The organism is Achromobacter sp. UBA2119 (genome assembly GCF_002331005.1).
GTDB classification, from domain to species: Bacteria; Pseudomonadota; Gammaproteobacteria; order Burkholderiales; family Burkholderiaceae_B; genus Achromobacter; species Achromobacter animicus.
This window is the reverse complement of the sequence record NZ_DCYD01000003.1, coordinates 161,876-219,546: the sequence shown is the minus strand read 5'-3', so window position 1 is coordinate 219,546 and position 57,671 is coordinate 161,876. Positions and strand designations below refer to the sequence as shown.

The 57,671-nt window shown below is 64.1% G+C and carries 50 protein-coding genes (1 of these 50 cut by a window edge); 13 read left to right on the top strand and 37 right to left on the bottom strand.

What is annotated here, in order from left to right; genetic code table 11:
• The 3 genes from B3098_RS02775 to B3098_RS02765 form a co-directional block, all read left to right on the top strand.
• Window positions 1-91, top strand: the final stretch of a protein-coding gene (locus B3098_RS02775) for an amino acid ABC transporter permease (RefSeq protein ID WP_175139553.1). It extends 1,010 nt beyond the left edge of the window; 91 of the gene's 1,101 nt are visible here — the last part of the coding sequence; its start codon lies off the left edge, out of view; its stop codon occupies window positions 89-91.
• 61 nt (window positions 92-152) lie between these two features.
• Window positions 153-893, top strand: a complete 741-nt coding sequence (locus B3098_RS02770; protein ID WP_056559723.1) for an amino acid ABC transporter ATP-binding protein — start codon at window positions 153-155, stop codon at window positions 891-893.
• Window positions 894-1,044: 151 nt separating this feature from the next.
• Window positions 1,045-2,061: a Bug family tripartite tricarboxylate transporter substrate binding protein gene (locus tag B3098_RS02765; RefSeq protein WP_175139554.1), complete on the top strand. Its 1,017-nt coding sequence runs from the start codon at window positions 1,045-1,047 to the stop codon at window positions 2,059-2,061.
• 117 nt (window positions 2,062-2,178) lie between these two features.
• On the opposite strand, the gene B3098_RS02760 is transcribed toward B3098_RS02765, so the two are convergent.
• From B3098_RS02760 to B3098_RS02740, 5 genes are all read right to left on the bottom strand, one after another.
• A complete protein-coding gene (locus B3098_RS02760) occupies window positions 2,179-3,942 on the bottom strand; it encodes a gamma-glutamyltransferase family protein (RefSeq protein WP_286890650.1) in 1,764 nt (587 codons plus the stop codon).
• Window positions 3,943-3,994: 52 nt separating this feature from the next.
• Window positions 3,995-5,005 carry a Bug family tripartite tricarboxylate transporter substrate binding protein gene (locus tag B3098_RS02755; RefSeq protein WP_286890647.1) on the bottom strand — a complete coding sequence of 337 codons (1,011 nt, stop codon included), beginning with the start codon at window positions 5,003-5,005 and terminating at the stop codon, window positions 3,995-3,997.
• A 119-nt stretch (window positions 5,006-5,124) separates the two neighbouring features.
• Window positions 5,125-6,129, bottom strand: a complete 1,005-nt coding sequence (locus B3098_RS02750) for a tripartite tricarboxylate transporter substrate binding protein (protein ID WP_218342708.1) — start codon at window positions 6,127-6,129, stop codon at window positions 5,125-5,127.
• 17 nt (window positions 6,130-6,146) lie between these two features.
• Window positions 6,147-7,169, bottom strand: a complete 1,023-nt coding sequence (locus B3098_RS02745; RefSeq protein ID WP_239215130.1) for a dipeptidase — start codon at window positions 7,167-7,169, stop codon at window positions 6,147-6,149.
• A gap of 46 nt (window positions 7,170-7,215) precedes the next feature.
• The gene (locus tag B3098_RS02740) at window positions 7,216-8,505 is read right to left on the bottom strand and encodes an NAD(P)/FAD-dependent oxidoreductase (protein WP_286890641.1); all 1,290 of its coding nucleotides are present in this window, start codon (window positions 8,503-8,505) and stop codon (window positions 7,216-7,218) included.
• Window positions 8,506-8,746: 241 nt separating this feature from the next.
• On the opposite strand from B3098_RS02740, the gene B3098_RS02735 reads away from it, so the two are divergent.
• On the top strand, window positions 8,747-9,487 hold the full coding sequence (locus B3098_RS02735; protein ID WP_286890638.1) for an IclR family transcriptional regulator: 741 nt from the start codon (window positions 8,747-8,749) through the stop codon (window positions 9,485-9,487).
• Between the two features lie 25 nt (window positions 9,488-9,512).
• On the opposite strand, the gene B3098_RS02730 is transcribed toward B3098_RS02735, so the two are convergent.
• Complete coding sequence (locus tag B3098_RS02730; protein WP_286890634.1) at window positions 9,513-11,714, bottom strand: TonB-dependent siderophore receptor; 2,202 nt, start codon at window positions 11,712-11,714, stop codon at window positions 9,513-9,515.
• A gap of 143 nt (window positions 11,715-11,857) precedes the next feature.
• Here B3098_RS02730 and B3098_RS02725 point away from each other — a divergent pair, with 143 nt between their 5' ends.
• Entirely contained in the window at window positions 11,858-12,811 is a 954-nt protein-coding gene (locus B3098_RS02725) for an AraC family transcriptional regulator (protein ID WP_279973671.1), read from the top strand.
• Between the two features lie 43 nt (window positions 12,812-12,854).
• On the opposite strand, the gene B3098_RS02720 is transcribed toward B3098_RS02725, so the two are convergent.
• Complete coding sequence (locus B3098_RS02720; protein WP_175184848.1) at window positions 12,855-13,214, bottom strand: hypothetical protein; 360 nt, start codon at window positions 13,212-13,214, stop codon at window positions 12,855-12,857.
• Window positions 13,215-13,266: 52 nt separating this feature from the next.
• Here B3098_RS02720 and B3098_RS02715 point away from each other — a divergent pair, with 52 nt between their 5' ends.
• Window positions 13,267-13,629, top strand: coding sequence for a glyoxalase superfamily protein (locus B3098_RS02715; RefSeq protein ID WP_175122213.1), 363 nt, complete (start codon window positions 13,267-13,269; stop codon window positions 13,627-13,629).
• 10 nt (window positions 13,630-13,639) lie between these two features.
• On the opposite strand, the gene B3098_RS02710 is transcribed toward B3098_RS02715, so the two are convergent.
• The 14 genes from B3098_RS02710 to gtdA form a co-directional block, all read right to left on the bottom strand.
• On the bottom strand, window positions 13,640-14,332 hold the full coding sequence (locus B3098_RS02710; protein ID WP_175184847.1) for an ABC transporter ATP-binding protein: 693 nt from the start codon (window positions 14,330-14,332) through the stop codon (window positions 13,640-13,642).
• Window positions 14,332-15,081 carry an ABC transporter ATP-binding protein gene (locus B3098_RS02705; RefSeq protein WP_286890625.1) on the bottom strand — a complete coding sequence of 250 codons (750 nt, stop codon included), beginning with the start codon at window positions 15,079-15,081 and terminating at the stop codon, window positions 14,332-14,334. Before B3098_RS02705 ends, B3098_RS02710 begins: the two co-directional genes overlap by 1 nt.
• Complete coding sequence (locus B3098_RS02700; RefSeq protein WP_175184923.1) at window positions 15,078-16,040, bottom strand: branched-chain amino acid ABC transporter permease; 963 nt, start codon at window positions 16,038-16,040, stop codon at window positions 15,078-15,080. Before B3098_RS02700 ends, B3098_RS02705 begins: the two co-directional genes overlap by 4 nt.
• 161 nt (window positions 16,041-16,201) lie before the next feature.
• Window positions 16,202-17,116 (bottom strand): branched-chain amino acid ABC transporter permease, encoded by a 915-nt coding sequence (locus B3098_RS02695; protein WP_175122216.1) that lies wholly within the window; start codon window positions 17,114-17,116, stop codon window positions 16,202-16,204.
• A gap of 79 nt (window positions 17,117-17,195) precedes the next feature.
• Entirely contained in the window at window positions 17,196-18,374 is a 1,179-nt protein-coding gene (locus B3098_RS02690) for an ABC transporter substrate-binding protein (RefSeq protein ID WP_279973667.1), read from the bottom strand.
• Window positions 18,375-18,510: 136 nt separating this feature from the next.
• Window positions 18,511-19,734, bottom strand: coding sequence for a 3-hydroxybenzoate 6-monooxygenase (locus B3098_RS02685; protein WP_279973666.1), 1,224 nt, complete (start codon window positions 19,732-19,734; stop codon window positions 18,511-18,513).
• Between the two features lie 16 nt (window positions 19,735-19,750).
• Complete coding sequence (locus B3098_RS02680; protein WP_286890618.1) at window positions 19,751-21,103, bottom strand: FAD-dependent oxidoreductase; 1,353 nt, start codon at window positions 21,101-21,103, stop codon at window positions 19,751-19,753.
• A gap of 76 nt (window positions 21,104-21,179) precedes the next feature.
• The gene (locus B3098_RS02675; RefSeq protein ID WP_286890617.1) at window positions 21,180-22,187 is read right to left on the bottom strand and encodes a Bug family tripartite tricarboxylate transporter substrate binding protein; all 1,008 of its coding nucleotides are present in this window, start codon (window positions 22,185-22,187) and stop codon (window positions 21,180-21,182) included.
• Window positions 22,180-22,560 (bottom strand): chorismate mutase, encoded by a 381-nt coding sequence (locus B3098_RS02670; protein WP_218342718.1) that lies wholly within the window; start codon window positions 22,558-22,560, stop codon window positions 22,180-22,182. The genes B3098_RS02675 and B3098_RS02670 overlap by 8 nt, the downstream gene beginning before the upstream one ends.
• A complete protein-coding gene (gene maiA / locus B3098_RS02665; RefSeq protein WP_286890615.1) occupies window positions 22,557-23,195 on the bottom strand; it encodes a maleylacetoacetate isomerase in 639 nt (212 codons plus the stop codon). The genes B3098_RS02670 and maiA overlap by 4 nt, the downstream gene beginning before the upstream one ends.
• 83 nt (window positions 23,196-23,278) lie before the next feature.
• Window positions 23,279-24,244 (bottom strand): tripartite tricarboxylate transporter substrate binding protein, encoded by a 966-nt coding sequence (locus B3098_RS02660; RefSeq protein WP_286890613.1) that lies wholly within the window; start codon window positions 24,242-24,244, stop codon window positions 23,279-23,281.
• A gap of 94 nt (window positions 24,245-24,338) precedes the next feature.
• Entirely contained in the window at window positions 24,339-25,598 is a 1,260-nt protein-coding gene (locus B3098_RS02655) for a flavin-dependent oxidoreductase (protein WP_286890705.1), read from the bottom strand.
• A 2-nt stretch (window positions 25,599-25,600) separates the two neighbouring features.
• Complete coding sequence (locus B3098_RS02650; RefSeq protein ID WP_286890611.1) at window positions 25,601-26,299, bottom strand: fumarylacetoacetate hydrolase family protein; 699 nt, start codon at window positions 26,297-26,299, stop codon at window positions 25,601-25,603.
• Between the two features lie 64 nt (window positions 26,300-26,363).
• Window positions 26,364-27,431 carry a gentisate 1,2-dioxygenase gene (gene gtdA, locus B3098_RS02645; protein WP_286890609.1) on the bottom strand — a complete coding sequence of 356 codons (1,068 nt, stop codon included), beginning with the start codon at window positions 27,429-27,431 and terminating at the stop codon, window positions 26,364-26,366.
• Between the two features lie 184 nt (window positions 27,432-27,615).
• Here gtdA and B3098_RS02640 point away from each other — a divergent pair, with 184 nt between their 5' ends.
• Both B3098_RS02640 and B3098_RS02635 read left to right on the top strand, forming a co-directional pair.
• Window positions 27,616-28,551, top strand: a complete 936-nt coding sequence (locus B3098_RS02640) for a LysR family transcriptional regulator (protein ID WP_105240897.1) — start codon at window positions 27,616-27,618, stop codon at window positions 28,549-28,551.
• A complete protein-coding gene (locus B3098_RS02635) occupies window positions 28,548-29,102 on the top strand; it encodes a hypothetical protein (RefSeq protein WP_286890606.1) in 555 nt (184 codons plus the stop codon). Before B3098_RS02640 ends, B3098_RS02635 begins: the two co-directional genes overlap by 4 nt.
• Window positions 29,103-29,159: 57 nt before the next feature.
• Here B3098_RS02635 and B3098_RS02630 read toward each other — a convergent pair whose 3' ends face one another.
• From B3098_RS02630 to tssB, 14 genes are read right to left on the bottom strand one after another with little or no spacing between them, the layout of a single operon-like run.
• Window positions 29,160-30,035, bottom strand: a complete 876-nt coding sequence (locus B3098_RS02630) for a DUF6708 domain-containing protein (protein WP_286890604.1) — start codon at window positions 30,033-30,035, stop codon at window positions 29,160-29,162.
• A gap of 3 nt (window positions 30,036-30,038) precedes the next feature.
• Window positions 30,039-33,050 (bottom strand): T6SS effector BTH_I2691 family protein, encoded by a 3,012-nt coding sequence (locus B3098_RS02625; RefSeq protein WP_286890602.1) that lies wholly within the window; start codon window positions 33,048-33,050, stop codon window positions 30,039-30,041.
• Window positions 33,043-33,993, bottom strand: coding sequence for a DUF4123 domain-containing protein (locus B3098_RS02620; RefSeq protein WP_286890600.1), 951 nt, complete (start codon window positions 33,991-33,993; stop codon window positions 33,043-33,045). Before B3098_RS02620 ends, B3098_RS02625 begins: the two co-directional genes overlap by 8 nt.
• A complete protein-coding gene (locus tag B3098_RS02615) occupies window positions 33,990-36,116 on the bottom strand; it encodes a type VI secretion system Vgr family protein (RefSeq protein WP_286890599.1) in 2,127 nt (708 codons plus the stop codon). The genes B3098_RS02620 and B3098_RS02615 overlap by 4 nt, the downstream gene beginning before the upstream one ends.
• A 31-nt stretch (window positions 36,117-36,147) precedes the next feature.
• Window positions 36,148-37,023, bottom strand: a complete 876-nt coding sequence (gene icmH / locus B3098_RS02610) for a type IVB secretion system protein IcmH/DotU (RefSeq protein ID WP_286890598.1) — start codon at window positions 37,021-37,023, stop codon at window positions 36,148-36,150.
• 1 nt (window position 37,024) lies between these two features.
• On the bottom strand, window positions 37,025-38,362 hold the full coding sequence (gene tssK / locus B3098_RS02605) for a type VI secretion system baseplate subunit TssK (protein WP_286890596.1): 1,338 nt from the start codon (window positions 38,360-38,362) through the stop codon (window positions 37,025-37,027).
• Window positions 38,359-39,183, bottom strand: coding sequence for a type VI secretion system lipoprotein TssJ (gene tssJ, locus B3098_RS02600; protein ID WP_286890595.1), 825 nt, complete (start codon window positions 39,181-39,183; stop codon window positions 38,359-38,361). The genes tssK and tssJ overlap by 4 nt, the downstream gene beginning before the upstream one ends.
• A complete protein-coding gene (locus B3098_RS02595; RefSeq protein ID WP_286890593.1) occupies window positions 39,140-39,370 on the bottom strand; it encodes a hypothetical protein in 231 nt (76 codons plus the stop codon). Before B3098_RS02595 ends, tssJ begins: the two co-directional genes overlap by 44 nt.
• Window positions 39,367-40,734, bottom strand: coding sequence for a type VI secretion system-associated FHA domain protein TagH (tagH, locus tag B3098_RS02590; RefSeq protein ID WP_286890591.1), 1,368 nt, complete (start codon window positions 40,732-40,734; stop codon window positions 39,367-39,369). Before tagH ends, B3098_RS02595 begins: the two co-directional genes overlap by 4 nt.
• Window positions 40,731-41,750 (bottom strand): type VI secretion system baseplate subunit TssG, encoded by a 1,020-nt coding sequence (gene tssG / locus B3098_RS02585; RefSeq protein ID WP_286890590.1) that lies wholly within the window; start codon window positions 41,748-41,750, stop codon window positions 40,731-40,733. The genes tagH and tssG overlap by 4 nt, the downstream gene beginning before the upstream one ends.
• On the bottom strand, window positions 41,714-43,480 hold the full coding sequence (gene tssF / locus B3098_RS02580; RefSeq protein ID WP_286890588.1) for a type VI secretion system baseplate subunit TssF: 1,767 nt from the start codon (window positions 43,478-43,480) through the stop codon (window positions 41,714-41,716). The genes tssG and tssF overlap by 37 nt, the downstream gene beginning before the upstream one ends.
• A gap of 25 nt (window positions 43,481-43,505) precedes the next feature.
• A complete protein-coding gene (gene tssE, locus B3098_RS02575) occupies window positions 43,506-43,934 on the bottom strand; it encodes a type VI secretion system baseplate subunit TssE (protein ID WP_286890587.1) in 429 nt (142 codons plus the stop codon).
• Between the two features lie 14 nt (window positions 43,935-43,948).
• Entirely contained in the window at window positions 43,949-45,433 is a 1,485-nt protein-coding gene (tssC, locus tag B3098_RS02570) for a type VI secretion system contractile sheath large subunit (RefSeq protein WP_175122239.1), read from the bottom strand.
• A 49-nt stretch (window positions 45,434-45,482) separates the two neighbouring features.
• Window positions 45,483-45,989 carry a type VI secretion system contractile sheath small subunit gene (tssB, locus tag B3098_RS02565; RefSeq protein ID WP_105240884.1) on the bottom strand — a complete coding sequence of 169 codons (507 nt, stop codon included), beginning with the start codon at window positions 45,987-45,989 and terminating at the stop codon, window positions 45,483-45,485.
• A 300-nt stretch (window positions 45,990-46,289) separates the two neighbouring features.
• On the opposite strand from tssB, the gene tssH reads away from it, so the two are divergent.
• The 5 genes from tssH to tssM are packed head-to-tail and all read left to right on the top strand — an operon-like array spanning window position 46,290 to window position 56,367.
• Window positions 46,290-48,860: a type VI secretion system ATPase TssH gene (tssH, locus tag B3098_RS02560; protein WP_286890583.1), complete on the top strand. Its 2,571-nt coding sequence runs from the start codon at window positions 46,290-46,292 to the stop codon at window positions 48,858-48,860.
• 47 nt (window positions 48,861-48,907) lie between these two features.
• The gene (locus tag B3098_RS02555; protein ID WP_286890581.1) at window positions 48,908-50,428 is read left to right on the top strand and encodes a sigma 54-interacting transcriptional regulator; all 1,521 of its coding nucleotides are present in this window, start codon (window positions 48,908-48,910) and stop codon (window positions 50,426-50,428) included.
• Window positions 50,425-51,132, top strand: coding sequence for a type VI secretion system-associated protein VasI (gene vasI, locus B3098_RS02550; protein WP_286890579.1), 708 nt, complete (start codon window positions 50,425-50,427; stop codon window positions 51,130-51,132). Before B3098_RS02555 ends, vasI begins: the two co-directional genes overlap by 4 nt.
• Window positions 51,129-52,577 carry a type VI secretion system protein TssA gene (gene tssA, locus B3098_RS02545; protein WP_286890577.1) on the top strand — a complete coding sequence of 483 codons (1,449 nt, stop codon included), beginning with the start codon at window positions 51,129-51,131 and terminating at the stop codon, window positions 52,575-52,577. The genes vasI and tssA overlap by 4 nt, the downstream gene beginning before the upstream one ends.
• The gene (gene tssM, locus B3098_RS02540) at window positions 52,570-56,367 is read left to right on the top strand and encodes a type VI secretion system membrane subunit TssM (protein ID WP_286890575.1); all 3,798 of its coding nucleotides are present in this window, start codon (window positions 52,570-52,572) and stop codon (window positions 56,365-56,367) included. The genes tssA and tssM overlap by 8 nt, the downstream gene beginning before the upstream one ends.
• A gap of 42 nt (window positions 56,368-56,409) precedes the next feature.
• Here the strand turns inward: tssM and B3098_RS02535 are convergent, their stop codons facing one another.
• Together B3098_RS02535 and B3098_RS02530 are read right to left on the bottom strand one after the other, a co-directional pair.
• Window positions 56,410-56,667, bottom strand: coding sequence for a PAAR domain-containing protein (locus B3098_RS02535; RefSeq protein WP_175137975.1), 258 nt, complete (start codon window positions 56,665-56,667; stop codon window positions 56,410-56,412).
• A gap of 114 nt (window positions 56,668-56,781) precedes the next feature.
• Entirely contained in the window at window positions 56,782-57,300 is a 519-nt protein-coding gene (locus tag B3098_RS02530) for an Hcp family type VI secretion system effector (protein ID WP_175122245.1), read from the bottom strand.
• Window positions 57,301-57,671: the final 371 nt, after the last annotated feature.

The following is a 57,671-nucleotide window of genomic DNA, read 5'->3' as shown; positions in this document are numbered from 1 at the left end:
CATTTCGCTGATCTACTTCGTCTTCTGCTTCTCCATGTCCAAATACAGCCAGGCGCTGGAAAAACGCCTGGCCACGGGTCACGCACGCTAGCAATTTGCCGCGCGTCCGCCGCAAGGCGGGCGCGCAAAGCGATACTTACGGGAGTACAGGCATGTCGGATGCCATTATTCGTTTGCAGGACGTGAACAAGTGGTACGGCCAGTTCCACGTGTTGCGCAACATCAACCTGGACGTCGCGCCAGGCGAGCGCATCGTGGTGTGCGGACCTTCGGGTTCGGGCAAGTCCACGATGATCCGCTGCATCAACCGCCTTGAAGAGCACCAGAAGGGCCACATCATCGTGGACGGCACGGAGCTCACCAATGACCTGAAGCACATCGAGACGATCCGCAAGGACGTGGGCATGGTGTTCCAGCACTTCAACCTTTTCCCGCACCTGACGGTGCTGGAAAACCTGACGCTGGGACCCATGTGGGTGCTGAAGAAGCCGCGTGCGGAAGCCGAGGCCACCGCAATGAAGTATCTGGAGCGGGTGCGCATTCCGGAACAGGCCAAGAAGTTTCCGGGCCAGTTGTCGGGCGGCCAGCAGCAGCGTGTGGCGATCGCGCGGTCGCTGTGCATGAACCCCAAGATCATGCTGTTCGATGAGCCGACGTCGGCGCTGGATCCGGAAATGGTGAAGGAAGTGCTGGACGTGATGGTCAGCCTGGCGCAGGAAAGCGGCATGACGATGATCTGCGTGACGCACGAAATGGGTTTCGCGCGCAAGGTCGCCAACCGCGTGATCTTCATGGACCGCGGCGAGATCATCGAACAGAACAACCCGGACGAGTTCTTCGACAACCCGCAGAACGAACGGACCAAGCTCTTCCTGAGCCAGATCCTGCACTGATCCGCCAAACCGCCTTCGGGCGGTTTTTCATTGGTGCGGGCTGCCATTCCCCGGAATTCCGGGCGTTCTTGCCGGTAGCCCTTTGTTACCTCCGTCACGCCGGTGGGGTATGCTACTGACCGCCATTGATCCGGAGTGAGGAGAACACACCATGTCGAATACCCCCCGCAGCGCCGTGCGCCGCGCCCTGTTGCAAGGCGCCGTGGCGCTGGCCGCGACCTTGCCTTTCAGCGCCCCGGCGTTGGCTCAGGCCGCCGATTTCCCGACGAAGCCGATCCGCTTCGTCGTGCCTTACCCGCCCGGTGGCCCGCTGGACACGATGGCGCGCATGCTGGCCGAGAAGGTGCGCGGCTCGCTGGGTCAGCCGGTGATCGTGGAAAACCGTTCGGGCGCGGGCGGCAACATCGGCGCGGACCTGGTGGCGAAAGCGCAGCCTGACGGCTACACGCTGGTGATGGGCGCGGTGGCCACGCACGCGATCAATCCGTGGCTGTTCGCCAACCTGCCCTACGACCCGGTCAAGGATTTCGCGCCGGTGACGATCGTGGCGGCGGTGCCGAACGTGCTGGTGATGAATGTGGAGTTCGCCGAAAAGAACAAGATCGAGAAGCTGGCGGACCTGATCGATTACGCAAAGAAGAACCCGGGCAAGCTGAACTACGGTTCGGGCGGCAACGGCAGCGCGGGCCATCTGTCGGGCGAGCTGCTGAAGGCGCGCGCGGGCATCAACGTCGAGCACATCCCCTATCAGGGCGCGGCGCCGGCGCAACTGGCGCTGCTGTCGGGCCAGTCGGATTTCATGTTCGACAACCTGGCGGCGTCGGCGCCGCTGATCAAGGACGGCAAGGTCAAGGCGCTGGCCGTGACGACGGCGCAGCGTTCGTCGTTGCTGGCTGACGTGCCGACGGTTGAAGAATCGGGCGTGAAGGGCTTTGACCTGGGCACGTGGTTTGGCGTGTTCACGACGGGCGGCACGCCGGCGCCGGTGGTGGCCAAGCTGAACAAGGCGTATGCCGACGCGATGGCGCAGCCCGATGTGAAGCAGCGTCTGCTGACGATGGGTTCCGAGGCGGGCTCGATGACGCCTGAGGCGTTTGCCGCGTTCGTGAAGGCCGAGATGGCGAAGTATCAGGAGATCGTGAAGATCTCGGGCGCCAGCCTGAATTGATGGCGCTGGCAACGGGCGTCTTTAATCGGATGCCTGTTGCGATGCAGTTTCAACGCCCGCCTGGATGCTTTCCTGGCGGGCGTTTTGCTTTCTGTTGATGCCAGCCGCCGCGCATGCCTACCAGCCCATCGCGTAAGCCGGCCGGCGCGGGTCCGCGCCGCCCCAGCGCACGCCGCTATCCAGATCGTGCCGGACCATGCAGACGGCGCCGGCCCGCCAGCTATGGCCGTTCCACCATTTCACGGTATGGCCCATTTCTGCAAGCGCGTCGCCCGCGCTGCGTGGGATCAGGTCTTCGATCATCAGCCGGCCCGGCATGGCGTTGTGCGGCTCGAACGACGACGGGAAGCTGAAGCTGGCAAAGCGCGGCGCCTCGACCGCCTGCTGCACGTCCATGCCGAACACCTCCATGTTCAGGAACGTCTGCAGCATGGCCTGGCACTGCACGTCGCCACCCGGCGTGCCGAAAGGCATGACGTACTTGCCGGGCCGGATGGCGAGCGAGGGGTTGGGCGTGAGCCGCGGTCTACGGCCCGGTCCGATGGCGCAGGGATGGCCGGCCTCGGCCCAGGATTGGCTGCCGCGTCCCGACGCGCAGATGCCGGTGCCGGGAATGACGGGCACGTTGTAGGAGCCATCGCTGGGCGTGGCCGAAAACGCGTTGCCGTCCTTGTCGACGACCGCCACATAAGACGTATCCAGGCGCGGATCCGTGCGCGCCATGTCATCGGGCCCGGCCTCGCGCAGGTCGATGTCCCGCGCGTGGGGAAGCCGGCCCGCCGGCGGCATGTCGGGGCCTGCCCGATCCAGGGCGATCATGGCCAGCCGCGCGCGCGCATACTCCTTTGACAGCAGCGCCGCTTGCGGCACCCGCGCATGGCGCGGATCGGCGTAATGCACCTCGCGGTCGGCGAAGGCCAGTTTGATGGCTTCGGTCAGCAGATGCACATAGGGGGCGGAGTTGTGGCCCAGCGCGCGCAAGTCACACCGCTCCAGGATGTTCAGCATCTGCAGCAGCGAAGGGCCCTGGCACCAGAAACCGCAGCTATGCACCTGCGTGCCGTTGAAGTCGGTGGACAGTGCCGGCTCGACCTCCACAGCAAAGCCCCGCAAGTCCTCGTGGGTGATCAGCCCGCCTTCCTCGCGGTGATACTTGACGATCGCCGCAGCGATGTCGCCCTCGTAGAATGCGCGCCGCGCGGCCGCCAGGCCCGCCTGGCGGCTGTTTCCGGAATGCGCGCGCTCTTCGTCCGCCATGTACTGGATGCTGCGCGCCAAATCGGCCTGGCGGAATAGCGATCCCGCTTCGGGCGGCTTGCCGCCGGGCAGGTAGATGGCCGCGCTGGAGGCCCACCGCGCGTAGTTCTTCTGGTTCTCTGCCAGCACTTCGGCCATCAGCGGATACATGACGAAGCCGTCTCGCGCCAGCCGGATGGCGCCGGCCGCGACCTCGCCGAAACGCATGGTGCCAAATCGTTCCAACGCGGTGATCCACGCGTCGGGCGCCGCCGGAATGACGGTGCGCAGCACGCCCGCCGGGATCGTGCCGCCGTGCTTTTCCAGAAAGGTCTCCAGCCGCGCGGCCTGCGGCCAATAGCCAAGCCCGGAAATGCTCCACACCTTTTGCGCCTTGGCCTGATAGACCAGGATAGGCGCGACGCCGCCGAAGTTGACGATGTCGCTCTGGACCACGCCCAATGCAATGCCGGCCGCCACGCCCGCGTCGACGGCGTTGCCGCCGGCCTGCAGGATGTCCATGCCGGCCTGCGTGGCCAGATAGTGGCCGGCCGAGATCATGTGATCCAGGCCGGCGAGCGCGGGACGCATGGAGGTGGGAGCGCTTCCCGCGGTCAGGTCCGGGGCGTAGGGGGAATGGGACATCGAAGACTCCGGTCGGAAGAGGGGGCTTGCGTGCCTGCGCGGGCTCAATCGGTCATTGCGGGGTGATGCCCAGCTTTTGCGTCACGTCCTGCCAGCGCTTGAACTCGGCGTGCAGGAAGCGGCTGAATTCGTCGGGCGAGGTGCCTTGCACGATCACGTCGCGTCCTTCCATGGCGCTGCGCACGTCCGCGCTGGACAACGCGGACTTCGTGGCCTTGTACAGGCCGTCGACGATCTCCGGCGGCGTGCCCTTGGGCACCAGCAGTCCATACCAGGAACCGCCCACCAGATTCGGATAGCCGCTTTCCTTGGCGGTGGGAATCTCGGGCGCCCGGTTCAGGCGCTTTTCGCTGAAGATCGCCAGCGCCTTCAACTTGCCGTTGCGGATGAAGGTCAGCGTGGTGCCCGGCGTGTCCAGCGTGTATTGCACCTGGCCGGCGATGACGTCGTTCAGCAGCGCGGCGCTGCCGCGGTAGGGGACGTGCGTGGTCTTGATCCCGGCATCCATGTTCAGCTGCTCGGAGAAAAAGAAATTGGCAGTCATGATGCCCGGCGACGCGTAGTTGATCTCGCCGGGACGGCTGCGCGCGTACTCAACCAGTTCAGGCAGCGTGTTGGGCGGAAAGGCCGGGTTCGCGACCAGGATGAAGGGGCCGCCGCCGACCAGAGTGACCGGGATCAGGTCGTTCATGGGATCGTATTGCAGGTCCTTGACCGTGAGCGGGGCCCCGGTCAGCGGCGACGCCGTGGCGAACAGCACGGTGTAGCCGTCAGGCTCGGCCCGCACGACCTGCTGGGTGGCGATGGTGCCGCTGGCCCCCGCGCGGTTCTCGACCACGACGGGTTGCTTGATCTCCTGACTGAGCTGCTGCGCCAGCATGCGCGCCACGGTGTCCGTGCCGCCGCCCGGCGGGTAGCCGACGATCATGCGTATCGGCTTGGCGGGCCACACCTGGGCCGACGCCGCAACGGGCAGTACGGCGGCCAGCAGGCCTGCAAGGCCGCACAAGGCGGCGAGGGCGCGGCGGCGCGCGGGACGTGTGGCGAGTGCTCGAATGATCATGGATGACTCCTGGATGCTTCTTGCTGGCCGGTGCCCTTGCAGATCCCGGCCGTTGTCGGATCCCGCGCCGCCTTGATGCGTGACGCCCGGCTGCGGCGGCGCAGCCGGATCGGGCCGGCCTATTTGTTCGCGGCCAGCCCCAGCTTGCGGACGATCTCCGCTTCCAGCGCGTACTGTTGCGCCGCATAAGCGGCGTAGTCCTTGCCGTCCATGTAGACCAGTTCCTGGCCGTATTGCGTAAGGATCTGCTTGAAGGCCTCGGATTCGGCCACCTGCTTGAAGACGGCATGCAGCTTGGCGACAACGGCGGGCGGCATGTCCTTGGGACCGGCAATGCCGAACGGCGCGTTGGCGGGCGGCGTGCCGTCAAGTTCGTGCAGCGTGGGCGTGTCCGGATACTGGGTGCTGCGATGTTCGCCCCAGGTCACCAGCATGCGCATCTTTCCCGATTGCACCTGCGGCTGCACGGTCGTCGAGCCGGCGTATGCCGTCACCTGTCCGCCCATCACCGCCGTCAGCACTTCGGATTCGCCTTTGTACGGGATGTGGCGCCAGGTCACACCGTTGCGTGCGGCGATGTCTTCCATCATCACGTTGGACGCGCTGCCGACGCTGGCCGTGCCGTAGGTGACCTCATTCGGATGCTGTTTCGCATAGCGGATGAAATCTGCCCACGTCTTGTGCGGCGAGCCCGCGGGCACCGCCACGCCCAGCGTGTAGCCGCTGAGCATCATGACGTAGGTGAAATCGCGTGTCGGGTCGTAGCCCATGTCCTGGATGTGCGGCATGCGATAGACCGGGCTGGGCAGGACGGCCAGCGTGTAGCCATCGGGACGCGCGGTCTTGATGGCGCGTGCGCCCATGGTTGCGCCGGCCCCGCCGCGGTTTTCGATGACGATGGCCTGGCCCAGTTCGGGCGCGGCCAGCTCGGCGAATTTGCGGATCACGGTGTCGGTGGACCCGCCCGCCTGATAGGGCACGATGATGTGAATTGGCTGCGCGGGGAAGGGCGCGGCCGTGGCCAGGGGCGCTGCCAGAACAGCGCCGGCAAGCGCCAGCGCGCGCGGCGCGCGGGCCGCGCAAGCCAGCGCGGCGGTCAGGGTGCGGAGCAGTCGCGGGATCATGATGTTCTCCATTCGAATCAGGCAGTAGCCCAGGCCTGCGCGAACGCGCGTTGGAAGTTGCCGCCGAGTACGCCGGCGATCTGGCTGTCCGTCAGTCCGGCCTCGTGCAGCGCGTGGGTAAATGCGGGAAATTGCGCCGGCGTCGGCGTCTCGACGGGGTAGCGCGCTTCCATCACATCGCCAAAGGCATCAGAAAAGTCGCCGCCCGACTTCGCATATTTGGTGCGCGACATCACCATCACATGGCGCACGGCTTCGTAGGTGTCGACCGACGGAAAATCCGTGCCGATGCCCACGTGTTCATAGCCGACCAGTTCGCCGATGTACTTCACGTTCGCGACGAAGTCCGACAGCAGCGGCTGCTGGCGGGGATCGCCGCGCCAGCTCAGGTAGGCATGGATGCTGCATCCGACCACGCCGCCCGTCGCGGCGACCGCCTTGATGACGTCGTCCGACTTGTTGCGCGGCCGGGTGATCACGGCGTTGGCGTTGGCGTGGGTCAGCAGCACGGGCCTGGTGCTGTGCCGGGCGGCGTCCAGGCAGGTCTGCGGCGCGCAATGGCTGAGGTCGATGGCGATGCCCACGCGGTTCATCTCTGCAACCATCTTTACGCCCAGATCGCTCAGGCCGGCGTTGCGCTTTTCCAGGCATCCGTCGCCCAGCAGATTGGCCTCGTTGTAGGTCAGCTGAATGACGCGCATGCCCAATTCATGGAACAGGGCGACGCGGTCGATCTGGTCGCCGAGGGGTTTGCCGTTCTGCCAGCCCATGATGAGCCCCAGCTTGCCGGTCTGCTTGGCGCGCGCAATGTCGTCGGCCGTTTCCACCAGCAGCCAGGACGAGTCCGGCGCGGCGCAGCGTTGGCGCCACGCCATGCAGTCGCGCAGCGCCTGCTCGAAGTCCGCGCCCATGTCGCTGACGGTGACGTTGATGGCGCTGACGCCGCCGGCCAGCATGTCGCGGGTGCTGCCGTCGCTGAAGAAGACCAGGCCGTCGACAACGGTGGTGCGGCGATGCAAGTCGGCGATGTGACTATCCATGGAAGAACTCCCCTTTTGTTGTATGCATGATTTCAATGTGTGCCCGTCAGGTCCCGTAGCGGCCGTAGCGGAACGGGTGCAGGTCGATGGCGGGCGTTTGGCCCTGGATCAACTGCGCCATCAACTCGCCCGCCGCCGGACCGATGCCGAAACCGTGGCCCGAGAAACCGGAAGCAAGGTAGAGCCCGGGCAGGCCGGGCACCGCGTCCATGACAGGCATCGCGTCGGGCGTGACATCGATGTAGCCGGCCCAGGACTGCGCAATGCGCGCTTCGCGGAATGCGGGAAAGGCATGCACCAGCCGGCGCCAGGCTTGCGCCACGCCGCGACTGGACGGCGATGGATCCAGCACGCGATGCCGCTCGAAAGGCGATTCGCGGTCGGCCGGGAAATGGTTCGGGATCTTCAGTTCCTCGAAGAAGCGCTTGCCGAAACGCAGCCGCACGAAGCTGCTGTTGGCCCGCCACGCGCTGAAGAAATGCGGCATGAGGCGGAAGGTGTCGGGCACCACGTCCGCCATCGACGCGCCGAACTGCGACACCGAATAGCCGCCGTCGGCGCGTTTGCGGCAGGTGAAGTCCTTGCCGTTGATCGCCGCCTGCGGTCCCGCGTCGAGCGGCGTCGTGCGCAGCACGGACCCCCGCACCTTCAACTGCGGGAAGTCGGCGCCCAGATTGCCGCAAAAGAGCCGCGACCAGGCGCCGGCCGCCACCAGCACCGCCTGCGTGGCAACGCGGCCGTGCTCCGTGATCAGGGCGCTGACGCGGCCCGCGCTGCGCTCCACGCCGCGCACGGCGCAGTGCTCAACAATGTTTGCGCCAGCGGCGCGCGCCAGCGAGGCGATGCCGCGCGTTGCCAGCTGCGGTTCGGCGACGCCGTCCGTCGGGCTGTACATGGCGCCCGTCCAGGCGCGTCCCGTCGACGGCAGCATGTCCTGCACCGTGCGGCGATCCAGCAGGCGCGCATCCACGCCATGCGCGCGCGCCCCGTCCATCCAAGCCTGATGGCCGGCCGCGTCCGTGTCGTTTTCCTGCAGGTAGAAGATGCCGCTGCGGCGGAAACCCACGTCCACCTTTCCCTGGATCTCTGCCCATAGCCGGTTGGCGCGCTGCGCCAGCGGCACTTCCGGCAGATCGCGGCCCAGCGTGCGCACCCAGCCCCAATTGCGCGACGACTGTTCGCAGGCCAGCGTGCCTTTCTCGAACACGGCGACCCGCAGTCCGGCGCACGCGAGGGAATAGGCGGTGCTGATGCCGATGATGCCGCCACCAACGATGGCGATGTCGACCGAGGCGGGCAGCGCCGTGTCGGACGGGCCAGAAGCTGAAGCGGGCATTTGAGCGGCGGAGGGCGCCGGCGTTTGAGGCGGATGCGGTTGCATGAAGATCCGGATTGATTAAATATCGCTATTCGATAACAATCTACGTATAACGATAACAGCGAGTATTTTTATACTGCTCGCCGGGTCCGGCTACAACGTAAGGGTTTCCCTAGGCCGCCGGACTTTCCGGCTTTCCGCGGGCAAACTCCGTCCCTGCTACCCAAATCGAATCCGAATGTCTGAACCTTCCGCCTTGTTGATCCAGTCGCTGGAAAAAGGGCTCGCCGTGCTCGAGTCCTTCCGGGGGCACGCCTCTTTGAGCCTTCAGGAGATGGCCCGCGAAAACGGCATCACCATCGGCTCGGCCCAGCGCGTGGCCTACACACTGGAAAAGACCGGCTACCTGTTCAAGGATCCGCGCAGCAAGCGCTACAGCATGACGGTCAAGGCCGTGGGGCTTGGCTACAGCTATCTCTACCGGCAGCCCTTGTTCCAGCATGCGCATGCGGTGCTGCATCAGGTCAACCAGGAGTGCGGCGAGATCGTCAATCTGGCCGTGCCCGACGGCGACAACATGGTGTTCGTCATGCGCGTCGCGCCGGCCAGGCACATTCCCGAGTACCTGCCGGTGGGCACGCAGATTCCCTGCGTGGCGACCGCGTCGGGGCGCGCGCTATGGGCGTTGCTGCCGCCGGATGAACTCGATCTCAGGTTGCGCAACGTGACGTGCGCGAAGTACACGCCGCACACCACCACCAACGTCGATCGGCTGCGCGCGTTGATCGACGAGGCAAGACGGGATCAGTATGCCTATGCCGACGAAGAGTTCTTTGCGGGGGATTTGAATGTCGCGGCGGTGATTTATGGCGACAACGGCGATCCGCTGGGTGCGGTCAACATATCCGTGCCGAAGCCGCGCTGGTCGCTGGCGCGTGCGCGGGAGGAACTGGGGCCGCTGGTGATCCGGGCAGCCAGGGCGATCAGCAAGCGCAATTGAGGCCGACCGCCCGGGATGCCGGGAATTACCAGCGATAGCGCAACGTCGCCATCACCGTGCGCTCCGCGCCCCAGTAGCAGCTCACGGCCGTGCCCAGGCAGTTGGCCACGTAACGCTTGTCGAACAGGTTGGACACGTTCAACGCGACCTGCGCGCCGGCAAGGGCGGGGCTGGCGCGGCCCAGATCGTAGCGGATCGCGGCATCAACCAATGTCACGGCGGGGATGGCGTAATTGTTGTTCAGATCGCCATAGAAGCCGCCGCGGTACGTCACGCCGGCGCCCAGGCCCACGCCCTGCAACGGGCCGTCGCGCAACGTGTAGTCTGCCCACAGCGCCGCCTGATGGCGCGGCACGAAGTTGAGCTGATTGCCGCGCTGCGCGGGATTGTTGCTCTTGGTGATCTCGCTGTCGCTCAGCGCGTACGACATCGTCAGATCCAGGCCGTTGTCGAAACTGGCCTTGCCCTCCAGCTCCAGTCCCTGCACCTGGACCTGGCCGGTCTGCACGACAAAGCTGGTATTGACCGGGTCCGGCGTGCTGACGTTGTTCTGGTTGATCTGGAACGCCGACAGCGTCACGAAGCTGGCGTAGCCGTTGGGCTGGAACTTGATGCCGGCCTCGTACTGCTCACCAGTTGTCGGCTTGAGCGGCGAGCCGTCGCGCATCACGCCGGTGACGGGCTGGAAGGACGTGGAATAGCTGAGATAGGGCGCCAGACCGTTGTCAAAGCGATACGTGACGCCGAGCCGGCCGGTGAAGCGGTTGGCGTCGGCATCGCGCGAGGTCCATGCCCATTGCCCGGCGCTGCCGCGCGCGCCGGTATCGGTGGTGCCTTCGGTCCAATCGTAACGGCCCACCAGCGTGAACAGCAGACGGTCAAGTTCGATCTGGTCCTGCGCGTACACGCCCAACTGGTTGCGCGTCATGTTGATCTTGGTGGCCGTGGGCGGGCGCGTCACCGATGTGCCGTAGTCGGGGTTGAACACGTCGAACAGCGGCGACGCCGGCGGCAGCATCAGCCCCAGGCTGCTTTCGTTGTAGCGCGACTTTTCCCGCAGGTAATCCAGGCCGAAGGTAAGGTCGTGGCGCGTGGGGCCGGCCGTGAATTTGGCGTTCACCTGATTGTCGATCTGGAACGCATGCGATGTCTCGGGAAAGGCCCACGCGTAACGGATCGCCTGGGTCTCGGACGCCATCGCGCCGATCTGCACGCGACGGGTGTTGGTGTCCACGTTGGTGTAGCGGGCGCTTTGCCGCACGCTCCAGGTGTCGTTCAGGCGGTGGTCCAACGTGTAGCCCACCATGGTCTGCTCGTTGGTGAAGATGTCGTAGCCGGGTTCGCCCACGAAGCGGTCGCGCGGAATGTAGCCAGCGCTGCTTTTCTCCAGCGTGCCGATGACCGGCAACACGGGCGCGCCGCCGCCGCCGTGGCTGGTGATCTTCTGGTATTGCACGTTCAGATTCAGGCTGGTGTCGGACGACGGGCGCCAGGTGAAGCTGGGCGCGATGAACTGGCGTTCATCGTCGACGTGCTGGTACTGCGTATCGCTATCGCGCAAGGTGCCGGTCAGGCGATACAGGAATTTGCCTTCCTCGTCGGCCGGACCGGAAAAGTCGAAGGAGCCCTGGTACCGGTTGAAGCTGCCCGCCTGCAGGACGACTTCATTGATCGGCTCGGCGGTGGGTCGCTTGCTGGTCATGTTCACCAGCCCGCCCGGGGCGCTCTGGCCGTAAAGGCCGGACGACGGTCCCTTCAGGATCTCTATCCGTTCCAGGCCATAGGTGTCGATGCGCGGCTGCGCGTAACCCCGCGCGCCGAAGGGCAGAAGCAGGCCGTCCAGATAGCGCGCCGGCGTGAATCCGCGGATGGTCAGCCAGTCATAGCGCACGTCGTTGTCGCCGTACTGGGCGAAGATGCCTGACGTGTAGCGGACGGCCTGCGCCAGCGAGGTGACGCCGCGCCAGTCCATTTCATTGCGGGTGATGACGTTGATGGTCTGGGGCGTGTCGATCAGGGCCGCGTCCGACTTGGTGCCGGACCGGCTGCGCGTGGCGACGAAGTCGGCGCCGGAGGTCGGCGACGCATCGCTCGATCCCAGCACCACAACCGGCGACAACGTGGAGACATCGGCGGCCGCCGAAGGAGCGGGTTGCGCGCCGACGGACGCGGACGCCGCAAAGGCGGCGAGCAATGCCAACGGCAACGGCTTGACGGAGAAGGACACGGGGTTACCACCTGATCAATTTATAATTAACAAGAATCATTCTTGTGCGACGGCATGATTCCAGAACACCCGCCGGATGTCTGACGATTTCGCGGCGCCAATTGACGGTTTTGCTGCACTCGGCGCAATTGCGCTTGTTTCCCATGTCCGCTGAGCTCTCGCTTGACCCGTACACCGCTCCCGCCAAGCCTCACGAATGGTGGCGAGGCACACTTCCCACCGTGCCTGCGACGCAAGACTGGGAAAACGTCATCCAGTGCGTGGTGCGCGTCGAGGAAGGCGTCAGTGTGGTGGTGCTGGACGGTTGCCCATCGGCGGCGCTGACAATTCCCGCGCCGGGCGCGCCGGTGTTCGGCATGCAGGTATGGCTGGAGGGCGACGCCGTGCTGGCGTTGGACGGCGGCAAACCGCTGAAGGTGACCGGGGGCGCGGCCCTGCTCTTCAACCACGAACAGCCGTTGGGTTGGACCACGCACCTTTACGCGAATCGCCGCGTCCGGATGCTGGATATCCGATACACGCCTGATGCGCTCGCCCGGGCAGGCGACTCGGCGCCCATCACCCTGCTGACCCAACGGTTTCGCCACGACGTCAGCGTGCCGACCCACGGATCGTTGGTGGCAATGCTGGACGCGCCGGCCAGCCTGCTGACGTTGGCCACCAACATTTCCCGCGACGCGCCGACGGCGCCCGAGGCGCGCCGGATCTGGTACCGCGCCAAGTCGCTCGAGACGCTGGCTGCCTTTGTGGAATTGCTTTCCGTGCCGCAAGTGCTGAAGGGGCCCGCCGCGGAGGAGCGCCAGCAGGTGCAGCAAGCTTGCCGCCTGCTGCGGGAACGCTGCTCGGAACAGTGGCCGCCGGGGCGTGTTGCGCGGATGGTGGGGTTGTCCGAAAGGCGGCTTCAGGAATTGATGCGCGAAAACGTCGGTTGTTCGGTGCACGCCTATCTGAGCGACGCGCGTCTGGTTCGCGCCTCGGACCTGCTGCGCAGCGGCATGAGCGTCACGCAGGTGGCCGGCGACTTAGGCTACTCAAGCCTCAGTCATTTCAGCAAGATCTTCAAGGCGCGATACGGCGCATCGCCACGCGCCTGGTAAGGCGCTGAATATGATCAGCGGCACGTCGATCAATCGATGCGCATCAAACCGCCGGCCCCTTGATCAACCACTGCAACATCCTCTGCAGCGAATCCCGGTCATATTCCGCATCGGTAAGCCGGTACTGCTCCGGATCACGATTCACCCACGAATCGGTCACCGTCCACGCATCGCCGTCCTGCTCAAGCCGCAGTGCATAAATCCAGTTGCCGGTCCAACTGCGATGCAAACGCAGCCAGCCGTCGTGCAGGTAGATGAACCATTTGTCTTCCATCTCCTTCGGCACGAAGCCCTGTTGCAAGCGGGCGTACTCGTCGGCGGTAAAACGCCCCTGAAAATGCAGCGGTTCACGCTGCGCCGGCGCGGGCAGGTGCTTCCAGGAGTCTGGGGTGGCGATGGGCATGTGTGAGCTTCTGTTCTATGCTGGATTTTTCGCATACTACCAAGGCCCCGCCATGCACCTTCAAGCCGCCATTCCAATCCTGCGCATTTTCTCCGTGGAAAAGGCGCGCGATTTCTATCTGGATTTCCTGGGGTTCACCTGGGATTGGGAGCACCGCTTCGAGGCGGGTTTTCCGCTGTATGCGCAGGTGCATCGCGGGGACCTGGTGCTGCATCTGTCCGAGCATCATGGCGACGCGACGCCGGGGTCGGCCGTGTTCGTGCGGATGCAGGGCGTGGATGAATTCCACGCGGAGGTCAGCGCCAGGCAGTATGCCTACATGCGGCCCGGCGTCGAGGAGATGCCGTGGGGGCGCGTGATGGCGGTGATCGATCCGTTTGGCAATCGGCTCAGCTTTTGCGAGTCGCAGGACTAGCGGCCCGCGCCTAGACCCCCAGATAGCGGTGCGCCAGGTCGGGCTGCGCGGCCAGTTCGGCGGGGCTACCATGCCAGACGACGCGGCCTTTTTCCAGGACGTGGTGGCGGTCAACCAGGGTCGCCATTTCCTTGAGGTTCTTGTCGATCACAAGAATGGTCTGGCCTTCTTCCTTCAAGCGGCGCAGGCAGTTCCAGATTTCCTGGCGGATCAGGGGCGCGAGGCCTTCGGTGGCTTCGTCCAGGATGAGCAGGCGCGGGTTGATGAGCAGGGCGCGGCCGACAGCCAGCATCTGCTGTTCGCCGCCGGAAAGCGTGCGGGCAGATTGGGTGCGGCGTTCCTTCAGGCGCGGAAACAGGTCGAAGACGCGGCCGACGTGCCAGCCTGCGTGCGTGTTGCGGGCGGTGGCGACGAGGTTTTCTTCGACGGATAGCGAGCCAAACACGCGGCGGCCTTCGGGGACGAGACCGATGCCTAGCTGCGCGATGCGGTGCGGGGCCATGCCGGTGATGGGTTTGCCGTCGAGCAGGATGGCGCCACCCTGCGCGGGCAGCATACCCATCAGCGTCTTGACGGTCGTGGTCTTGCCCATGCCGTTGCGGCCGATCAGCGAGACAACTTGCCGCGGCGCGATGTCCAGGTCGACGCCAAAGAGCACTTTGCTGGCGCCATAGCCGCCTTGCAGTTGGTTCACTTGCAGCATCAGTCCTCCTCGCCCAGATAGGCGGCGCGCACGTCGGGATGGCGGCGCACCTCGTCGGGCGTGCCGGTGAAGATGGTCTTGCCGTAGACCAGCACGGTGACGCGGTCGGCCAGCGCGAAGACGGCGTCCATGTCGTGTTCGACCAGCAGGATGGCGTAGCGGCCCTTCAAGGCCTGGAGCAGCGCCGTCATGCGTTGCGATTCCTCGGCGCCCATGCCGGCCATCGGTTCGTCCAGCAACAGCACGGAGGCGTCCAGCGACAGCGCCATGGCGATTTCGAGCTGGCGCTTTTCACCGTGCGCCAGCGCGGACACGCGCACGCCGGCGCGTCCGGCCAGACCGACACGTTCGAGCGCATCGCGCGCCGGTTCGCGCAGCCGGGCCATGCGCCGCGCATTGCGCCAGAGATTGAAGCCGCCCGGGCTCTGCGCCTGCACGGCCATGGCGACGTTGTCTTCGGCGCTGAAGTCGGGGTAGAGCTGGCTGATCTGAAACGAACGGGCCAGGCCCGCGGCGGGGCGCCGGTAGGCGGGCATGCGCGTGATGTCGGCGCCGTCGAGCCAGATGCTGCCGGCATCGGGCAGGATTTCACCGCTGATCTGCGATAGCAGCGTGGTCTTGCCCGCGCCATTGGGGCCGATGAGGGCGTGCAGCTCGCCGGGCCGGACCGCGAGGTCGACGCCCTGCGTGGCGTGTACCGCGCCAAAGGATTTCTGCAGGCCGCGGATCTCCAGTTTAGGGTGGGTCATTGCTTGCCTCCCACGAGCCAGCCGTACACGCCGCGTTTGCCGAAGAGCACCACCAGCACCAGCACGGGTCCCAGGATCAGCATCCAGTGCTCCGTCCAGCCGGTGGCGACCTGCTCCAGGCCGAGGTACACGGCCACGCCGAGCACCGGGCCGAAGATCGAACCCATACCGCCCAGGATGACCATAGCCATGAGTTCGCCGGACTTCTGCCAGGCGGACATGTCCGGGCTGACAAAGAGCGCGTAATTGGCCCACAGCGCGCCGGCAAGCCCGGTCCCGGCAGCCGACAGCACGAACGCCGTGAGGCGATAGCGCAGCGGCGCGAGGCCCAGGGCGATGCTGCGGCGCGGATTCTGCTTGATGCTCTGCAGTGCCATGCCGAAGGGCGAATTGACGATGCGCCGGCACACGATGATCCAAAGGGTCATGAGCGCCAGGCACACGTAGTAGAAGGTAGCCGGATCGTTTACGTTCAGCCCCGGCAGCGTGTTGCGCGCATCGATCGACAGGCCGTCGTCACCGCCGTAGATCATCAGCCCGACGAGGATGAAATACAGCATCTGCCCGAAGGCGAGCGTGATCATGATGAACTGCACGCCGGACGTGCGCAGCGACAGAAAGCCCACAACCAGCCCGGCCAGCGCGGCAACCGCGACGGCGAGCGGCCACATGACCAGCGCGGCATTGCTGCCGCTCCAGCCAAAGATCGTCTCGCCCATGTTGACGTGGTAGGCAGCGATGCCGATGACGTAGCCACCTAGCCCGAAGAATGCGGCGTGGCCGAAGCTGACCATGGCGCCGTAGCCCAGGATCAGATCCAGACTGACAGCTGCGATGGCGTAAATGAGAAATCGCGTCATGAGGTTGACGAGAAAGCTCTCGCCCGTGGCCTGCGCGATGGCCGGCACCAGCACAAAGAGCAGCAGCCCGATCGCGTTGACGACGACGCTGCGGGTGATGCGCGGTCTGCCAGCAGAGGAAATGCCTGACACCCTCGACGCGCCGTCACGGTTTGGGGCGCCGCCTCGGGTGTCGGACACCGATGCGCCCGCGCCGCCGGTGTCAGATAGCGGTCCGGCAGCGGGATTCGTTGAAGTTGGTCTGGTCATGAATATCTTTCCTAGCGCTGGGCCGGCACCAGTCCGCGCGGCTTGAACAGCAGCACGATGGCCATCAGGATGTAGATGCTGGCGGACACGAGGCTCGAACTCGCGGAGTCCGAGAGCTCGGGCGGCAGCAGGCGCGACATCCAGAAGGGGATGTAGGCGCGCCCCAGCGCATCGGTCATGCCGATCATCAGCGACCCCACCAGCGCACCGCGCACGGAGCCGACGCCGCCCACCACGATGACGACGAACGTGGTGATGAGAATGCGCTCGCCCATGCCGATCTCCACTGCCAACAAAGGCGCGGCCATGACGCCCGCAAAGCCGCAGAGCAGGGCGCCCAGCGTGAAGATCAAAGTGAAGAGGCGCTGGATGTTCACGCCCAGCGCGTCGACCATCTCGCCGTCGTCGGCGCCGGCGCGCACCAGCATCCCGACCCGCGTGCGCGAGATCAGCAACCAGAGGCCCACCGCCACCAGCGCGCCCGCACCGATGAAGGCAAGCCGCATGACGGGATAGTTCAGGCCGGGCAGCAGCGCGACGGATCCCGACAGAAAAGGCGGGATGTCCATGAAGGGCGGGCTGCGGCCGAACAGCACGGTCACCAGTTCATTGGTGAACAGGGTCAGACCCAGCGTGGCCAGCACCTGATCCAGGTGATCGCGCCGGTACAGGTGGCGGATGACCAGCAGTTCGACGATCAGCCCATACAGCGCCGCGCCGGCCAGCGCAGCCAGCAGGGCGGCCGCGAACGAGCCCGTGGACGCCGCCGCGCTGGCCGCGCAGAACGCGCCCACCATGTAGAACGAACCGTGCGTCAGGTTGATGACGTTCATGATGCCGAACACCAGCGTCAAACCCGCCGACAACAAAAACAGCAAGGCGCTGTACTGCAGGCCGTTCAGGACCTGCTCCAGGAACATCAGCATTGCGACTCCTTCTCGGGAGAGCCTGAATGGCTAGGCCGCGCGGCGCCAGCGAGCCCGGCGCCGCGCGCCTTGTGCCGCGTCATGGCATCTTGCAGTCCGCGGCGTGCACGTCCGTGTGGTCGCGGGCAAGCACCTTCAGGTTCTTGTAGACCAGCTTGCCGTCGGGGCCCGCTTCAATGTGCAGCAGATACCAGTCCTGGATGGGATGCTGGTTCGGCCCGAACTTGAACTTGCCGCGCACGCTGGGAAAGTCCGCGCGCCGCAACGCATTGCGGAAGTCGTCGGGCTTGCCGGTGATGTCGCCGTTCACGGCCTTCAACGCGGAGCCGATCAGATTGGCGGTGTCGTAGGCCTGGGCCGCGTAGGCGGTAGGAGCGCGGTTGTAGGCCTTGGTGAAGGCTTCGACGAAGTGCTTGCTCTGCGGGTTGTCCAGGTCGGCGCTCCACAGTGAGCTCAGGTAGAAGCCCTTGCCCGCGGTGCCGGTGGCGGCCAGCATGCGGTCGTCCATCGAGTAGATGGGCGTGATCATCTTGATCTTGTCCGCAAGGCCCGAGTTGGCAAACTGCTTGGTCAGGTTGATGCCCGCGCCGCCCGGATGGAACTGGAAGATGGCGTCGGGATTGAGCGAGCGGATGCGCGCCAGCTCCACCGAGAAGTCTGCCTGCTCGAGCTTGGTGTAGATCTCGTCCGCGATCTCGCCTTTGTAGGTGCGCTTGAAGCCGGCGATGGCGTCTCGGCCGGCCTGGTAGTTCGGGGCCATGATGACCACGCGCTTGGCGCCCAGCTCATTGGCCGCCATGCCGGCTGTGTCGGCGTACGAGTCGTTCTGGAACGCCACCGAGAAGTAATTGGGGTTGCAGGCCTTGCCGGCGAAGTTGGACGGGCCGGCGTTCAGGCTGACGTAGAAGGCGCCGGCGTTGAGCACGGTAGGCCCGACGGCGGCCATGACGTTCGAGAAATTGATGCCGGTGAACAGCCGCACGCCGCCTTGCACCATCTTGTCGGCAATCTGCTTGGCGTTGGCGGGCTTTAGCGCGTCGTCTTCGACGCGCACGTTGACCGGCACGCCGCCCAGCTTGCCGCCGCCTTCCTTGACGGCCAGCATGAAGGCGTCGCGCTCGTCTTCGCCGATGTAGCCGGCAGGCGTGGACAGCGTGCCGATAAATCCGATATCCACAGGTTTCTGCTGGGCGCTGGCCGCGTACGAGGCCAATGACAGCATGACGGCGGCTGCGCCGCGGATGGTGCTATTGTGCATGGTTGTCTCCTCTTGTACTGATGCTTGTATGCCGCGTGCTCTTTGGCAAGCGGCGTTTTCCCTGCCGTGTCTGTTGCTGCAACTATTGCTGCGTCATTCTCTGCATCTCTTGCTGCGTCCTTTATTGCCGCGCCGTCTATTGCGGCGCGCTTCCCGCCAGGCAGTTCTCCACCGTCCACCCATACAGCCACTGCAATGCGTCATAGAACTGGGCCTGGCTGCGCCCCGTCCACAGCATGTTGCGCACGGTGCGCTCCACGCCGCGCGCGTGATAGAGCCTGCCCATTTCGCGTGTCGACCACACCACGCGCGCACTGCGCGGGATGCGGACCGATTCGTACAACCGGAAGGCGGCGGGCAAGTCGTGCTCGCACTGCCTGATGGCCTCGCCCAGCGTCACGGCGTCTTCCAGCGCCATGCAGGCGCCCTGAGCCATGTATTGCGTCATGGGATGCGCGGCATCGCCCAGGATCGTGACGCGGCCCTCGCCCCACTGTTCCACCGGCTCGCGATCGGCGGTCGCCCAGCGCTTCCATGACGTCGGGCGGTCCAGCATCTGATGCGGCGTCGGGTGTATGCCCTGGAAGTACGACAGCACCTCGTCCTTGCTGCCTTCCCGCACGCCCCATTCTTCCTGCTCGCGGCTATGGAAGGTGACGACCAGGTTGTATTGCTGCCCGCCGCGCAGCGGATAGTGCACCAGGTGACAATGCGGCCCGGCCCACAGCACCGGGGCGTTGATGCGCAGCTCCCGGGGCATGTTCTCCTCTTCGACCACCGCGCGGTAGACCACGTGACCTGTGACGCGCGCCCGATCGCCCACCATGCGCTCGCGGATCACGGACTTGACGCCGTCTGCGCCCACCAACGCGTCAGCGCGGTAGCGGTTGCCGTGCGTGTCCACGACTTCCACGCCGTGATCGTCCTGCGTCATGCTGGCGATCTGCGTAGACGTGCGGAACTGGATCAGCGGGTCCTGCTGCACGGCCTCCAGAATGGACAGATGGATGTCGGCGCGATGAATCACCGCATACGGGCCGCCAAACCGTGCTCGGAACGCTTCGCCGGTGTCGATGCGCACGACCTCCCTGGCGTCCACCGCATCCATCATGATGATGTGGTCGGTGAATACCGCGCGCTCGCGCGCGGTGCGGCCCACGCCCAGGGCATCCAGCGCCGCGAAGGCATTGGGGCCAAGCTGGATGCCGGCGCCGATCTCGCCGATGTGCGCGGCCTGCTCCAGCAGTTGCACGGCAATGCCCTGCCGCGTCAGCGCCAGCGCAGCCGCCAGCCCGCCAATGCCGCCGCCCACGACGATCACGGTTTGCGTCTTCGGGTTTGCCGTCTGGTTCGTAGTCATGTCGGAATCTCGCGGTTCAGTCGTGGCCGCCCAGGAAGGCGCCCTGTTGCTTCAATTGCGCCTGCAGCGCGGAAATGGAAACGTCGCCGGGCGCAATGCCGTCGCGCAGCGCCATCGCGGATGCGGTGCCGGCGGCTTCGCCCATGACGAAGCAGCTGCCGCTGACGCGCGCCGCCGACTGCCCCTCGTGCGTCATCGACGCGCAGCGGCCAGCCACCAGCACGTTGCTGGCCACGCCCGGTCCGCGCCGCGGCACCATCATGCGAAACGGCAGCTGGTTGTAGCCGCGCGATTCGGGGATGGGCGGCCACACCCACTTCACGTCGCCCGCCGTGTGCATTTCCAACGGCCAGCCGTTCACGCCGATGCTGTCCGGAAAATCCGCGCAGCCTAGTACGTGCTCCTGCGTCAGCACGGCCTCGCCGACGATGCGGCGCGTTTCGCGGATGCCCAGCTGCGGCGCGATGTCCAGCACGTAGGCCTGCTCAAAACCGGGCACCTTGGCGCGCAGGAACGCCAGATAGTTCATGATCTGCCGGCGGCCTTCCAGCTCGCCTGCCGACAGGGAATCCGCGTCGGTGCCATCCGCCGCGCTGCCGTCCGCATTGGCAAGCTGCGTGACGTTGACGCGCCATTCGTAATCGTGTTTTTGCGGCCGCACGATGGCGCCTTTGCGCGGAAACGTGAATTCACCGCTGGCGGCGGCGTCGTCCATCAGCGCGGGGATGGTTTTCCAGGCTTCTTGCGCACGCGCGCCGTCCACATTGCCCACCTTGAACATCAGCGTGGGGTAGAGCATGTGACCGTGGGCGTCGCCTTTTTCAAACGGCAGACCGCCCCAGTGCGCAATATCGGCGTCGCCCGAACAATCAATGAAGATCTTTGCGCGAACGGCGCAGCGGCCGGACTTGGTTTCCAGGAACAGCGCGTCCACGCGGCCCGCGTCGTCACGCGTCAGGCCCGTGGCCAGCACATGAAACAGCACCTGCGCGCCGCTGTCCTGCACCAGGCCATCCGCCGCGCACTTGAAGGCCGAGATGTCGTAGGCCTGCGCGTGGATCTTGCCCAGGATCAGGTGCGGATCGTTCAGCCCGTCCATCGCGCGCATGCGGTCCAGAAGGTCGTCGGTCATGCCGTGCACCACCTGCCGGATGTCGCCGTGGATGTTGGCGTGCAATCCGCAGAAGTTGGACACGCCCGCGGCGGTGCCCATGCCGCCCAGGAACCCGTAGCGCTCCACCAGCAGCACGCTCGCGCCGTTGCGCGCGGCGCTGGCGGCCGCCAGCACCCCGGCGGGGCCGCCGCCCAGGACGACGACCTCGTACTCGCCATACAGCGGCACCTGACGGGCGGGTTCGGTGATGACCATCTGACTCTCCTTGCGTTCATTGCAGCCGGCGTGCGCCGTCCTTCTTAGCCCACTTCTTGGCCGCTTATTGGCACAGTTATTGGCCCTTGATCCCCAGCTTCTTGATCAGGGGCTCCCAGCGCTTCAATTCGTCATCCATGTAGCCGCGGAATTGCGCCGGCGTATCGCCCACCGGATCCATGAACTGCGCCTGCAGCCGCTTGGCCACCTCGGGATCGTGAATCGCCTGGATCAGCGCGTCGGACAGTTTCTTCTGCACATCGGCCGGCGCCTTGGACGACACCACAAAGCCGATCCACGCCGAACCCTCGATCCCTTGCACCCCCACTTCCGCCAGCGTCGGAATGTCGGGCAGCAGCGCGGACCGCTTGGACGACGTCACCGCCAGCGCCTTCAACCGGCCATCCTTCACCATCGGCATCACCGCAATGGGCGGCAGCGCGGCAAACTGGGTGTCGCCCGACAGCAGCGACGTCAGCGCCGCCGGCGAGGACGGGTAGGGCACGTGCGTGGCGCGCGCGCCGATCTGCTGCAGCAGCAGTTCGACCGCCAGATGCGACACCGTGCCCGCGCCCGGCGACGGGAAGTTGTACTTGTCCGGATTCTTCTTCAGCGCGTCCAGCAACTGTCCAATGTTGCCGATGCCGGCCGAGGCTGGGACGACCAGCACGTTGGGCTGATGCACCGCCAGCGTCAGCGGCGCCAGGTCCGTGGCGGGCGCGTAGGGCAGCTTGTCGAACAGCAGCGTGTTGTTCACCAGCGGGCCGGTGATCGACACGCCAAAGGTGTAGCCGTCGGGCTTGGCGTTGGCGATGGCGAACGTGCCGATGTTGCCGCTGGCGCCCGGCTTGTTTTCCACAACGATGGTCTGGCCGAGGATTGCGCCCGCCTTTTCGGTGACGATGCGGGCCACCTGGTCCGGGCTTGAGCCTGGACCGAACGGCACCACTGCCTTGAGCGGCTGCGTCGGCCAGGCATCGGCGGCAGTTGCATTGGCGGCCAGCGGCGCCAGCACGACAAGGCTTATTGCCGCAATGCGTCGCGCCATCGCGCGGCCAGGCTGCAAGGTCGAAGCTTCAAGCATGCGTGTCTCCCACGTCCTTCATGGTGTCGAAGTAGGTCTGTTCATTGGCGATGAAGGCGGCGACCATCGCGCGATAGGTGGCGTCCACTACCTGCTCCAGGTTGGAAAAGCCCTGGTTGTGGCGCTGGGCGAGCGCCCGCGCCTTTTCAAATACCTGGGCTTGACGCGCGGGCGCGCTCACTTGAAAGGCGTCGCGCTTGAACCGCGCGGCGTCCTTCACGTACATCGCGCGTTCGGCGATCAGCCGCACGATTTCGTCGTCCAGCCGGTCGATATTGGCGCGCACGTCGGCCAGATTGGCGCAAAGCGGGCGATAGGCCGGATCGGTGTACTCGCGCAGCGGCGCGCCGTGGGTGTCGGGTTCTTTGCTCACTGGGTGTAGTCCGGTTGCTGTGCAGGCGCGGCTTGCTGGAAGGCGGGTTGCGCATTGCAGTGTTCGACGATGCGCAGGATGCGCGGATAGGCGGACAGGTCGCAGCCCATGCGCTGCGCGTTGGCCACCTGCGGCACCAGGCAGCAGTCCGCCAGCGTGGGCGCGTCGCCAAAGCAGTACGCACCGTGTCCGTGACGCGCCAGCAGCGCTTCTACTGCCGTCAGGCCCTCGCGGATCCAGTGGTGATACCAGGCGTTCTTCTGCGCGTCCGTCGCGCCCAGCACTTCCTGCAGATAGCGCAGGATGCGCATGTTGTTGACCGGATGGATGTCGCACGAGATGGCGTGGGACAGCTCCAGCACGCGGGCGCGCGCCAGTGTGTCGGCCGGAATCAGCCGCGGCTCGGGGTGCGTGGCGTCCAGGTAGTCGATGATCGCGAGCGACTGCGAAAGCTGCACGTCGCCGTCGATCAGAAGCGGCACGCCGGCCGACGGATTGCGCGCCACATAGTCTGGTGCTCGCTGCTCCTGCTTGCGCAGGTTCACGGGCAGGTATTCGTAGGACAGACCTTTTAGCGCAAGCACGATGCGCACGCGGTACGAGGTGGAGCTATTGAAGAAGTTGTGCAGTTGCATGGATGGGGCGTTTCGTGAGGACGGTTGGCCGTGGGCGGATCTTTCAGGGACGTTCAGGGCAGGAACTTTGGTGCCGGAAACACTCATTCGGCCGTGATGCCGGTTCGGGCGACGACGTCGTCCCAGCGCTTGGCGTCACGGGCGATGAGGGATCCAGAATCGGCAGGCGTTGACGTGGCCGGCACCATGCCCTGCGCATCGAATGCCGTGGCGGTCGCGGGCGTCTTCAAGATGGCGTTGATCGCCTGGTTCATGCGGTCGACGATGGCGGGCGGCGTGCCTTTGGGCGCCAGGACCCCGTACCACATGTCCACGTCGGCGCCCTGTAGTCCGGCTTCAGTCAGCGTGGGCACGTCCGGCAGCTGCGGCAGGCGCTTCGGGCTGCCGGTGGCGATCACCTTGAGTTTGCCGCCCTTCACCTGCGGCAGCGCCACGTGAACGGGCAGGAACATGTAATCGAGCCGTCCGCCGAGCATGTCGGTGACGGCGCCCGCCGTGCCCTTGTACGGCACGTGCAGCATGCTGGCGCCGGTGCGGTCCAGAAACAGCGCCATCGAAAGGTGATGGGGCGTGCCAACGCCGGGCGTGCCGTAGCTCAGCTTGCCCGGCGCGGCCTTGGCCGCCTGCACCACGTCGGCGACGGTGTTGGCGGGATTGGACGGATGCGTGACCAGCAGCAGCGAGCCCCACGAGGTCAGGCCGACCGGCGCAAAGTCCTGTTGCGGATCAAAGCGCAGCTTGCCCTTGTAGAGGCTGCTGTTCATGACGAACGTGTTCACCGTGACCAGGAATGTGTAGCCATCTGGGTTGGCGCGCGCGACCTTTTCGCTGCCGATATTGCCGCTCGCGCCAGCCAGGTTCTCGACGACGACGGGTTGGCCCAGCGTCTGCGGCAGGCTAGCCGCGAGCTGGCGCGCGATCAGGTCGATGCCGGTGCCGGGTGTGAAGGGCACCACCAGCGTGATGGGGCGGTCGGGCCAGGCGGCGTGGCTCGCCGCGGCCGCAAAGGACAGCGCCGCGGCAGCCAGAACACGTAGCAACTTCAACATGGGTTGTCTCCTTGTTTGTCGCCGGTCATGCGCCGGCTTTGAAGGGCGGCGGGTCTTGGGACCCGCTCGCCGGGGCACTGAGGTGCGGCTACTGCTACACGTAAGGCGCGCGCTCCTTCAAGGCGACCGGGTCAAAGCCCGCCACCTGCTTGTAGCGCCGGGAAATCCCTTCCAATTCCTCGCGGCTGATGACGTCCTCGATCCGCGTATAGGGCTTGTCCGCCGAACGCACGTGGACTTCACGCAGGATCGCGTCCGGCGGGTTGCTGCGATTGGTCAGCACGACGCGCGTCGTGGCTTCGACTCGGGCGCGGTCGTACTGCTGCAAGGCATCGGGCGTCAGGCCCAGGCGCTTGAACTGGCCGGTCAGGTAGCGGGCGTCCACCACGGCCTGGCCCGCGCCGTTCGAGCCGCGCGGCACCATCGGGTGGGCCGCGTCGCCCAGCAACGTCATGCGGCCCTGCTTCCACGTGGGCAGCGGATCCTGGTCGACCATGGGGTACTCCAGAATCGAGTCTGCGTCCTGAATCAGCTTGGCCACGTCGAGCCAGTCGAAGTGCCAGTCGGCAAAGGCCGGAAAGAAGTCCTCGAGTCTGCCGTTGCGGTTCCAGTCGCGCACGGCAGGTTGTTCGGCTTCGATCTCGGCGACCCAGTTCACGAGCTGGTTGCCGTCCGCGTCGATGTTGTCGCGAATTGGGTAGATCACCATCTTGCCGGTGGACAGCCAGCCGGCGCGCACCATGCTCGCGCCCGACAGAAAGGGTTTGCAGCGCGTCGTGCCACGCCACATGTTCACGCCGGAGTAGCGCGGGGCGCCTTCCTGCGGATAGAGCTGCTTGCGCAATACCGAGTGAATGCCGTCGCAGCCGACGGCAATGCGGCCGCGCATGGACGGCAGCGCATTGCCGTCGTTGTCTTGAAAGCTGGCCGTGACGCTGTCGGCGTCCTGCGTCACGCCCGTGCAGCGCGCGTTCACCACGACGCTGTCCTGGCCCAGACGTTCGCGCACGGCATCCAGCAACGCCATTTGCAGGTCGCCGCGGTGGATGGAGTACTGGGGCCAGTCGTAACCGGCGTCGGTGCCCGCCGGTTCGCCATAGATGAACTGGCCGTGCCGCGTGTAGAACACGGACTCACGCGTGCGCACGGCAATGGCGTCCAACGCGGGCAAAAGGCCCAATTCATCCAGCTCGCGGGTGGCGTGCGGCAGCAGATTGATGCCCACGCCCAGCGGCTTGATCTCTCGCACGGCTTCGAAAACGCGGCAGGAAATGCCTGCCTGATGCAGGCTCAGCGCCAGCACCAGGCCGCCGACGCCCGCGCCGACGATGATGACATCGGTGTCGGTGCGCATCGTCACACCATCTGCACGCTGAGCGTGCCCAGGCCGTCGACGCCGCCGACCATCCGGTCGCCCCGCACCACGGGTCCCACGCCTTCGGGCGTGCCGGTGTAGATGAGGTCGCCGGCTTCAAGACGGAAGTACTTGGAGAGGTACGCGATGGTTTCGGCAATGGACCAGATCAGCTTGCCGATGTCGCTGCGCTGCTTGTCCGCGCCATTGACCTGCAGCCAGATGCCGGCCTTCTCGATGACCTTTACCGATTGCGCGGGATGCAGCGGGCCGATAGGCGCGCTCTGGTCAAAAGCCTTGCCCAGTTCCCACGGGCGGCCGGCCTCGCGCATTTTCATCTGCAGGTCGCGGCGCGTCATGTCCAGGCCGACGGCGTAGCCATAGATGTGCTGCAGGGCCTCGTCGACGGAAATGTTGGCGCCGCCCTTGCCGATAGCCGCGACGAGTTCGATCTCATAATGCAGGTTGGCCGTTTCGGGCGGGTAGGGTAGTGAAAGCGTGCTGCCTTCGGCAACGGGCACGACGGCGTCGGCGGGCTTGCAGAAGAAGAACGGCGGTTCGCGGTCGGGGTCAAAGCCCATTTCGCGCGCATGGGCGGCGTAGTTGCGGCCAACGCAATAAACGCGGCGCACGGGAAAGCTGTCCTGGCTGCCGGCGATGGGCACGGCGACGGGGGAGGCGGGGGCAAACACAAACGACATGGAGCATCCTTTGAAGGCGGGATGGAGAGTCTGGCGCGCGAGGTGGGCGATCGGCACGCGCCGGTCAGGCGACGCGTTCTTCGCGCCACAGGCCCAGCGCTTCCTGCACCGGGCGGTCGGAATAGCTGAAGAGCGTGGCGTCTTCCAGCGCAGCAAGCTGCACAGGCATCCAGGACGGCGCGACGAAGACATCGCGCGGTCCGAAATGGAATTCCTGGTCGCCGATGCGCGCGGTGCCGCGGCCCTCGACGACGCTGTAGACCGTGGAGTCGGTCGTGCGCGTGGTCTTGCCCTGAAAGCCCGCGGGCAGGAACTGCATGAACGTGGCCATCGTGGGCATGGGGTAGCCACCCGTGGCGGGATTCAAGTAGCGCAGCTTGACGCCGTCCCACGGGTCGAGTTCACCGTGCCGGTAGAGTGCATCCAGCGCTTCGCGGCTGCGTTCATAGGGGTAGTTGAAGATGGGTGAGGTGCCGCTCGACACCTGGTGACGTACGGGCGCCATGTTGTGGCCAAAGCGGGCCATGCTGTCGCCTTCGGGCCGCGTGACGGGCTGGGTGGCGGACGGATAGTTCTCTGCAAAGCCCGCGTCCAGAAAGCGCAGCAGCGGAATGTCCAGGCCATCCAGCCAGACCACGGGCTCGCCGCCTTCGACGGTTTCCGCGTTGCCGTGGTCATGCCAGGTCCATGATGGCGTGATGATGAAGTCGCCCGGGTGCATGGTGGTGCGTTCGCCGTTGACGGCAGTGTAGGCGCCGCGCCCTTCCACGATGAAGCGCAGGGCCGATTGCGTGTGACGGTGGCTTGGTGCGATCTCGCCGGGCAGGATCAGTTGCAGTCCTGCGTACAGGCTTTGCGTGATGCAGGCCTGGCCCGGCAGACCCGGGTTTTCCAGAATCAGCACCCGGCGCACGGCTTCTTCAGCCGTGATCAGCGATCCGGACGCCATGACGTCGTCGCGCACATCGTCATATTTCCACAGCGCTGGCACGCAGCGCGGCGCGGGCTGGCGGGGCACCAGGTTGTGCAGCGACTCCCACAGGGGCGCCATGTGTTTCTTGGCGATGCGCGCGTAGTAAAGGGCGCGGTCCGAGGCAGCGCTGTCCGCGCCGGTGGAATGACCGTCGTGCATGGTTGTCTCCTGTATGTCCGGCTATTGCCGGCTTCTACGGGCGGCCGCCGCGTGGGTTCGCAGCTGGTCCTGGTATGGAGACGATTATGCGAGCAGGAGCTATGCAGTTTGAAATGAAATTATCTTATTATCCATACCAATAACCATATACATACGAGACAAACCTCCCACCAAGAGGGCCTGCATGGACTGGACCCACCGCCTGCGGCTGCGCAATCTGAAGATGCTGCTTAGCCTGGCCCAGACCCGCAACATCAGCCACTCGGCCGCCATGCTCAATACGACGCAGCCGGGTCTTTCGAAGTGGCTGAAGGATCTGGAAGACGACATCGGACTGCCGCTCTTCGAGCGCCACGCGCGCGGCCTGCGCCCCACGCCGCATGGCGACGTGCTGATCGCACACGCGCAGCGCGTGGAATCACAACTGGATCGCGCCAGTGCCGACATGGCGGCGCTGCGCGAGGGCGGCGGTGGGCGCGTCGTGATCGGCGCATCGGGCGCGTCCGCGTCCGACACGGTGCCGCTGGCTGTGATGAAGCTGCTCGAGCGCATGCCGCAGGCGCGCGTCAAGCTGGTGGAGGGCACGACGGATCGCCTGCTGGCGCAGCTGGCGCAAGGGGATCTGGACATTGTCGTGGGACGTTCGGCGCCCGAGCATCACGACCCGGCGATCCGCTTCGAGGCGCTTTACCTCGAGCCCATCCATCTCGTGGCGCGGCCCCGCCATCCGCTGTTCGCGGTGGAGCAGCCAAGCTGGCAGGATCTGCTGTCCTATCGCTGGATCCTGTGGCCCAAAGGCACGCCCATCCGCAACGCGGTGGACGCCGCGCTCGCCGCAGCAGGCCAGGCGCCGCCGCCGGACCATATCGAGTCGAACTCGGTGACGGTCAACCTCACCCTCATCAACAACAGCGACATGATCGGCGTCGCCTCGCACCGTGCCGCGCTGCGGTTTTCGCAGATGCGGGCGATGCGCATCATCCCCGTAAGGCTGTCCGGATTCGGCTCAGTGGCGATGTATTGGCGCGAGGATGCTTTCCGGCCGGTTGCGGTTGAAGAGGCCATGGCGGCGCTGAGAAACACGGTGGCCGAGCACGCGCCAGGAGTGACCCGGCTATGACTCCCGCGCCCGCCTCCGGCCTGAATGCCCTGATCGGACAGTGCCAGCGGCTGGAAGCGGCGCTGAACGCGGGCAAGGACCCGGGGACGGCGGCGTCGATGCATCGCTTCGTCGCCGAAATGGAAGCGGAAGAGGGCCGCGCGCCGCCAGGAACGTGGTCGCCGCTGGTGCTGTCCGTGCTGGTGATGGCGGGCGGACTGGGCGTCGGGATTGAACTGTTGAGCCTGCTGCTGCGTTTCGTGGGACCGGCATTGGCAGCGTTCGCGCTGGTGGCGGTGTGCGCGGGAACCGCGCTCGCGCTAGCGATCGGGATGGTGCTGATGATGGCGGGACGGGTGCAGGGCGTGGTGCTGTTGAAGCGGGTCTGTATCGGGTTGATTGTGGTGGGTAGCTTCGGCGGGATCGCCTGGACACAGGGCGACGTCAGGGCCGTCGGGCCGGTGGTTGCGGTGCTTGGCGGATTGGGCGCCTGGCTGGTGATGAACTCTTCGGGGTTTTATGTGTTTGTGGGGTATCGGGTGGCGCTGCGGTGTTTGGCGCGGCGGGTATAGCGATTACGAGCCATCTGTGTTGTCGCTTGAAGGGCGCCGCGCAATGCGCGGCATCTCCTAGCGCCCAAACGCTTCCGGCGGTGGCGGCGCACCGCGGACGTTGAAGACGCGGCACACCGTGTACCAGCACAGCGCGGAGAACATGTTGTAGGGAAAGAGCACAAACCACATGGGCAGCAGCCAGTTTTTCTTGCCTTGCAGCTCGCCCGGTTCGCCTGTGCGCCAAGGCGCGTAGTGGCGCCAGGCTTCGGCTGGGGTCATGCAGATACGGTGGAGCGGTGCGTACCACCAGTTGGGCTCTCCCGGCGCGGGCAACCTGTCGGGGCCTTCTTCCATGAACTGCCGGATGAATTCCCACACCTGTGCGACGTATCGCGGGTCTGGGTCGCTGCTGTTGTTACTGTCGACCCAGAGCACGACACGGTCCTTCTCTTGATCGGCCGCAGGCTTGGGGCCGAAGGCGAGGGCAAAGTTGGTGGTAAATCCAGCGCCGCCAAATTCATTGCGTACGAATACGCCACCCTCAGTCTGCGCCCAGTCGAACTGGATAAGGGTCTTGTTGCGTTGGTAATAAACTTTTTTGAGTCTGCGGTTGAAGTAGAAATTTGATAATCGGGTAATGTAGAAAATACGGTACCAAGTCAGCAAGGCAAAAAAAATGAATAGAACCACGCCGCCCGATACAAAAACCAGGACAAATAGCTGCCTTTCCGATGAGTTTGTAGAGGGCGATGGGATTTTGAAGTACATCCATATCAAAAACAGCGTTGCAAGTGGGTTAACGGCCACATACAGCTTTCCCATGAAGACGGAATCAACCGCCCACGGATTGCGCAGCGAAAGGACCTCTGCATCCATGTTCGCCAGTTGGTCGTTGATCGCAGGACCTGATATTGATTTCTCGTGCTGTGAAAACAACCAAGTAATTGCCATAAATCAGCTCATTAATTGAAAAGTTGTGGATGCGACGGCGCTATCATCAAATCCTTGATTGGGCTGGTACTCAATTGTTAATTCGACGCCGTACTGGTTCTTTGCTTTAGTCTTCAAGTTGATTACCAGACCGTCAGGTGTGAGATGAAAAGTGGTTGTGGCGGGATTGGCAGCGCTCTCATGGCCAGCGTCCGAAGCGCTCAGTTTGTACTTCCAGTCACTTTGTCCAGTGATATAGCCTCGAAGCAATACGGTGAACTCCGCAACGCTAGATTCTTTCGGCACGCTATCGGTTGTAATCTGCCCCCAGTTGGGTATCGACCACGCGGTGTTTTCGTGCCAGCGACTGTCTACGTCGGTGATTCCCAGCAATTTTGCTTGGTGTCCGTCAAGTAATACGGGCGCGAAATTGGCGGAGTACCAAGCCTTGACCTCTTCTCGTACATCGGAATAAGGCGGCAGTTGATCGTTTTGGTCTAGATTGATTCCCTTCCGTTTCTCGCCGTCGTGCTGCCTTGAACCGAACGTGCCTCGCGCGGCCCATAATTCAATAGGTCGATGGACGCGCTCCTTCGCGCGGGCATGCAGTTCAAGGCCTATCGCAAGGACGCCTGCGCCAAGTAGAGCGAATGCCGCGGCGGCCCAGCCGGCGAAGGGGATGACAGCTGTTGCCCCGGCGATAGCCAGGGTTCCTTCCAAGAGCGCGACTCCTCCGAGGGTTGCTGCTACTCCTCCTGCAAATGTGAGGCTGGCGGCTGCCATGTCCCCTTGTTGCGCTTGGCGGATGGCCTTCAGAACGTCGGACGAGAATCCGAGAAAGATGGCTGGATAACCCACCAGCCGAGTAAACAAATTGCTGCTGATAAACCGAATGTGGCCATTCCCAAACGCCATTCCCGGCGCAGTCGCACTGACTCGCAACATCATGACTTTGTGCGAAGCCCGCGCGCTGACCAGTACAGCCACTGCGGCGCCCGCCAACCCGAAAAGCGCGGACGCGAAGCCGGCCGCGTATTCGAAAGTCGGATCGCTCCGTATGTTGGCATAGGCGGTCCTAAGGCTCACGATGTTGAACCAGAGCATGCCTACATTCAACGCTCCTCCGCCCGTCGTGTTGACCAGCGATGCAACATTCGGCTTCACACGCCGTGTCAAAGTCTCCTCAATGGTCACCGTGCGGCTGCCGTGCACGCGAACCTTCTTTATCTCTTCGACCTTCGCCATGCCAGATTCGATGAGCTTGTCGACTTCTCTGCTGAAGGCATCCGCGCGTACCACCTCGTCGGTGATGCGGTAGCGAGCGCCAATCAAGCCCATGGCCTTGCTTGCACTCGCCTCCTCAGCGGCAGCAAATACTTGCTGCCGCAGGGTGCGGCTGGCATCCCAGCGGGTTTTTCCGCGCATGCGTTTGAGCACTACGGTAGTCACCGTTTGTGCTGTCAGGTCGGTGACGCCAGCCGTGGCGGGAAAGCGTCCCGCCAGATCCTCAATGAGGTAATCCGCGGCGCTCAGCAAGGACCCGACCGCATCGGCTTTTCCCTTGAAGGGGTTGAATGGCGCCAACGCGGTGTAGATCGGGCTGTCATCCTTGTCGATCCACGCATTCAACCGCATGAATCGAGGGCAGTGGTCCTCGGTGCCGGGCAATGATTGGCCCATGGGATGAATCAGCATGGACAGGGACACTTCCAGTCCTATCGCTGATATTCGGTTGTTGCGATCGTAAGCGGTCAGGGGAGCCGCAAGGCTGTTCGGATCGTTCTCATGCGCGGCTTCGGCAGTGGCAAGCCAATGATCGTGATCTTCGCTGGCCTTGGCCACGATGGCGTGGAGACGTCCCAGTCGGCTCTCCACCTCGTCGCGCTCGGCCAGAAATCCGCGATACTTGGTCTTGTCGATTCGCTTTCCTAGACGGCTGCCTTCGGGCGAAACGTGCTCGTTCGTAAGCACCTCGAATGCCATCTCGGAGGGAGTGAGGCGCCGGTGGTGGCCAACCTGCTTTTGCTGATACTCATAGCGCGACTTTGCCAACTGCGCTGGCGCATGCTTGTCGCCCGGGTACATGGTACGCAAGGTCTTTTCAAGTAGCAAAGCCGTCAGATTTCGGTGGTGGTAGCTCTGGCTCTTGGCGCTCAAGACCTCCACGTCCCGGCTAAACGCCTCTGGAAACCCCCTCGCGTCGTACCCCGCGTTGTCCGTGCTGGTGGCCGGATGGATATGTTCGGCGGGCATCAGGTCGCGTGTCTGATGCTGATACGCGGCGACGGACAGGCTGAGATCCTGGCATAGTCCCTCTGCGTCGTTGAGCACCACGACCGCGGGCACCCGCGCTTGCGTAAACCGATAGTGATGTCGTTGTGCCAGAAACGTGCCAATGGGCAGATCATCCTTGCTGGCATGGCTGCTCCATTCGAGCGGCAAACGCTCCTGGCGTGGTTTGAAGTCCTCGACCCATTGGGTCAACGCATCCGCCGGCAGCACATGTGGCTGGCCGGAAGGCGATTTGTCGCCCGAGGTCAGTTCGGCCATGTCAAGCGGACGCATATGAAGCCGCCGCAACGCGGGATCTGCGGAAATCCTGGTCGTCATGTCATTGGTCCAGAGGTGCGGGCTATAGCCGATCCACACCTCTGCGGCAGTCGTGGGGCAGGTGTCTGCCCACACCCATCCCATGCGCGCGCCCGCCTTGTACTTATCCTTCCTGCCGTAGTACTCCAGTCCGGTGTAGGTCAGTTCCTGATAATGACCTTCACCGTCGTACTCGTGGATGACAAGATTTTCGCCCTCGGCCCCTTTCATGAAGACATAGACGTATCCCGGGCGAATGGCGCGCAAGGTATACGACGACAATTGCAAGCGCGGGAAGGCGGCTTCCAGCTTGAAGCCGGACGCGGCATACCGGTACGGGGAAGCGCCGTCCACGTTCGGGACAATCGCATATCGGACGGGAAGGATCGGAATGCGTGCGCTGCACGCCGGTGCTGAAATGGCACCGCCGACAGTCGTCTTAGCCACGGGGGGCTCCCCGTGCGCGTACCAGCGATTCCAACTGACGCAGGCGCGCCTGAGGAGACTCAGTCAAGTCGTTGAGAATGCCGCGCGCCTCATCGCTCTGAAGCAGCCATGGATCATGGGCGAGCAAGCTGATGTATTGGGTCGCGACAGCTTCATCGTGAAAGTTCAGACGGTCGCCCAGTTGAAACAACTGCTCGACCCAGCGGCGAATCTCTTGGAGGCTGCGGCCGCTGTGATCGGGAATCGAATGCACTTCGTAGACGCGACTTTGCACGAAGTGTTCCCGGGTGTTGGCGTCAAAGCGGGCGAGCTCGTGAGGGCGCAGCGTCAGTGGCACCGTCTTGCCGCCAACATATCCAGAGGCGTCCCGGTCAAGGCGGCGCCAGTCGTAAGCGGGGCCCCAAGTGGCGCGCCAAAGCAAAGTGCTGATCGGTCCGAGCCACGCAGCGCGATGGTCATCGTCCAACGCTTCGAGCCAGGCGGCCAGGTGATGCGGTTGGACGTCGAGGGTGGCCTCGCCCTCACAGGACAGGTCTAGTTGCACCAACCCGCTAAGGTGTGCCGACAGATCGCTGAGATCGGCTGCCGAACCTATGAACATCGCGCCGCCCGCGGGCGCCCAGTGCGTGAGTGCATGTTGCATCAGCGAAGGTTGGTTCGTTGCGTCAACCAGCACCGGGCCTCGGTCATATTGTTCATCCAGTGGCGTACCTTGCCAGACCCAGGCATGCCAGGGCAGGGGATCGAACTCCTTGACTAAGTCCAGTACGCCCGGCGCATACGCAGGGCGATATTCGCCCTCTTGCGGAACAGGCCGGTAGGCCCAGTTTTGCAGCGGCACCGTCATCAGCAGCAGATAACGAAATGGCGCGCGAGGAAGCGTTTCCTCTGTGATGTCCTTGCCCAGTGACGTGATCCAGGGCGGAGCTTTGGGAAGCGTCATCGCGCAAGCCCTCCCAGGCAGCGGCAGTCGGATAAGGGGCATGTACCGTCGGGGCGGCGCCCGCATAGGCGATCGATGGGCTTTCCCGCCACAGGCCTACCCTGGATCGAAAACGGGTTACCACCGCCACCCCCCTTCTGGCTCATCGGCCCCTTGATCATGATGGCGATCCCGTCAAGCGTGATTCCCGACCCATCGATCCGTATCGTTCCCCCCGGCCCTTTCAACGTCAGGCTCTCCGCCGCCTGCACCTCGTAAGCCGTCGTGCGCTGCCGGATTGCCTGCCCGGCCTGCAGTTCCGAATGCCCTTCGACGGTGAGTTCCTGATGCCCGCCAATACTCACCCAATGATTCGCCGCGGTCTTGTCGCGGCGGTTATTGCCCACTTCCTCGGTACGGTCCTTGGTGGTGTAGATCGTGTGATTGCGCCCCACGGTCAAAAAGTCATCCCGCCCGATGTCGTGCCGCCGGTCCTGGCCGATGTTGACCTGCTCGTCGTTGCCCACCGTCTCCTTGCGGTCGTGGCCGATGGTGATGGTTTCATCGTTCTCGACCTGCTCGCTGCGGTCGTGCCCCACAAACGTCGACTCGTCGTTGTTGACGTGGATGTTCTGATCCTTCTGCGCGTGGACGTAGATTTCTTCCTGATCCTTCTCATCCTCAAAACGCAGTTCGTTGTATCCCTCGCCTTTGTGGGTCTTGCTCTTGATCGTCATCCGCGTCTTGTGGCGCGGCAGTTCATAGGGCGGCAATTGCAGGCGGTTGTAGACGCGGCCGGTGATCACGGGCTGGTCGGGGTCGCCGTCGAAGTAAGAGACGATGACTTCCTGACCGATGCGCGGAATGGCCATGTGGCCCCAGGTGGCGCCGGCGATGTTCTGCGAGACGCGAATCCAGCAGGAACTGTATTCGTCCTCCTTGCCTACCCGGTCCCAGGGGAACTGGACCTTCACCCGGCCGTATTCGTCGGTATAGATCTCTTCGTTGGGCGGGCCGACCACCACAGCGTTCTGTGGACCGTCGATGCGCGGCCTGGGTAGCGGTTCCGCGCGCCATTCGGCGTCGTCCGGGACCAGCTCCGCCTCGTAGCTGTAGTGCGTTCCCAACTGGGCTTGTGCACTTTCCTCGGCCTGACTTGTGTGCTGGATGCCGCGGTGGACAATGCGCACCGGGCGCCAGCCGCGGTTCAGATCTTCGCGCGGATGACCGGTCAGGCTAAATGAAATGCCCGGCTGGAGCCGCGGGTCATTGCCTTCAACGAAAGCGACGCGCGAATCGCGGCGATGGCCGCGCAGGCGGTTCTCCGCGAAAGGTCTGCCCGCTTCGTCGAATTTTGCGCGGGCCGGGTAGTCATAGCGTTCGTAGCGGCGGCCCTGATGGTCCAGATCTCGTCCGTCGCGGCTGTGCTGGTGGGTGTAGCGCGGATGGTGGAAGGTGTAGTCGCGCTGGGTCTGGCGCGCGGTGCGTACGTTCTCGGTGTAGGAGAATCGCCGCAGCGCTGGCTGCGGCTGGTCGCCGCCGGGTGTGGGGTTGTACTGCACCGGCTCGTCGCCGACGCGGCCGTGAATGAACAGGCGGTCGCTGTGGATAAGTTGATGGCCTTCGGCACCATGACGGAAGGAATAGAAGAAGCCCTCCTCGCGCATTATGCGTTCGACAAAGTCGTAGTCAGTGTCGCCCGCGTGCACGCAGTACTCGCGCGCCTGATGTTCGGTGGTGCCGCGCTGCTCGTAATCCTGGGTAAGACCATGCGCCTTGAGCACCGCCTCGGTGATCTGCGGGACGCTAAGCGACTGGAAGATGCGCCAGTCGGAACTAAGCTTGAGGCGCGCGAGGCGCGGCTCGACGATGGCGGAATAGCGCGTACGCCGAAAACCCGTGTCGCCCTGAACGAACGACGAGACCGCGCCGTGCACGTAGCGCACGGGCGTGGGGCCGTGCCAGATCGTAAGCAACGCGGCGCGGTCCAGAACTGCGCCGAAATCGATGGCGGGGTTGCCGCTGGCCAGGTCCACTTCCAGCAGGAAGGTCTCGGACAACCCCTCCTGCAGCGTGAATTCGACGACCTCAAAGGACTCGTCGCCGATGGCGAATGTAAAGCGCAGATCGGATTGCGTGGGCATGGTGTTTATCTCCGTTTCCGTGTGAGCCTGCTCACTGCTTGAGGATGCTCTCTAGCGAATCCAGCACCATCTGCGTGGCGGCGCCGAGTTTCAGGGAGAAGTACAGATAGGCGCCGGCGATAACGGCCGCCGCCACCGCCCAAGGCGTCCACAGCGGCCACTGGCGGTGAAGCTTGCGACGAAGCCTGGCGATGTTGGCGGGTGCGTCCACCAGCCGCTCGGGCACGTCTCCTCGCAGTTGCCGAAGCTGCTCATGCAGCTTGGTGATGATGGCGTTGAGCGTGTCTTTGTTGTTGTGCTGCTGGCCATACTTGCCCTGGTAACCCAGGCACAGGCACAGATACTTGAACTCGAGCGCATCGCGGTATTTGGCCGCGTCCATCTGCATGCGCGCCAGCACCGTAAAGAACTTCTCGCCGCCCCAGGTTTCGTTGTGGTGGTAGCTGAGCAGTGACCGGCCCTTCCAGCGCGATCCCACCCCCCACGGCGTGGCCATCACCGCCTCGTCGATGAAGGCGCACAGGGCATAGCGGAATGACAGTTGCGTCGCCCCGTCGTAGCCAAGCTGCCGGACTTCTTCGGACAGCGCAGTGATATGGTCGCGCACGTTCTCATAGAGCCGGCTGACATCTTCCTGCGGCAGGTCCATCATGCGGCGTAGGCGAATCACCAGACCGAAGAGCGGCTGGGCGATGTCCACCAGCGGGTTGAAGCTATGGCCGCGCAATTGAAACTGCAGGTCCTCGTCTGCATTGATGCGAAACACGCCGTCGTACAGGACACGCTCGGGGTCATGAACGATGGGATCACGCGGCGCGCGCACGAAGTCCTCGGGCACGTCGGGCAGGGAGGAACGATTGGAAGGCGTGTCGATACGGTCGTTGCCGACCACCACGGTTTGGCTCATCTCATTGACTCCGAATGGCCCAGAACTGCAATTCCAGCTCCGGGAAGTCGCCGGTGATGTGGAAGCCGAAGCCGGTTGATCCTTGTGGCATCAGGCGCTGCCAATGCGGATGCGACCGGTCGAGCTGGAAGTAGGTGAAGCCGGCATGGAAAGGCAGATGCCGCGGCGCGACGGGCAACGTCATCAACGGCACGCCGGGCAACTGCAGGCGGATCAACTCCTGCAGCAGTTGATGCGACGCCACCTTGGCCTGGCGCACGAACTGTTGCCGCATCTGTTCCAGGGGCATGCGCGCACGGACCGCCAGGATGAAGTCGGCGCTTTGCAGCAGGCTGGGGTCGTAAATTTGCGCGGTGTAGACGCCGTGCCCCTGCATGTCCAGCGGGAGCGACACGGCGCGGGGCTGCAACACGGTGCTGAGCACGCGGCGCAGGGTCTCCTTCAGCATGCGGAACGACGTCTGCGGCGAGTCGTGCTGATACGCGGGGTAGTCCTGAGGCAGCCGGCCCTCGTCAGTGAAGGTGGTCAGTTCGCCGCACGCCTGACCGCACGCCAGATACGCATCGACCGGACGGACGTCCGCGTCGCGGGCCAGATGCCTGAACAGATGCTGCCAGCGGTTCAGCGCCTGCAGCAGGTTGAAGTCGGTGATATCCGCGACGCCGGATTGGCCCGGAGACCCGATGCGGTGCGCGATGCTTTTCGCGCGCTCGTGCATCAGCGCGGCGATCTCTTCCATGAAATGCGCCAGCGGCGGGATAGCCTGCAGATACATGCCCGTGATGTGAAAGTCGCTGTCCAGCAGCAGGCTGCCATCGGGGCGGCGGTCCAGAATGCGGCTCAGCGCCAGGCCGGTGAAGGCGCTGCGGTCGTCGCGCTCCAGCGCCAGTTGCAGGTTGGGCACGGCCAGGGCGATGGGCGTGTGATTGCCCTGATGGCTATGGGTGTCGCGGATGTCTTCCGTGCGATGGATGTAGCGGGCGTTGCCCAGCGTATCGGGCCAGCGGACCTCGGATATGCCGTCCGAACGTAGCGGCAAGGTCAGGTAGACCGTCTGGTTGGCGGCCGTTGCGTCCAGAATCGACAGCGGTTCGGGCGGCGGCTGGTCGTGCGGAATGTTGAAGGCGGTGCCGTCGGGCATGATGTCGCGGGCTCGCACGATGGAGATCTTGCCGAACGACAGGAACTCCTGGTTCAGCTCCAGCTCGGAAAAGCCGTAGCAGTATCGGCTGCCCATGCGCACGTTGATGTAGTGCTCAAGGTATCGGTCTGTCTGCTGGAAATGCTGGGGTTTGACGAATTGCCCTTCGCCCCAAACGACGGGATTGCGGCTGGTCATGGCTGTTTTCTCGCTTGATTGCGGGCGCGCGGAGCGGTCTTTTCGGGCCGGTGGTTTTCGTCGGTGATGGCGACGCGGGTGTCTTGCAGGGTGACCAGCAAGGCGTACTTGCGGCTGCGCGGTTCCACCCGGAAGACGTCGTACCAACGTTGCGCGTCGGGTGCGTTGAAGGCTGCGACGACGGCGACGTAATGGGTGTCTTCGTCCAGCTCGTGATAGTTGATGAACTTGAACTGACCGGGCGCGAGCATGTAGTCGTCGGCCGTGATGTACGTGCTTCCCAACGCCTTTTTCGGGGCGCTGCGGACCAGGTCGGGGTCGGCGTTCTCAAGCAGTGAATCGTCCTTGAGCTGAATCACGCGAAAGGCGATGGGCGTGGCGTTGACGTGATCCGGCGCCGCAAGCGCTGCGGCGGGCGCAAGGGGTATGCCATCGCGATATTGGCCCAACGCGACATCGAGATCGGGACTGGTCGCGCCAATGCCGATCCCGGCAGCCGAATCCTGCGCGTCTTCACTTTTGCGCAAGTGCCATTGCACAGGAAAGGGGGCTCGGCTCGTCGCCACGCTGTCTGCCCACAGGCGTTCAAGCGCGGGACTGACGGCGACGGAGCGCGGCTTGAATGTTCTGGTGAATCCAGACCTGACCAACGTACTTGGCCGGTCTTCAGATGCCGCTGCCGTCGAGGCCTCTTGATGCAAGTGATCTAGCAACGTCTGCAGACTGTGGACCAGGTCTTCGCGGGATTCGCCCTGCACATTGACCGAGAACGACCGTTCATCCGACATAGACGAAGCCGGATCGACGTCCGGCTCGGCCACGGGGGTTGGGATTTACGTCTTTGGCGGCGTACAGAATCAGCGCCACCTGCGTCGGCTGATCTTCGGGCGGGCCCACCTGAATGCTCGGATCCATCAGGACCTGACCCGTCTTCGTGAGCACGTTGCCGACCGTGGTGCAGCCGGACAGCAACGCCCCGATGCACAAGAGTCCAACTGCTGGCCTCATGGTTCTTCCTTGCGCAGCGCCTGGTCGTAGGCCTGGTCAAAGACTTCCCAGAACAGTTTGTCGAACCCCTGCTGCCGGCTGGATTTGAGCTCTTCGTAGTAATGCCGGTACATCTGCCACGCCCAATCGCCGGGCAATGCCTCGGGGTGCTGGCCGGAGCGGTACCGGGCGAAGCGGCGTTCAAGCTGGTCGGGCGCGAATGCCTGCAGCAGTGCGTTCAGGCCCGCAGCAACTGCCGTGAGCATCGCGCGATGCTGTTCGCCGATCTGCTCCAGCGACTCCTCGACGGCGGCGGTGGGCGACAGGTGAACCATGCTGCGGTCCCGCGAAAAGAGCGCGCGCACGGTCTCCGGGTAGGTCTGCGCGAGACGCAGCGGATTGTCTTCGATGGGCTGCAGGGTGCGTTTGGCCAGCGCCAGTCCCTGGCCTTCTGGCGTGCGGTTCAGCGCGGCGAGTCCGCGGATGAGCGCGGCGAGGGTGGTGCCGGCCTCGAACAGCAAGGCATGCGCGGCGTGCGGGTCCAACGCACCCACTGGCGCGCCCAGACCCTCGACCAGCGGTCCCACAAGGCCGGCCGCATCGCCAGTCTGATTGAACTGACTCTGGATCCATTGATCGGATGCGCCAGGGGCTGCAGAAGAAGGGGGGTGTCCCGACATGGGGGGATCTCCGAAGGCATGCAAAGGGGAGCCGGATACGGCTTCGAATCGGGTGGTGGACAGGTCGGCCTGCGCGGCCAATTGGGTTTGTCCGTAGTGCCGGGAATCCAGCACAGCGGCGTCGCTGGACAAGGCGGAATCCGAGCGAGCCGCCTCTTCAAGCGCCAGCAAGGGATCAAGGCGTCCCTGCGGCGGCGTCTCCGACAAGGCGTCGAGTTCCCGCCAGCCATGCTCGTGGGTCTGGTCTGGCGCAGGGACATCGTTGCGGTGTGGGGGCAGGGCGTCGATAGGTTCATTCGACGTCCCCAGCAGCTCGGTCACATCATGTTCAGCGAGGTGCCGGGCAGGGTCGGGCAGGTTGAAGGTCTCGTCATCCAGGTTGACCGTCAGGCGATAGGGACCGACATGAAGGATGTCTCCCCCGCGCAGCCGGGCGCCGACGAGCGCGCCCAGCGGATCCGTCTGGTCGTTCACGCGCGTCTGGCCGCAGCGGTCGATGACGAAGTAACTGCCGTCTTCGTAACGGACTTCGCAGTGGATGGACTGCACGCGGCCGGACCGGTCATGCAGGATCCAGTCCGCCCCGTGAGCGCCGATCGTGCCGCCGGCGGTGTCAAACATGCACCGGGGCTGGCTGCCCTTTTGCAGGGCTTGCGGATTGTCGACCACCAGGGCAAGGCGATGATTGGAGGGTGTGGGTTTCATGTGCGCAGGGTGACTCTGACGGGCGGCGGGAGGGTCGTGGCCGGCTGTTCAAGAAAGCTGGTCCAGCCCAATTGGGTGCCGTCGGCGTGCCGAAGATTGAAGGGAGGAACTTCGTCCTGACGCAGGCCAAGTTCGAGGTCGCAGGGCACCGGGTCTCGCAGCAGGAACACGACAAGCTGGCGCAGGCGTTCGAAGTTTTCACCTGCCGGCAGGAACTCACGGAAGCGGTCCTGGCTCAGGCCCGATATCACGATGACGAAGCTGCAGTGCCGGGTGCGGACGCTGTCGCCGATCTGGAAGCTTTCGCTGAGCTGGCCGTTGCGCCGTCCGAGCCGGATGCGGTCGGAGTCGTCGATGAGTGTGTGGCGCAGTTCGAAATCGCGGATCTGCACGTCCTTCAGATCAAAGCAATGCGCGATCAGCCCGGCCAGCATGGTCGGTGAGCGGCTGCGCAGGACCACGGCGCCTGCGAAGCTCAGCAGCCGGCTCCAGGCGATTGGCGTGTCGCCGCGGGTCGCGTCATGCTTCAGGCCGATCAGCGCGAATATCCGCCGCGAGAACTGATCGTCCGCACCGCGCCGGAAGCGGATGTAGTACCGGTACTTGCGCCAGGCCTGGTGCAGCAGCGTCAGCAGACGATGGTTGAAGAAGTCCAGGAACGCCGGGCGGATGCCCACGCCTTGGCCGGCCTCGTAGGCCAGACGGTCCAGGTAATAGCTGGGCAGCGGGGAATCCGTGCCGTGCATGCCGAAGAACGTGGCCTGCACCCGGTACTGGTGCGGAACGTGATCTTCCAGCCGTTCGGCCAGGGCGACGTCGGAGGCCGGAAAGCCAAGCCCGGCGTGATTGCCGAGCAGAACGCGCTGGTGATCGGCATCGAAGCTGTCGGGCGATTCCAGATCGTCCTCGTGCAGCGCATGCAGGCGTTCCAGAAGGCAGAAGAAGTCATGCCTTCTGGCCTCGGCCAGCAATGCGTCACTTAGATCAGGGGCTGCGTGCCGCTGCGCATGGGCCATGCGTAGTGCTCCTGATTGGTGGTGTTGATCGCTTCCAGCACGTGGAACGACGACAGGCTGGCGTACAGCGACAGGAAGTGGCTGAGCACCGTGCCGAACAGGTAGAGATCGCCCTCGCAAGAGAAGCCGTTCTGGTCCAGCTTCAAAAGGGTGCGGGTGCCCCGGATCGGTAGGCCCTTGTACATCCGGTCAATGGGCTCGCTGACCACTTCCTGCAGGCCGTCCAGGCGCTTTTGCGTGGTGCGGGCGCGCTGAATATCGTGGTGTGCCGAGAAGTCGTAGTTGCCGATGATCGCCTTCAGCGGTTCGGCCGACAGCAGCGACAGGTAAGTGGGCGATAGGTTGGAGATCAGGCTCCAGTGCAGATCGCCATCCAGGACCGGACGGTACGGCGGCGTGGGCGTGGTCAGGTTTCTGAAGCGGACAAACGCCGGGGTGTCCCGCAACCCCTCGCGGATATCGCCCACGCCCAGCGCCAGCGGGTAATCGCGGTTGGTGCACGTCAGCGCGAGCGACACCGTCTCTTCCCGCCCGATGTAGTGGTGATCGTCTCCGCGCACGAAGGCGATGCGGTGCTCGACGCCGGGATCGACCAGGGATGACGACAGGCGCGTGCGGTAATACAGCGTGGTGCGCCCGCGTTCGTGTTCGATTTGATGGCGCAGCGATTCGAAGGGCTCGTAGGTGCGCAGCCATTCGCCGGGTTGCGCGCTGTCGCCGTTCTTCCATCCATCGACCTTGTCGATACTGAAGATTTCGTACGCATCGGCCCGCTGCCCGCCGGGCATGAGGCGGTGCTCGGCAGCCTTGCCGGTCAGGCGGATGGGTTCGGCATCGTGTTCGAACAGGTTTACCGCGGGCGTGCAGTACAGCGCGATGTCGCCCTTGCGTACGCGCACGTCCGCCGGCATGGGCCGCGTGAAGTGGAACTCGATGCGCACGTTTGTCGTGGGCTGGTCCGGCCAAAGTTCGAGCAGGTGTGTCAGGGAGAAAAAGTAGAAGCGCCTGGGAAAAAGAAAATATTCCTGGAGGATGCGGTAGCCATCCATGGCGTTCTTGGGGTACGGCAGCAATGCAGTGTCGGAATGGAATCCCGGAAAGCCGATCTGATTGACCGGTATTTGGCGCACCGTACCTGCGGACTCCATGCGGATCTCGCCCAGGTACTTCGCCAGCCACAGGTAGAGCGTTTGCGCGGTGTAATCGCTGCCGCTCAGATAAAAATCCAGTTTGTCGCAGCCAAAGGTGTTGGGCGGGTTCTGGCTCAGGGGGGCGAGGTCGACGCGGACAATCGACTTTTCAAGCGAATGGCCGTCATTGACGTCCGCCACGTCGAACGGGAATATCGACACGTCCTGGCAGGTGCGGAACTGGCATTGCACGCCGTCCACGGGCCGCGACTGAATGCCGGTGCCGCGCGGCACGGTCTGGCGGCCGGTGATGGAATGGTCGGTGGGTTCGAACTGCATGATGGTGGCGCTGGGCAGGGGCCGCAGATAGTTGGGCCATAGCATCTGCAGCATCGAATGCGTCAATTCAGGAAAATCGTCCTCGATCTTGAGGCGCAGCTTTGCGGTCAGGAAGGCAAAGCCTTCCATCAGGCGCTCGACGTCGGGGTCGGTCGCTTCCTCGCCAAGAAACGGCGCCAGCTGCGGGTTGTTGCGTGCGAAGACGCGCCGCAAGCGGCGCAGGTAATCCAGTTCCTCGCGGAATTTTCCCTTCAGTGGCATCCGGTCAGCCTCCCATGGCTACGTGTTAGGTCACCCTGACCTGTCGGCCTTGATGGTGAAAGAGCAGGCCGATTTCCACCTGCTCTTCCAGGTTGTTCACCGGCACCCGGCAGACCAGCCGAAAGCCGAGGTTCAGCGACGCGTCCGTCCCGGGAAGCGGCCTGACTTCGACAACGCGCGCGCGTGGCTCGTAGGCGGCCACCGCGGCGTGGATGTCCAGACAGACCTGTTGGCGCAGGTCGACGGCGCCGATGGCCGCGTCGTTCAGATCGCGCAATCCCAAACCAGGGCTGCTCTGCGAGCTGCCCTGGCGGGAATTGAGGATCCATTCCAACTGGCGCTTGATGGCGCGGATACGCTCGGCCGCCATTTCCTGGCGGGTGCGCGTGCGCCGCGGCGGAAGGTCCGGATCGAGGCGTTCGAACAGGCTTCCGCGCCCTGGGGACCGGGGCATGGCTCGGCTCCCTGTCAGTCCTTATCCAGGCGGCCGACCAGCGACAGTTCGAAGCTGGCGCCCATGTACTTGAAGTGGGGGCGAACCGACAGCGCAACCTGATACCAGCCAGGATTGCCGGCCACGTCTTGCACGACGACCCGGGCGGCGCGCAGCGGACGGCGGCTTCGGACGTCGCTGGTGGGGCTTTCCTGGTCGGCGACATACTGGCGCAGCCAGTTGTTGAGTTCGCGCTCCAGGTCCTGACGTTCCTTCCAGCTGCCGATCTGCTCGCGCTGCAGCACTTTGATGTAGTGCGCCAGGCGATTGATGATGAACATGTAGGGAAGCTGCGTGCCCAGCATGTAGTTGGTCTGAGCGGCCAGGCCTTCGGGCGTCTTCTGGAACACCTTGGGCTTTTGCACCGAATTGGCCGAGAAGAACGCGGCGTTGTCGCTGTCCTTGCGCATGGTCAGCGGAATGAAGCCTTCGCTGGACAGTTCGAATTCCTTGCGGTCGGAGACCAGGACTTCCGTGGGGATCTTGGCCTGCAGCTGTCCCAAGGATTCGTACAGGTGCATGGGCAGGTCTTCCACCGCGCCGCCGGACTGCGGGCCGATGATGTTCGGGCACCAGCGGAACTTGGCGAAGCTGTTAGTGACGCGGCTGCCCATCAGGAATGCGGTGTTGCCCCACAGGTAGTTGCGGTGATCGCCGTCGATGGTTTCTTCGTAGGCGAAGCTGCGGACGGGGTTTTCCAGCGGATCGTACGGCTGGCGCAGCAGGTAGCGGGGCATGGTCAGGCCCAGGTAGCGCGAGTCTTCGGATTCACGCAGGCTGCGCCACTTGGCAAAGCGCGGGCCTTCGAAGATGTCTTTGACTTCCTTCAGGTTGGGCAGCTCTTCGAAGGATTCCAGGTTGAGCATTTCGGGTCCGGCCGCGCCAAGGAACGGTGCATGCGCCATGGCGCCGACGGAGGCCAGGTAGCCCAGCAACTTGATGTCGGGCGCGGAGGGACCGAAGTTGTAGTTGCCGATCATGCAACCGATCGGCTGGCCGCCGAACTGCCCGTAACCCGCGGTGTACACATGCTTGTACAAGCCGCTGCGGGTGATGTCGGCAGCGCTTTCAAAGTCTTCTAGCAGTTCGTCCTTGGTGACCGGCACGAACACGACCTGGATGTTTTCGCGGAAGTCCGTGCGCTGCACGAAGTCGAACAAGGCGCGCCAGATGGATTCAAGCTGCTGGAATTCCGGCTGATGAAGAATGGCGTCCATTTGCTTGCTGAGCTTGCGGTCGATCGCGGCAAGCATCTGGTCCACCAGTTGCTTGTTGATCGGTTGCTCGCGGGAGTCGGACTTGAGCATCTCGGACACGAATGCGGCGACACCGCGCTCGGCGACCGCATAGCCCTCCTGGCTGGGCTCGATGCGGGTCTGGGCCATGATTTGCGCCAGCAATCCCCCAGGGGGCTGGCTGGCGGCGTGTTCCTGGATCTCGGCGGTTTGGGCTTTGGTCATCGGTGCGTCCTTGAAAACCTGAAGAGTGCGGTTGAGACGGGGCCGGGCATCACGCCTGCGGCGCCGCCAGGAGTTGGTCGAGTTCCTGGGCTAGCTTGCCGCGTGCGCTGTCGTCACCCAGCAAGGTCTGGATCTGCTTGCGGAACGCCGGGATGTTGCCCATGGGGCCCTTCAGCGCTACGAGCGCTTCGCGCAGTTCCAGCAGGCTCTTCAGTTCGGGAACCTGGCGGGCAATCGCGTCAGGACCGAAATCCTTGATGTTCTTGAATTGCAGGTTGACGCTGAGCGTGTCGCTTTCGCTGCCTTCTTCGAGCGTGGCCGGGACGTCGACTTTGAGGCTGAGTCCGGCTTCGGCCATGACTTCGTTGAAGGTGTCCTTATTGATCTGGACAGCGGGGCGATCTTCCAGCGGCGTTTCGTCGGCATGCCCCTTGAAATCTCCGAGCACCATCACTTTGAGCGGGAGTTCAATTTCCTCTTGCTCGTCGCCTGTGGCGGGGATATAGCGGATATTGATCCGTTCTTTCGGTGCAACTGAACCAACTTTCGATGCCATGGGTCACTCCTTTTAGATATTCAAACGACGCTAGCGCATGGAGATATAAAGCAAAAAAAAGCTGCCTATTCTGATCCGCGAGTCAAAGCTGCGAACATATGAAAAGTTCGAAAAGCTGTCGGGATTGTTCGGATTCGTATGGGAAATATGCGCGGCAATAAGAAAAGAAAGTCGGCCGGCTGATATTCGAATTAGTCCGATTGATGCGCTCCTCTGACTGTGGTTTCTTAATGCGCTCGGTTTCTGTAGCGCTTAAACCATAAATGGTGAGAAAACCCATGGCCACGAGGAATATCCGGCATGATTTCCGTTGATCTGTCTGCCTTGCTTGACCGATTGCACCCGGTGGCGCGACACGCGCTCGAGGAAGCCGGCAGTCTCTGCATCCGCCAGCACGGCGCAGAGGTTACGGTTGCCCACCTGCTCTATAAATTTCTGGAACAGCCAAAATGTGATGTTCGCTGCGTTCTGGCAAATACGGAATTCGATCTGGATGCGTTGCGCGAGGCCTTAGCCAGCACGTTTCCGAAACTCGACGCAGGGCTGGGGCATGCATACCCCTCGTTTTCTCCCTTGCTGCTCGAATTGATGCAGGACGCCTGGCTATTAAGCTCGGTGGAATTGGAGCAAACCGAAATACGGACTGGCGCGCTGCTGCTGGCCGCGTTGCTGAATCCGGGGCGATACTTGCCGTTTCCCGCGATCCGGTTATTCGAATCGATTAATCGCGAAACGCTGCGCAAACGTTTTCGCGAATTGCTGGCCGGTTCGTCGGAAGCGCCCGTCCTGGAAGATTCATCGCCAGAGCAATCGGCAATGGCGGCCTCCGACAGCGCGCTCAGCAAATACGGCCAAGATTTCACGGCCCAGGCGCGCGCGGGCAAAATCGATCCGGTTTTGTGCCGGGACGCCGAGATCGATCTGATGATCGACATTCTGTCGCGCCGCCGCAAAAACAATCCGATCGTGGTGGGCGAAGCTGGCGTCGGAAAAAGCGCCGTGGTCGAGGGCCTGGCAAGGCGCATTGTCGAGCAGCGCGTTCCTGCGCCGCTGCGCGACGTGACGTTGTGGGGGCTGGATCTAGGCGCCCTCCAAGCCGGCGCCTCTGTCAAAGGCGAGTTCGAAAAGCGCTTGAAGGCTGTCATCGACGAGGTCAAGCATGCGTCCAAGCCCATCATCCTGTTTATCGACGAGGCGCACACGCTGATTGGGGCCGGTAACGCGGCAGGCGGCAGCGATGCGGCGAATCTCCTGAAGCCCGCTCTCGCGCGCGGAGAACTGCGCACGATCGCCGCCACGACCTGGTCCGAATACAAAAAATACTTCGAGAAGGATCCCGCGCTCACGCGGCGTTTTCAACTGGTGAAACTGGACGCGCCCAGCGTGGAGCAGGCCGTGCATATCCTGCGCGGCCTGCGTGGCATTTATGAGGACGCGCATCAGGTCTATATCGCCGACGATGCGCTGAAGGCTGCTGCGGCGTTGTCGGCACGTTATCTCTCGGGCCGCCAATTGCCGGACAAGGCGATCGACGTGCTCGACACCGCCTGCGCGCGCGTCGCGACGGCGTTGGCCGAATCACCGCGACGCCTCGCTTCACTGGAAAACGAATTGCGGCAGGTGGATGCCGAGGCCGACCAGCTCTGGCGGGATGCCCGCGCCGGACGAAAGCCGGATACCGGCAGGCTGGCCGCGCTGGATGTCGCGCGGCAGCAGATTCAGGACTCCATCGAACAGTTGCAGGCCGCGTGGCAGCGGCAGAAGACGCTGATTGACGAGATCATTTCCCTGCGCGCGGGCGAGCTCCAGGAAGACACGTCACAGCGGCTGGAAGCGCTGGTCGCGCAATTGGCGGACCTTCAACGCAGCGGCGCCTTGTTGCATGCAGACGTGGGCGCCGAGCAGATTGCTCAGGTGATTGCGGACTGGACCGGAATTCCCGCCGCCACAATCAACAGCGACCAGTTCCACCGCTTGGACAAGCTGCCCGAGACGCTACGTCAACGCGTCAAGGGGCAGAACGCCGCGATCGACACGGTGCACCGGCGCCTGTTGACCGCCATGGCCGATCTGCGGCGCCCCGGGACGCCGATGGGCGCCTTCCTGCTGGTGGGGCCGAGCGGGGTTGGGAAAACAGAAACTGGCTTGGCCGTCGCCGACGCGTTGTTTGGCGGCGAGCAGTTCCTGACCACCATCAACATGTCGGAGTATCAAGAGAAGCACACCGTGTCGCGCCTGTTGGGGGCCCCGCCGGGATACGTCGGTTACGGCGAAGGCGGTGTACTGACCGAGGCCATCCGTAAGCGGCCCTATTCGGTGGTGCTGCTGGATGAAGTCGAGAAAGCGCACCCGGAGGTGCTCAATATCTTCTATCAGGCCTTCGACAAAGGCGAGCTTGCCGACGGCGAAGGCCGTCGCATCGACTGCCAGAACGTGCTGTTCTTCCTGACCTCGAACCTGGGCTTCGATCACGACGGCGGTCCACTCGCCGACCTCGGCACCGAGGCGCTGCGCGAACACCTTGCAAGATTCTTCAAGCCGGCACTGTTGGCGCGCATGCAGGTCGTGCCATTTTGCTATCTGGACGAGGCCACGCTTGCCGAAATCGTCGAAAGCCGCCTGCAACGCATCGAAAGACAGTTCAGCGACCGCTACAGCGCGCAATTGACGATCGAGACATCAGCACGGGATGAATTGCGCGCGCGTTGCCTGCGTCACCAGAATGGCGCACGGCTGCTGGATGCCAGCATCGACGGCGACATGCTGCCGCCGTTGTCGCTGGCTGTGCTGAAGTGCCTGGCCAGCGGGCAGCGCTTCCGCCGTTCCGCAATCAGCTGGAATGGTGCAGCCTTCGACGCCGTGGTGGAGTAAGTGCAATGTCCTTGAGTGCTCAAGGCGCCGCCGCGCTGGCCCGGACGTTGGTCCAGGCCAGCGGCATTGCGTCCCTGGCCGACCGGTTCCTCAAAGCCGTTTGTTCGGCGCCGGGGATACGTTACGGGGTCTGCTACTGGCGCGAGGCTGCCGGCGACAGCATCCGGCCGATCGCCAGTCATGGCGTCGCGCTGGACCTGTTGCCGGCATACTCCTTGCTCGATCTCGACAACCCCATCACCCACTGCCTGACCACCGCTCAGGCCCGTCATGTCGCACGTCTGGACAGCATGTTCGGCGTCGCGGGCGGCTATGAGGAACTCCGCGAGCGGCTCGCTGCCGCAGAGGCATGGCTGGTGGTGCCGCTGCTGGACGCGCGTCAGAAGGCTGTGGCGGTGTTGTTCCTGGCGGGAGCGGCGTCCGGGCTCAGGTCCTGGACGGCGGACCCCACTTGGCAGGAACTGTGCAGGTTGCATGACGCCGTCTTGAATGGTCTGCTCGATCGGCTAGGTTCGGTCGAGCTGACGCAAACGCGCCAGACCATGCACCACCAGCAGTCCGAGACGCGCGGACGCCGGCGTCTGCTGTCAACCGGCTTTGTCGGCACCGGGCAGATTGCGCGGCGGCTACGCGAAGACATGCTGCGTTTCGCCGACTCTTCCTTGTCGTTGCTGGTCACCGGAGAAACGGGCTCGGGCAAGGACCATGCCGCCTGGCTGATCCACCAGGCATCCGCGCGCAAGGGCAAGTTCGTGCCGGTGAACTGCGCGGCCATCCCGAAGGACCTGATTGAAGCGGAACTCTTCGGCGCAACCCGTGGCGCCTACACCGGGGCCACGCAGGCGCGGACGGGGCTGGTCGCGGAAGCCGATGGCGGCACGTTGTTTCTGGACGAAATCGGGGATATGCCCCTGAGCCTGCAGGGCGCGCTATTGCGCCTGCTGAACGAAAAGAAGTACCGGCCGGTGGGGGCAACGCGAGAGCTGCCGTCCAACTTTCGGCTGATCTGCGCCACCCATCGGCCTTTGCTTGAACTGGTGCGGGACGGGCGGTTCCGAGAGGACCTGTACTTCCGTGTCTGCCAACTGACGCTGCACATTGCGCCCCTGCGCGAGCGCCTTGAAGACGTTCCGGCGCTGGTCGCGCACATTCTGCTCGAGCACAACCGGGCATTCCCCGGCCGCGTCGCCGGCATTTCCGACAACGCGATTGCACAGCTCCAACGTCATCGGTTTCCCGGCAACGTCCGCGAGCTGCGCAGTCTGGTGCTTGCGGCCGCGGAGCGAACGCCGCCCGGCAAGCGCATCCAGACCAACCGGCTGGTCGAGCTGACAGACGGCGCGCACAAACCCGTAATCGATGACTCCGGCGAAGCCCGCCTGCAGCGCCTTTGGCGTACCGAAAGTCTTCCCGACGCGCTAGCCGCGTTCGAGCGCTTGCTGCTGGAAGACCGCTTGCGTCAGGCCGCGGGCTCCCGCCGGGTAGCCGCGCAAAGCCTGGGGATTCCCAAACGCACCTTGGCGCGCAAGTGCCTTGATATGAATCTGACTGGAGAGGAAGCAATATGAAGCCATTTGGGGCGCTCCTGCTGACCGCCGCCGTGCTCGTGGGCGGCGACGCGGCCACGGACGCGGTGGCGGCGGGCCGTAGTTGCAGGACCATCGTGTCGGCAATCGAACGGTTGGCCTGTTTTGACGCCGAAGCGGGTACACCGCCCGTTCCTGCTGCGGAAATGGCGACACCGTCCACCGTGGCGCCGACTGCCCAGGCATCAGCCACCGCGCCTTCCATGGTTCGGGTGCCGGACATTGTCGGGCTGGTGCAACGCAACGAATCCCGCCGCAAGGCAGATCACGCCGGCGTGCTGCTGCTGCGCGTCGGCGATGCCATACCGGGCCAGGACAAGGTCGTCATTTCGGCGCCGGCCCAGGCGGGAAGCGAGCCTCGGCCGCTGCTGGCAATCAGTTGCCTGCAGAACATTTCTCGCTTGCAGCTCATCACCGCCGAGCCGCTGGACGTCAGCCGCGTGAGCATCCGCGTGCTGTTGGACGGGCGGCCGATTTCCGACCGCCGGCCGTGGCAGGTCGTGGAGGACGGCACGGTCACGGATGCGGGTCGCGGCCTGGTCGCGATCGAACAGCTTCGTCATCTGACCCGCGCGTCCCAGCAGATGCAGCTTGAAAGCGACCATGCCGCGTTTCACGGGCTGTCGTTCGACACCGTGGCGCTTCACGAGCTGATGGCGCAACAACGCGAGGCCTGTCACTGGTGAGCACGTTTCCCACGCTGGACCTCGACGCCATCCTGTCACCCATCTCGCCGCATCAGCCGGCCGGCGAGTTCGACGAGGAAGACAACTCCTACCAGGGTGTCGAAAGCGAAATGATGAAGCTCGGCGGGCTTCAAGAGGCGACCATCGACTGGAGCTATGTGGACTCGGCATCGCGCCAGTATCTGCAGTCGCAGTGCAAGCACCTGCGCATTGCCGCGCAATTGGCGACCGCTCGCATGCGTTCAGGCGGTTGGCGCGGCTGGGCCGAGGCGGCGGGCGTGTTGGCCGGTATGACCAGCCGGTACTGGAGCACCAGCCATCCGAAGCCGGGCGCGGCCGGGTTGACGGCCAAGCGGCGCCTGATGTCCCAGCAGCTGGAGCGCCTGGGAGAGGCGCTGGCCAAACTGGACGGCAAGGGATACGCCGACGAGTTCTACAAATCTGGCCAACGGGCCTTGGACACGCTGCAGGGCTGTGCAAGCGAATCCAAGCTGGACGTGCCGACGCTGACTCGCCTGGAGGCGCAGTTACGGCTGAAGGCGGAGGCGACACGTGCGCCCGAGCTGGCCGATGCGCACATGGAGCTGTCGGCGCAACCCACCGGGATCACCGAGGCCTTCTTCACGCCGATGGCCATGGCGCAGGGCAACGAGCGTGAAACGCGCCGATCGCTGTTGGCCGTGGCCGACCTCATCAACCAGCAAGACGCCTATGACCCGACCGGCTATCTGCTGCGCCGCTTCGCCTTATGGGCACACCTGAGCATTGCGCCATCGACTCGAAAGGACACGATGCGGACGGAGCTGATGGCCGTTCCCGCCGAAACCGCCGAGGCCTATTGGGACGCGCTGAAAGCGAATGCGGTCGATCCTGCGCTTCTGCAGCGCGTCGAAAAAAGCATTACTTCGTCGCCGTACTGGCTGCGCGGCAGCTTTCTGGCCGCCGGTATCGCCCGCCGCCTGGAGATGCAGAACGTCGCCGAGGCGATCCGCCAGTCCACCGAGCGCTTTGTGGCCAAGCTGCCCGCGTTGGTGAAGCTGCAATTTGCTGATGGCCGCGCTTTCGTCGATGGCGAAACGCAGTCGTGGATCAGTGGGGCGGATGCGGACACCGCGAAGCTGGGCGCCGGCCATGAGTACCCGGCGTTGCGCGAGGAGCTGCGCGAGGTGTTGGTAGCCACAGGGGTGGAATCGATGCTCAAGCGGCTGGAGGCCATCCAGAAGACGTCAGCAGATCCGCGCCATGGTTGCCATGTCATCACGATCGCCGCGGAACTGCTCGGCGCGCGGGGGTTGGCGTGGCTGGCCGATGGCTTGTATGCCCGCGCCCATCAGATCATGCAAGACGCATCCGCGGCGCAATGGGAGCCCAGTCTGTTCGGCCTGCTGGGGCGCCACGTCAACGCCGCAATCGAATGCAAGAAACAGGAGCAACCCCATGTTTAAGATTTGGTCGAAAGTGAAACGCTATGGCCAGCCCCTACTGAAATGGACAAAGCAGGGCATGCCAGTGGCGTTGCTGCTGATGCTGACGCTCGCCTTGGCCGCCATCTGGTGGTTGGGGCCGATGTGGACATGGGATGAATACCAACCGCTGGCAAGTCTGACCGCGCGCGTGCTTGCCACGCTCGTGCTGATTGCGCTGCCCTTGCTGGTCTGGGCCATCAGGCTGCGCAAACGAAATCTGATGCTGGAAGCCGAGCGGGCGCAGACGCAGAAGCAGCAAGACGATCCCTGCTTGCGCTACGTGCAGGCGCAGGAGCGGGACCTGGACAAGAGCCTGAGCGTGCTGCAGGCAAACCTGAAGGGCCGCAACGCGCTTTATCAACTTCCGTGGTACCTGGTGCTTGGGCAGGAAAACGCGGGAAAAACCAGCTTCGTCAATCGGTCTAGCCAGACGTTTTCGTTGACCGGTGAGGTCAAGGCGGGCAGTCAGCGCCTGCAGGACGACCCGGACCGGATCTATCGCATTGACTGGTGGATCGGCGATGACGCGGTGCTGATCGACCCGCCGGGCGAACTGATCAGCCAGCCGCGAGTGACGGCGGAAATTGAAGCGTCTGCGGCGTCCGGAAATACGGAAGCGCCAAGGCCGGGAGACGCTGCGGGACCCGCGCTCCTGCCCGAGGCGCTTCATTCCCGTCTGTGGGATAGCTTTGTGAGCTGGCTGGGGCGCAATCGCAGCCGCCGTCCGCTCAATGGTGTGGTGCTGATGGTCAGCCTGGTCTCGCTGCTGAATCAGCAACCCAGCGACCGCAAGGCGCTGGCCTCGTTGCTGCGCGCGCGGCTGGCCGAACTGAGCCGCCAGCTCGGTACGCGTCCGCCGCTGTATGTCGTGCTGAGCAAATTCGACTTGCTTGAAGGATTCGAGCCGCTGTTTGCGCGGCTGTCCAAGTCCGCTCGCGAGGACATCTTTGGGTTTACGTTCACGCTGGACTCGGTGCAGCGTTACGATGCGTGGCGGGATGAACTGGGTGCGCGGTACGACGAGTTCCTGACGCGCCTGAACGAGCAGGTGTTTGATGCGTTGGCCGACGTCCGCGAATTGCGTCAACGGGAAGCCCTGTATTCCCTGGTGCGGCAGCTGACCGGCATGCGGCCGCTCTTGATGGAGTTCCTGACCGATGTGCTGGGCAGCGATCGTTACATCACACCGGCGCTGCCGCGTGGCGTCTTTCTGTCGTCGGTCTATCAGCAAGGTGTGCTGACCAACGCCTTCGTGGCGTCTGCCTCGCAGAACTACGATATCCGCGAGCCCGTGCCGGCCACGCATCCCAGCGGCCGCGCGATGGTTTACTTCGCCCAGCAGCTTTTTCAGCGCGTCATCTATCCCGAATCCGGCCTGGCGGGCGACAACCCGCGTGTGCGTGCCGAGAAGCGGCGCGCGCTGGCCTTGCGCTTCGGAGTGGCGTCGCTGGGCAGCGCGGTGATCCTCGGCGGCTGGTATCACTACTACGCGGTGAACCGGGACAAGGCCATGAGCGTTCTGGAGCGCAGCCGCGCTTATAGCGCCCACGCCATCGACGGCAAGCTGGACACGACAGGCCGCAATCTGCTCCAGCCGCTGGATCAGATCAGCAGCGCGGTGGCGGTGTATGGCGATTACCGGGAAGCGTGGCCGCTTGTGGCGGACATGGGTCTGTATCAGGGATGGCAGATTGGTCCGAAGGTCGATCAGGCCTATTTGACGCTGCTGTCCCAGCGATTCCTGCCTGCGCTGGCCAATGGGGTGATGGAGCACCTTGACGGCACCTCGATCGACAGCGATGCGCAGCTTGAGGCGTTGCGCGTGTACCGCATGATTGAGGATCGTCCCAACCGCCGGCCGCCGGTGGTTGAGCGTTGGATGGGGCGGCAGTGGGCACAGGCTTTCCCCGGCGAGGACAAGGTGCAGCATGCGTTGATGCGGCATCTGGACTACGCGATGAAGTATGCCGACACGCTGCTGCCGCAGTTTCAGCAGCGCGTGTCCGTTGTGCAGCGCGACCTGCGGCAGATTCCGTTGCCACAGCGCGTGTACATGACGATGCGCCGTCAGGCGGGCGAATTTCTCAGGGCGCCGCTGGATCTGCGCAATGAAATCGGCCCGGCCTTTGATGTGGTCTACCAGCCGGCGGCTGCGGCCAAGGCAGAAACGGGACAGCCCGCTTCCGATGGCCGTATCGACGCGCTGTTGACGGCCAAGGGGTTTCACAATTACTTCGCGCCGCACAGCCAGGATCTGACCGAACTGGCGATGATCGATCAGTGGGCGTTGGGCGAGCGGCGCAATATCGATTATTCGGAGGCCGACAAGCGCGCATTGGCCGAGCGCATCCAGGCCATCTACGGCCGAGATTACATCGACACCTGGCAGCGCAACCTCAACCAGCTTGAGGTTCGGGATTTTCATGATCTTGCCGAGGCGGTCAATGTGCTGGGCACGGTGACGAGTCCTGCGGCGCCGTTGCGCCGGCTGGTGGAAACCGTGCGCGACAACAGTGAACTTGGCGCCAACACCCCGGCCGTCACGGGTGCGCTCGACGGGAAGGGCGCAGCGGTTGCGCAGGCTTCTGGCGTGGCGGAAAAGGTGGCAGCTGGCAAGGACGAAACCGGCGCGATATTCGGGATTGCGCGGGCGTTTGCGCCGATGAGCCAACTGTTGCAGGCCAAGGGCGATCGGGCGTCGTACCTGGACGAAACTCTGGTGGCGATCGGTAGCGTGCAAGACAAGGTGCGCACGGTGCACGACAGCCCGGACCGCGGCAAGACGGCGCTAGACGTGGTGCTGGAGCGCTTCGGGCTGAAAGGGCCGGATCCGATCAGCAATCTGCAGCGTATTGCTGCGGGTCTGCCCGAACCGCTGAACCGTCAGGTGGGCAAGTTGGCCGACGAGTCGTCGCGGGTGATTCTGGTGGAGGCATTGCGTGAGCTTGAGCGTCGTTGGGACATCGACGTGTATCGCTTTTATCGCGAGCGGTTGGCGAATCGTTATCCGTTCAATCCGGCGAGCCGTGAGGAAGTGGCGTTGGACGATTTCACGGCGTTCTTCGGCCCGCAGGGGCGTTTGCAGCAGTTTCGCGAGAAGTACCTGAATCTGTTCATCGAGGACAACCTTGAGGCGTTGTACTCGGAGCGGTTGGGCGGGTATCTGGTGCGCAATGACGTGCTGACGCAGCTTGAAGCGGCCGAGAAGATCCGGGACGCGTTCTTCAATAGCCGCGGCATGTTGGGTGTGCAGTTTCATGTGGAGCCGTTGGGAATGGCGCCGAGCAAGCGCAGCAGCTCGCTTAGCGTGGAAGGGCAGTTGGTGACTTACAACCACGGTCCGACGACCAGCACGGCGTTGATCTGGCCGAATACGCTGGCGTCCAGCAATGAAAGCCGCATGACGTTGGTGCATGCGGGGGGCAGCAGCAGCGGACTGGCTTATCGCGGTCCGTGGTCGCTATACCGGCTGCTCAGTCAGGCCCGCCTGAACGGTGCGACGAGCTCGAGCGTTGATATCAGCTTTGCTGCGCCGGACGGCGGTATGCGCTATCGCATCAGTACGGAGAAGGCGAACAATCCGTTCACGCAGCCGTTGTTCAAGGGGTTTGCCTTGCCGAAGACGCTTCTAGAGGATGGCGTGCGCGGTAACGATGCAGGAGGGCAGAGTGCGGGGGGCAAGGCTGGCGGGAAGCAGGCTGCCTCGGCGGGTGGCATGCCTGCGCGGGTGGCTCGGCAGGTGGGGTTGCCGGTAGGCGTGGTCCGGTGAGGGAGGCGTGGCAACGCGATCGCGCTGCCACGCCTGGATGGATCATTCGACCAGCCAGCCGGCCTCGCCTTCGATCAGCGTGCCGCCATGGCTGGTTTTATCGCCTTGGCGCGCAACGGGTTGTCCTTCGATGATGGTGCCGGGCGAGCCGGTCTGAATGATTGCGCCGCAACTGATACGGTCGCCGATGCGGGCGACGGCCCGGCCGTTGACGATGGCTTCGCTTGCACCGGTGACGACGGTGCCGGTGCCGTGAGTGGGGCAGCTATGGCGATGACCTACAAGAACGATGGGTTTCATGATTGGCTTCCTGACGTTTGGGACTGTTGATTAGCCCCGTGTCGATCAAGGTCGGATCAGAACGGACAAGGCCGGCGCGTGATGCGCCGGCCTTGTTATTTAAGAAACCTGGGATCAGGCTTCTTGGGGCTTGCGCCAGTCGTCGGAGGCTTCGGTGCCGGCGATGGCATGGGTCCAGGTGATCTTGCGGTAGGCCATGGCGACCTTGACGAGCTGGGTGTACTCGGCCTTGGTGGGATCCTGGGCGTGCGGGAGCACGGTGTTGATGTTGACGATGGTGGCGTCTTCGAGCTTGGTGGTGAAGAAGTGCTCTTGCTTGCCTTCGGTGGAGGTGCGGTACCACTTGACTTCGACTTCGGGCAGCATTTCGCCGGAGGCGAGGGCTTGGTACATGAGGGGGGTGGCCTTGTTGAGGGGCGCGGTGAAGACGAAGGGCTTGTGGACGCGCTGGCCGGAAGGCTGGCCGCTTTGCGGGTCGGTGGGGGTGGCGATCAGGTGTTCGATTTCCTGGACCAGGATCTGGTCTTCATGACCTTCCTGGTAGACGTTGCCGACGGAGTCGGCGGTGAAGGCGCCTTGCGTGATGTTGCCCTGGGTCTTGCCCTGGATGCTGATGTAGGCGGGAGTCGGCATTTTGCTGTTTCCTGGTTTGGTTTCTATTGCGTGATGGCCTTATTGGCCGGTGTGTCATCGGGGATGACATCCGGTTAATTGCAAAGTCCGTGCCAGGGTTTGTTTGAATGCTGGTTTTCTCTTTTTTATCAAAGGCTTAATTGATGGTTTCGGGGCTGATCGCTGATTACGGATTGCTCGGAAAACGGGAAAGTGGTTTTTTCTGCGGGGATTCGGGTCAGTTGTGGCTCGGTGCTTTGGTAAGTCTTTAAAAACAAAGCGGAAAAATTCGGGTCGGGAATGGCTCGGGTGGGTCGGAGTTGGCTCGGTCTGTTTTTTGGCTGACTCGGAGAAGCTGGTCGTTCGGGGGGGGGGCTGGCGTTCGGGCGGGG

Coding starts and splice junctions, on each gene's coding strand:
- B3098_RS02770 (WP_056559723.1), top strand. CDS start 153: ATGTCGGATGCCATTATTCGTTTGCAGGACGTGAACAAGTGGTACGGC.
- B3098_RS02765 (WP_175139554.1), top strand. CDS start 1,045: ATGTCGAATACCCCCCGCAGCGCCGTGCGCCGCGCCCTGTTGCAAGGC.
- B3098_RS02760 (WP_286890650.1), bottom strand. CDS start 3,942: ATGTCCCATTCCCCCTACGCCCCGGACCTGACCGCGGGAAGCGCTCCC.
- B3098_RS02755 (WP_286890647.1), bottom strand. CDS start 5,005: ATGATCATTCGAGCACTCGCCACACGTCCCGCGCGCCGCCGCGCCCTC.
- B3098_RS02750 (WP_218342708.1), bottom strand. CDS start 6,129: ATGATCCCGCGACTGCTCCGCACCCTGACCGCCGCGCTGGCTTGCGCG.
- B3098_RS02745 (WP_239215130.1), bottom strand. CDS start 7,169: ATGGATAGTCACATCGCCGACTTGCATCGCCGCACCACCGTTGTCGAC.
- B3098_RS02740 (WP_286890641.1), bottom strand. CDS start 8,505: ATGCCCGCTTCAGCTTCTGGCCCGTCCGACACGGCGCTGCCCGCCTCG.
- B3098_RS02725 (WP_279973671.1), top strand. CDS start 11,858: ATGTCCGCTGAGCTCTCGCTTGACCCGTACACCGCTCCCGCCAAGCCT.
- B3098_RS02720 (WP_175184848.1), bottom strand. CDS start 13,214: ATGCCCATCGCCACCCCAGACTCCTGGAAGCACCTGCCCGCGCCGGCG.
- B3098_RS02715 (WP_175122213.1), top strand. CDS start 13,267: ATGCACCTTCAAGCCGCCATTCCAATCCTGCGCATTTTCTCCGTGGAA.
- B3098_RS02710 (WP_175184847.1), bottom strand. CDS start 14,332: ATGCTGCAAGTGAACCAACTGCAAGGCGGCTATGGCGCCAGCAAAGTG.
- B3098_RS02705 (WP_286890625.1), bottom strand. CDS start 15,081: ATGACCCACCCTAAACTGGAGATCCGCGGCCTGCAGAAATCCTTTGGC.
- B3098_RS02695 (WP_175122216.1), bottom strand. CDS start 17,116: ATGCTGATGTTCCTGGAGCAGGTCCTGAACGGCCTGCAGTACAGCGCC.
- B3098_RS02690 (WP_279973667.1), bottom strand. CDS start 18,374: ATGCACAATAGCACCATCCGCGGCGCAGCCGCCGTCATGCTGTCATTG.
- B3098_RS02685 (WP_279973666.1), bottom strand. CDS start 19,734: ATGACTACGAACCAGACGGCAAACCCGAAGACGCAAACCGTGATCGTC.
- B3098_RS02680 (WP_286890618.1), bottom strand. CDS start 21,103: ATGGTCATCACCGAACCCGCCCGTCAGGTGCCGCTGTATGGCGAGTAC.
- B3098_RS02675 (WP_286890617.1), bottom strand. CDS start 22,187: ATGCTTGAAGCTTCGACCTTGCAGCCTGGCCGCGCGATGGCGCGACGC.
- maiA (WP_286890615.1), bottom strand. CDS start 23,195: ATGCAACTGCACAACTTCTTCAATAGCTCCACCTCGTACCGCGTGCGC.
- B3098_RS02660 (WP_286890613.1), bottom strand. CDS start 24,244: ATGTTGAAGTTGCTACGTGTTCTGGCTGCCGCGGCGCTGTCCTTTGCG.
- B3098_RS02655 (WP_286890705.1), bottom strand. CDS start 25,598: ATGCGCACCGACACCGATGTCATCATCGTCGGCGCGGGCGTCGGCGGC.
- B3098_RS02650 (WP_286890611.1), bottom strand. CDS start 26,299: ATGTCGTTTGTGTTTGCCCCCGCCTCCCCCGTCGCCGTGCCCATCGCC.
- gtdA (WP_286890609.1), bottom strand. CDS start 27,431: ATGCACGACGGTCATTCCACCGGCGCGGACAGCGCTGCCTCGGACCGC.
- B3098_RS02640 (WP_105240897.1), top strand. CDS start 27,616: ATGGACTGGACCCACCGCCTGCGGCTGCGCAATCTGAAGATGCTGCTT.
- B3098_RS02635 (WP_286890606.1), top strand. CDS start 28,548: ATGACTCCCGCGCCCGCCTCCGGCCTGAATGCCCTGATCGGACAGTGC.
- B3098_RS02630 (WP_286890604.1), bottom strand. CDS start 30,035: ATGGCAATTACTTGGTTGTTTTCACAGCACGAGAAATCAATATCAGGT.
- B3098_RS02620 (WP_286890600.1), bottom strand. CDS start 33,993: ATGACGCTTCCCAAAGCTCCGCCCTGGATCACGTCACTGGGCAAGGAC.
- B3098_RS02615 (WP_286890599.1), bottom strand. CDS start 36,116: ATGCCCACGCAATCCGATCTGCGCTTTACATTCGCCATCGGCGACGAG.
- icmH (WP_286890598.1), bottom strand. CDS start 37,023: ATGAGCCAAACCGTGGTGGTCGGCAACGACCGTATCGACACGCCTTCC.
- tssK (WP_286890596.1), bottom strand. CDS start 38,362: ATGACCAGCCGCAATCCCGTCGTTTGGGGCGAAGGGCAATTCGTCAAA.
- B3098_RS02595 (WP_286890593.1), bottom strand. CDS start 39,370: ATGAGGCCAGCAGTTGGACTCTTGTGCATCGGGGCGTTGCTGTCCGGC.
- tagH (WP_286890591.1), bottom strand. CDS start 40,734: ATGAAACCCACACCCTCCAATCATCGCCTTGCCCTGGTGGTCGACAAT.
- tssG (WP_286890590.1), bottom strand. CDS start 41,750: ATGGCCCATGCGCAGCGGCACGCAGCCCCTGATCTAAGTGACGCATTG.
- tssF (WP_286890588.1), bottom strand. CDS start 43,480: ATGCCACTGAAGGGAAAATTCCGCGAGGAACTGGATTACCTGCGCCGC.
- tssE (WP_286890587.1), bottom strand. CDS start 43,934: ATGCCCCGGTCCCCAGGGCGCGGAAGCCTGTTCGAACGCCTCGATCCG.
- tssC (WP_175122239.1), bottom strand. CDS start 45,433: ATGACCAAAGCCCAAACCGCCGAGATCCAGGAACACGCCGCCAGCCAG.
- tssB (WP_105240884.1), bottom strand. CDS start 45,989: ATGGCATCGAAAGTTGGTTCAGTTGCACCGAAAGAACGGATCAATATC.
- tssH (WP_286890583.1), top strand. CDS start 46,290: ATGATTTCCGTTGATCTGTCTGCCTTGCTTGACCGATTGCACCCGGTG.
- vasI (WP_286890579.1), top strand. CDS start 50,425: ATGAAGCCATTTGGGGCGCTCCTGCTGACCGCCGCCGTGCTCGTGGGC.
- tssM (WP_286890575.1), top strand. CDS start 52,570: ATGTTTAAGATTTGGTCGAAAGTGAAACGCTATGGCCAGCCCCTACTG.
- B3098_RS02535 (WP_175137975.1), bottom strand. CDS start 56,667: ATGAAACCCATCGTTCTTGTAGGTCATCGCCATAGCTGCCCCACTCAC.
- B3098_RS02530 (WP_175122245.1), bottom strand. CDS start 57,300: ATGCCGACTCCCGCCTACATCAGCATCCAGGGCAAGACCCAGGGCAAC.